Annotated in this window: 53 protein-coding genes (2 of these 53 only partly in view); 28 read left to right on the top strand and 25 right to left on the bottom strand. The window is 68.1% G+C overall.

What is annotated here, in order from left to right; all coding sequences use genetic code 11:
• The 3 genes in view from ispE to BpN12_RS31460 are tightly spaced (at most 38 nt apart) and all read right to left on the bottom strand, a layout consistent with a single transcriptional unit that may run on beyond the window.
• Nucleotides 1–580: the 5' portion of a 4-(cytidine 5'-diphospho)-2-C-methyl-D-erythritol kinase gene (gene ispE, locus BpN12_RS31470; protein WP_246796016.1), read on the bottom strand. The gene continues 299 nt to the left of window position 1, outside the view; only the first 580 of its 879 coding nucleotides appear in the window; its start codon is at nt 578–580; the stop codon falls past the left edge of the window.
• Between the two features lie 38 nt (nt 581–618).
• Nucleotides 619–1,248: a lipoprotein insertase outer membrane protein LolB gene (gene lolB, locus BpN12_RS31465; protein ID WP_246796015.1), complete on the bottom strand. Its 630-nt coding sequence runs from the start codon at nt 1,246–1,248 to the stop codon at nt 619–621.
• Nucleotides 1,245–3,092: a tetratricopeptide repeat protein gene (locus BpN12_RS31460; protein ID WP_246796014.1), complete on the bottom strand. Its 1,848-nt coding sequence runs from the start codon at nt 3,090–3,092 to the stop codon at nt 1,245–1,247. The genes lolB and BpN12_RS31460 overlap by 4 nt, the downstream gene beginning before the upstream one ends.
• An 87-nt stretch (nt 3,093–3,179) precedes the next feature.
• On the opposite strand from BpN12_RS31460, the gene mutM reads away from it, so the two are divergent.
• The gene (gene mutM / locus BpN12_RS31455) at nt 3,180–4,007 is read left to right on the top strand and encodes a bifunctional DNA-formamidopyrimidine glycosylase/DNA-(apurinic or apyrimidinic site) lyase (protein WP_070107969.1); all 828 of its coding nucleotides are present in this window, start codon (nt 3,180–3,182) and stop codon (nt 4,005–4,007) included.
• A gap of 4 nt (nt 4,008–4,011) precedes the next feature.
• A complete protein-coding gene (gene mutY, locus BpN12_RS31450; protein ID WP_246796013.1) occupies nt 4,012–5,121 on the top strand; it encodes an A/G-specific adenine glycosylase in 1,110 nt (369 codons plus the stop codon).
• Nucleotides 5,122–5,175: 54 nt separating this feature from the next.
• Here the strand turns inward: mutY and BpN12_RS31445 are convergent, their stop codons facing one another.
• The 11 genes from BpN12_RS31445 to kdsD form a co-directional block, all read right to left on the bottom strand.
• Nucleotides 5,176–5,811, bottom strand: a complete 636-nt coding sequence (locus BpN12_RS31445) for an LON peptidase substrate-binding domain-containing protein (protein WP_246796012.1) — start codon at nt 5,809–5,811, stop codon at nt 5,176–5,178.
• Between the two features lie 30 nt (nt 5,812–5,841).
• Complete coding sequence (gene rapZ / locus BpN12_RS31440; protein ID WP_246796011.1) at nt 5,842–6,735, bottom strand: RNase adapter RapZ; 894 nt, start codon at nt 6,733–6,735, stop codon at nt 5,842–5,844.
• A 74-nt stretch (nt 6,736–6,809) separates the two neighbouring features.
• Nucleotides 6,810–7,778 (bottom strand): HPr(Ser) kinase/phosphatase, encoded by a 969-nt coding sequence (hprK, locus tag BpN12_RS31435; RefSeq protein ID WP_015877041.1) that lies wholly within the window; start codon nt 7,776–7,778, stop codon nt 6,810–6,812.
• 130 nt (nt 7,779–7,908) lie between these two features.
• A complete protein-coding gene (ptsN, locus tag BpN12_RS31430; RefSeq protein ID WP_042626039.1) occupies nt 7,909–8,421 on the bottom strand; it encodes a PTS IIA-like nitrogen regulatory protein PtsN in 513 nt (170 codons plus the stop codon).
• A 215-nt stretch (nt 8,422–8,636) separates the two neighbouring features.
• A complete protein-coding gene (hpf, locus tag BpN12_RS31425; protein WP_246796010.1) occupies nt 8,637–8,996 on the bottom strand; it encodes a ribosome hibernation-promoting factor, HPF/YfiA family in 360 nt (119 codons plus the stop codon).
• Nucleotides 8,997–9,147: 151 nt separating this feature from the next.
• Nucleotides 9,148–10,659, bottom strand: coding sequence for an RNA polymerase factor sigma-54 (locus tag BpN12_RS31420; protein ID WP_246796009.1), 1,512 nt, complete (start codon nt 10,657–10,659; stop codon nt 9,148–9,150).
• 210 nt (nt 10,660–10,869) lie between these two features.
• The gene (lptB, locus tag BpN12_RS31415; protein WP_246796008.1) at nt 10,870–11,646 is read right to left on the bottom strand and encodes an LPS export ABC transporter ATP-binding protein; all 777 of its coding nucleotides are present in this window, start codon (nt 11,644–11,646) and stop codon (nt 10,870–10,872) included.
• Complete coding sequence (gene lptA, locus BpN12_RS31410; RefSeq protein ID WP_246796007.1) at nt 11,643–12,314, bottom strand: lipopolysaccharide transport periplasmic protein LptA; 672 nt, start codon at nt 12,312–12,314, stop codon at nt 11,643–11,645. Before lptA ends, lptB begins: the two co-directional genes overlap by 4 nt.
• A gap of 18 nt (nt 12,315–12,332) precedes the next feature.
• Nucleotides 12,333–12,947, bottom strand: a complete 615-nt coding sequence (gene lptC, locus BpN12_RS31405) for an LPS export ABC transporter periplasmic protein LptC (RefSeq protein ID WP_246796006.1) — start codon at nt 12,945–12,947, stop codon at nt 12,333–12,335.
• Nucleotides 12,948–12,950: 3 nt separating this feature from the next.
• Nucleotides 12,951–13,490: a KdsC family phosphatase gene (locus BpN12_RS31400; protein WP_246796005.1), complete on the bottom strand. Its 540-nt coding sequence runs from the start codon at nt 13,488–13,490 to the stop codon at nt 12,951–12,953.
• Nucleotides 13,490–14,473 carry an arabinose 5-phosphate isomerase KdsD gene (kdsD, locus tag BpN12_RS31395; RefSeq protein ID WP_246796004.1) on the bottom strand — a complete coding sequence of 328 codons (984 nt, stop codon included), beginning with the start codon at nt 14,471–14,473 and terminating at the stop codon, nt 13,490–13,492. The genes BpN12_RS31400 and kdsD overlap by 1 nt, the downstream gene beginning before the upstream one ends.
• A gap of 153 nt (nt 14,474–14,626) precedes the next feature.
• On the opposite strand from kdsD, the gene BpN12_RS31390 reads away from it, so the two are divergent.
• The 5 genes from BpN12_RS31390 (at nt 14,627) to purU (ending at nt 19,860) form a co-directional block, all read left to right on the top strand.
• A complete protein-coding gene (locus BpN12_RS31390) occupies nt 14,627–16,633 on the top strand; it encodes a monovalent cation:proton antiporter family protein (RefSeq protein WP_246796003.1) in 2,007 nt (668 codons plus the stop codon).
• A gap of 180 nt (nt 16,634–16,813) precedes the next feature.
• Nucleotides 16,814–17,380, top strand: a complete 567-nt coding sequence (locus tag BpN12_RS31385; RefSeq protein WP_246796002.1) for an adenine phosphoribosyltransferase — start codon at nt 16,814–16,816, stop codon at nt 17,378–17,380.
• Between the two features lie 77 nt (nt 17,381–17,457).
• On the top strand, nt 17,458–18,072 hold the full coding sequence (locus BpN12_RS31380) for a LysE family translocator (protein WP_042626030.1): 615 nt from the start codon (nt 17,458–17,460) through the stop codon (nt 18,070–18,072).
• 6 nt (nt 18,073–18,078) lie between these two features.
• Entirely contained in the window at nt 18,079–18,930 is an 852-nt protein-coding gene (locus BpN12_RS31375) for an NUDIX hydrolase (protein ID WP_246796001.1), read from the top strand.
• 48 nt (nt 18,931–18,978) lie between these two features.
• Nucleotides 18,979–19,860 (top strand): formyltetrahydrofolate deformylase, encoded by an 882-nt coding sequence (purU, locus tag BpN12_RS31370; RefSeq protein WP_246796000.1) that lies wholly within the window; start codon nt 18,979–18,981, stop codon nt 19,858–19,860.
• A 46-nt stretch (nt 19,861–19,906) separates the two neighbouring features.
• On the opposite strand, the gene BpN12_RS31365 is transcribed toward purU, so the two are convergent.
• On the bottom strand, nt 19,907–20,992 hold the full coding sequence (locus BpN12_RS31365; RefSeq protein WP_246795999.1) for an AI-2E family transporter: 1,086 nt from the start codon (nt 20,990–20,992) through the stop codon (nt 19,907–19,909).
• A gap of 231 nt (nt 20,993–21,223) precedes the next feature.
• A complete protein-coding gene (uvrA, locus tag BpN12_RS31360; protein ID WP_246795998.1) occupies nt 21,224–24,094 on the bottom strand; it encodes an excinuclease ABC subunit UvrA in 2,871 nt (956 codons plus the stop codon).
• A 228-nt stretch (nt 24,095–24,322) separates the two neighbouring features.
• On the opposite strand from uvrA, the gene BpN12_RS31355 reads away from it, so the two are divergent.
• The 7 genes from BpN12_RS31355 to BpN12_RS31325 all read left to right on the top strand — a co-directional run bounded on the left by BpN12_RS31355 (nt 24,323) and on the right by BpN12_RS31325 (nt 31,749).
• Entirely contained in the window at nt 24,323–25,510 is a 1,188-nt protein-coding gene (locus BpN12_RS31355; protein ID WP_246795997.1) for an MFS transporter, read from the top strand.
• Nucleotides 25,511–25,589: 79 nt separating this feature from the next.
• Nucleotides 25,590–26,162: a single-stranded DNA-binding protein gene (locus tag BpN12_RS31350; RefSeq protein WP_246795996.1), complete on the top strand. Its 573-nt coding sequence runs from the start codon at nt 25,590–25,592 to the stop codon at nt 26,160–26,162.
• A gap of 839 nt (nt 26,163–27,001) precedes the next feature.
• Nucleotides 27,002–27,766, top strand: coding sequence for an SDR family NAD(P)-dependent oxidoreductase (locus BpN12_RS31345; protein ID WP_246793050.1), 765 nt, complete (start codon nt 27,002–27,004; stop codon nt 27,764–27,766).
• Nucleotides 27,767–27,835: 69 nt separating this feature from the next.
• Entirely contained in the window at nt 27,836–28,543 is a 708-nt protein-coding gene (locus BpN12_RS31340) for a pirin family protein (RefSeq protein ID WP_246795995.1), read from the top strand.
• Between the two features lie 231 nt (nt 28,544–28,774).
• A complete protein-coding gene (locus BpN12_RS31335; protein ID WP_246795994.1) occupies nt 28,775–29,161 on the top strand; it encodes a response regulator transcription factor in 387 nt (128 codons plus the stop codon).
• Between the two features lie 55 nt (nt 29,162–29,216).
• Nucleotides 29,217–31,118, top strand: a complete 1,902-nt coding sequence (locus BpN12_RS31330) for a PAS domain-containing sensor histidine kinase (protein WP_425306383.1) — start codon at nt 29,217–29,219, stop codon at nt 31,116–31,118.
• Complete coding sequence (locus BpN12_RS31325; protein ID WP_246795992.1) at nt 31,108–31,749, top strand: response regulator transcription factor; 642 nt, start codon at nt 31,108–31,110, stop codon at nt 31,747–31,749. Before BpN12_RS31330 ends, BpN12_RS31325 begins: the two co-directional genes overlap by 11 nt.
• Before the next feature lie 27 nt (nt 31,750–31,776).
• Here BpN12_RS31325 and BpN12_RS31320 read toward each other — a convergent pair whose 3' ends face one another.
• Both BpN12_RS31320 and BpN12_RS31315 read right to left on the bottom strand, forming a co-directional pair.
• Nucleotides 31,777–33,204: an MFS transporter gene (locus tag BpN12_RS31320; RefSeq protein WP_246795991.1), complete on the bottom strand. Its 1,428-nt coding sequence runs from the start codon at nt 33,202–33,204 to the stop codon at nt 31,777–31,779.
• Nucleotides 33,182–34,975, bottom strand: a complete 1,794-nt coding sequence (locus BpN12_RS31315) for an ATP-binding protein (RefSeq protein ID WP_246795990.1) — start codon at nt 34,973–34,975, stop codon at nt 33,182–33,184. Before BpN12_RS31315 ends, BpN12_RS31320 begins: the two co-directional genes overlap by 23 nt.
• A 358-nt stretch (nt 34,976–35,333) precedes the next feature.
• Here BpN12_RS31315 and BpN12_RS31310 point away from each other — a divergent pair, with 358 nt between their 5' ends.
• Nucleotides 35,334–35,816 (top strand): nuclear transport factor 2 family protein, encoded by a 483-nt coding sequence (locus BpN12_RS31310; protein WP_246795989.1) that lies wholly within the window; start codon nt 35,334–35,336, stop codon nt 35,814–35,816.
• Between the two features lie 85 nt (nt 35,817–35,901).
• Entirely contained in the window at nt 35,902–36,501 is a 600-nt protein-coding gene (gene wrbA / locus BpN12_RS31305; protein ID WP_246795988.1) for an NAD(P)H:quinone oxidoreductase, read from the top strand.
• Between the two features lie 112 nt (nt 36,502–36,613).
• Here the strand turns inward: wrbA and BpN12_RS31300 are convergent, their stop codons facing one another.
• The gene (locus BpN12_RS31300; RefSeq protein ID WP_246798054.1) at nt 36,614–37,441 is read right to left on the bottom strand and encodes an alpha/beta fold hydrolase; all 828 of its coding nucleotides are present in this window, start codon (nt 37,439–37,441) and stop codon (nt 36,614–36,616) included.
• Between the two features lie 533 nt (nt 37,442–37,974).
• Between BpN12_RS31300 and BpN12_RS31295 the strand changes: the two genes are divergently transcribed.
• Nucleotides 37,975–38,451: a nuclear transport factor 2 family protein gene (locus BpN12_RS31295; RefSeq protein ID WP_246795987.1), complete on the top strand. Its 477-nt coding sequence runs from the start codon at nt 37,975–37,977 to the stop codon at nt 38,449–38,451.
• A gap of 17 nt (nt 38,452–38,468) precedes the next feature.
• On the top strand, nt 38,469–39,047 hold the full coding sequence (locus BpN12_RS31290) for a VOC family protein (RefSeq protein ID WP_246795986.1): 579 nt from the start codon (nt 38,469–38,471) through the stop codon (nt 39,045–39,047).
• A gap of 30 nt (nt 39,048–39,077) precedes the next feature.
• Here the strand turns inward: BpN12_RS31290 and BpN12_RS31285 are convergent, their stop codons facing one another.
• Nucleotides 39,078–39,917 (bottom strand): alpha/beta fold hydrolase, encoded by an 840-nt coding sequence (locus BpN12_RS31285; protein ID WP_246795985.1) that lies wholly within the window; start codon nt 39,915–39,917, stop codon nt 39,078–39,080.
• A gap of 31 nt (nt 39,918–39,948) precedes the next feature.
• Complete coding sequence (locus BpN12_RS31280) at nt 39,949–41,220, bottom strand: sensor histidine kinase (RefSeq protein WP_246795984.1); 1,272 nt, start codon at nt 41,218–41,220, stop codon at nt 39,949–39,951.
• 368 nt (nt 41,221–41,588) lie between these two features.
• On the opposite strand from BpN12_RS31280, the gene BpN12_RS31275 reads away from it, so the two are divergent.
• The 7 genes from BpN12_RS31275 (at nt 41,589) to BpN12_RS31245 (ending at nt 49,272) form a co-directional block, all read left to right on the top strand.
• Nucleotides 41,589–42,422 (top strand): hypothetical protein, encoded by an 834-nt coding sequence (locus BpN12_RS31275; RefSeq protein ID WP_246795983.1) that lies wholly within the window; start codon nt 41,589–41,591, stop codon nt 42,420–42,422.
• A 228-nt stretch (nt 42,423–42,650) separates the two neighbouring features.
• Nucleotides 42,651–43,565: a LysR family transcriptional regulator gene (locus tag BpN12_RS31270; protein WP_246795982.1), complete on the top strand. Its 915-nt coding sequence runs from the start codon at nt 42,651–42,653 to the stop codon at nt 43,563–43,565.
• 160 nt (nt 43,566–43,725) lie between these two features.
• Entirely contained in the window at nt 43,726–44,166 is a 441-nt protein-coding gene (locus BpN12_RS31265) for a MarR family winged helix-turn-helix transcriptional regulator (RefSeq protein ID WP_246795981.1), read from the top strand.
• A 37-nt stretch (nt 44,167–44,203) separates the two neighbouring features.
• Nucleotides 44,204–44,671, top strand: a complete 468-nt coding sequence (locus BpN12_RS31260) for a MarR family winged helix-turn-helix transcriptional regulator (RefSeq protein WP_246795980.1) — start codon at nt 44,204–44,206, stop codon at nt 44,669–44,671.
• 122 nt (nt 44,672–44,793) lie between these two features.
• A complete protein-coding gene (locus BpN12_RS31255) occupies nt 44,794–46,401 on the top strand; it encodes an efflux transporter outer membrane subunit (protein WP_246795979.1) in 1,608 nt (535 codons plus the stop codon).
• A gap of 79 nt (nt 46,402–46,480) precedes the next feature.
• On the top strand, nt 46,481–47,689 hold the full coding sequence (locus tag BpN12_RS31250) for an EmrA/EmrK family multidrug efflux transporter periplasmic adaptor subunit (protein WP_246795978.1): 1,209 nt from the start codon (nt 46,481–46,483) through the stop codon (nt 47,687–47,689).
• 32 nt (nt 47,690–47,721) lie between these two features.
• Nucleotides 47,722–49,272, top strand: coding sequence for a DHA2 family efflux MFS transporter permease subunit (locus BpN12_RS31245; RefSeq protein ID WP_246795977.1), 1,551 nt, complete (start codon nt 47,722–47,724; stop codon nt 49,270–49,272).
• Nucleotides 49,273–49,346: 74 nt separating this feature from the next.
• On the opposite strand, the gene BpN12_RS31240 is transcribed toward BpN12_RS31245, so the two are convergent.
• Complete coding sequence (locus BpN12_RS31240; protein WP_246795976.1) at nt 49,347–50,264, bottom strand: LysR family transcriptional regulator; 918 nt, start codon at nt 50,262–50,264, stop codon at nt 49,347–49,349.
• A 113-nt stretch (nt 50,265–50,377) separates the two neighbouring features.
• Here BpN12_RS31240 and BpN12_RS31235 point away from each other — a divergent pair, with 113 nt between their 5' ends.
• The gene (locus BpN12_RS31235) at nt 50,378–51,127 is read left to right on the top strand and encodes an SDR family oxidoreductase (protein WP_246795975.1); all 750 of its coding nucleotides are present in this window, start codon (nt 50,378–50,380) and stop codon (nt 51,125–51,127) included.
• A gap of 39 nt (nt 51,128–51,166) precedes the next feature.
• Here BpN12_RS31235 and BpN12_RS31230 read toward each other — a convergent pair whose 3' ends face one another.
• Both BpN12_RS31230 and BpN12_RS31225 read right to left on the bottom strand, forming a co-directional pair.
• On the bottom strand, nt 51,167–52,471 hold the full coding sequence (locus BpN12_RS31230) for an NAD(P)/FAD-dependent oxidoreductase (protein WP_246795974.1): 1,305 nt from the start codon (nt 52,469–52,471) through the stop codon (nt 51,167–51,169).
• A gap of 149 nt (nt 52,472–52,620) precedes the next feature.
• Nucleotides 52,621–53,643 (bottom strand): hypothetical protein, encoded by a 1,023-nt coding sequence (locus BpN12_RS31225; protein WP_425306337.1) that lies wholly within the window; start codon nt 53,641–53,643, stop codon nt 52,621–52,623.
• 611 nt (nt 53,644–54,254) lie between these two features.
• Here BpN12_RS31225 and BpN12_RS31220 point away from each other — a divergent pair.
• Both BpN12_RS31220 and BpN12_RS31215 read left to right on the top strand, forming a co-directional pair.
• The gene (locus tag BpN12_RS31220) at nt 54,255–54,689 is read left to right on the top strand and encodes a CHRD domain-containing protein (protein WP_246795973.1); all 435 of its coding nucleotides are present in this window, start codon (nt 54,255–54,257) and stop codon (nt 54,687–54,689) included.
• Between the two features lie 93 nt (nt 54,690–54,782).
• Nucleotides 54,783–55,748, top strand: a complete 966-nt coding sequence (locus BpN12_RS31215; RefSeq protein WP_246795972.1) for an alpha/beta hydrolase fold domain-containing protein — start codon at nt 54,783–54,785, stop codon at nt 55,746–55,748.
• Nucleotides 55,749–55,766: 18 nt separating this feature from the next.
• On the opposite strand, the gene BpN12_RS31210 is transcribed toward BpN12_RS31215, so the two are convergent.
• A protein-coding gene (locus BpN12_RS31210) for an EcsC family protein (RefSeq protein WP_246795971.1) crosses the window boundary here: on the bottom strand, nt 55,767–56,645 show its 3' portion. It continues 27 nt past the right edge of the window; only the last 879 of its 906 coding nucleotides appear in the window; the start codon falls outside the window, past its right edge; its stop codon occupies nt 55,767–55,769.

The raw sequence follows: 56,645 nt of genomic DNA, 5'->3' as shown, positions 1-56,645 counted from the left end.
AATCTCTTGTCAACGACTTATCCGAAAATATTTCGGCGGTCGGTACGTGAACTCGAGGCGTCACAACCAGGAACCAGCGAGTCGGCAATTCTACCTGCTCCAATGCTTCTCCGATACCCTCCGCGAACGCATTTTTTCCGAACACGAAGAACGGCACGTCGGCGCCCAGTTTCACCGCCAGCGCCTGCAGTTCGGCGCGCGGCAGATCCAGCTCCCAGAGGCGGTTCAGCGCGAGCAGCGTGGTGGCCGCGTCCGAGCTGCCGCCGCCGAGGCCGGCGCCCATCGGCAGCACCTTGTCGATCTCGATGTCGACGCCGAGCGCGGTGCCGGTATGCGCCTGCAGCAGCCGCGCGGCGCGCACCACGAGGTCGCCGTCCTCGGGCACGCCGGCCACCTCGGTGACGCGATGGACGATGCCGTCGTCGCGCCGCGTGTAGTGCAGCGTGTCGCCCCAGTCGAGCAGCTGGAACACGGTCTGCAGCGCGTGATAGCCGTCCGGGCGGCGGCCCGTGATGTGCAGGAACAGGTTGAGCTTCGCCGGGGCGAGGCAGTTGCGCAGCGCGCGGGAGGTATCGGTCATGCGTCGGGACTTTCTGGCGAAAAACGGGAGTGCGCGGCTCAGCGATCGAGCACCAGCTTGATGTCGAGCGCCGGGGTCTCGCGCGTGAGATCGAGCCGCTTGACGCCGGTGGCGGGCGCGTCCGCGTAGGCGAGATAGTCGATGGTCCAGCCGTCCTGGCGGATCTGCTTCGGATGCGCGGCGTCGCCCGTGACGTCGGCCGGCGTGCCCGGCGACGGCTGCGGCACCATCCAGAAGCGCAGGCCGTCGAGCGGCAGCGCGAAGCCGAGCGTGTCCTGCATCAGCTGCCCGACGTCGCCGGCGAAACGCGGCGCGCGGCCCGGCATCTCGAGCGAGGCGCGCTGCGGCGACGAGCGCACCACCGCGAGCGTCTGGCCGAGCGGGCTGCGCAGTTCGAGCGTGATGACGTTGCCGGTTTCCTGCCAGTCGAAGTTGCCGTAGACGTTCTGCTGCTTGCCGAGCCGGTCCTCGTAGCGAACCGCGAAGCGGCCCGTGTAGGCGTGCGCGGCCTGCGTCGTGATCGTGTCGGCGCTGGTGGCGGCGAGCGGCGCCGCGCTGCTGGCGGGATGCCGGGTTTGCGTCGCGCAGCCGGCCAGCAGTGCGCCCGCGGCGAGCAGGACGGAAGCTTGGCGCGCGAGCCGCGCGCCCGGTCGAATCGCGATGCTCACAGCCCGGTCACCCCGAAGCGCTTGAGCGTGCTGACGAGCGTGTCGTTGTCGGGTTCGAGCTTCTGCGCGGCGCGCCAGGCGTCGCGGGCCTTGTCCTGCTGGCCGCTCTTCCAGAGCACTTCGCCGAGGTGCGCGCCGATCTCGGCGTTCGGCTGCAGCGCATAGGCCTGCGTCAGGATCTTGGCGGCCGCTGCGTTGTCGCCGAGCCGGTACTTGACCCAGCCGAGGCTGTCCATGATGAACGCGTCCTTCGGCGCGAGCGCGCTGGCGCGCTCGATCAGCTTGTTCGCCTCGGGCAGCCGCTCGTTGCGATCCGCGAGCGAGTAGCCGAGCGCGTTGAACGCCTGCGGGCTGTCGGGCTGGGCGCTGATCAGCAGGCGCAGCTGCTGCTCCATCGTCGTGTACTGGCCGATCTTCTCGCAGGCCATCGCGTAGTCGTAGCGCAGGTCGGGATCGTCGGGGAACTGCTCGACGGCCTGCGCAAGCCGGTCGGCCGCCTCGCGGTAGCGCTTGGCGGCGAACAGCAGCGACGCGTCGGTGCGCGCGATCACGGCCGCGTCGTGCGGGTCGGCCACCTGGATGCCGGCGAGCACCTGGCGTGCCTCGTCGATCTTGCCCTGCTTGGCGAGCAGCTGCGCGCGCGTGACCTGGGCCGGGATGTAGTGCGGGCTCGACACGTCGATCTTGTCGAGCCATTGCGAGGCCTGCGCGTCGTTGTTCTGCTCGATCGCGATCTGCGCAAGGTAGACGTAGGCCTGGCCGACGTCGGCGCCCTGGCGCTTCTGCGCGAGCTCGATGTACTGCTTCAGATTGGTCTGTGCGTCGTCGTACTGCTTCTGCTGGAGCTTGACGAGCGCGAGCGCCATCAGCGGCGCCGGCTCCTTCGGATCGTTCTTGCGCATCGCCTCGAACTGCTTCTGCGCGTCCTCGAGGCGGTTGTCGGCCAGATAGAGCTGAGCGAGCGCGAGGCGCCCTTCGCGCGACTTCGGATTCTGCTGGACGAACTTCTCGAACGAGGCCACGCCGACCGCGCGCTCGTCGGGGCCCATCTGCGAGAGCATCAGGGCGGCAGGCAGGTAGTCGGGACGCAGCTGCAGCGCCTGCTTCAGCGAGGCGACGGCGCCGGCCCGGTCGTCGGTGGCGAGCTGCTGGCGCGCGATCGCGACCTGCGCCTCGGGGCGATCGAGGTCGTTCTTGAGCAGATCCTGCAGCACCGTCAGGCCCTCGACCCGGTTCGGGCCGCGCGAAATCAGCGCCTGCAGCGCGAGCAGCGCGTCGCCGCGATTGTCGCCGGTGGCGCGCGAAAGCTCGCGCGCGAGCAGCGGTTCGGCTTCGGCCGGCTTGCCCGCCAGCACCAGCAGTGCCGAGTCGACCTGCGACGCGCGGTTCGAATCGGGCGCGAACTGGCGCCACAGGTTCGCCGCGGCGAGCGCGTCGGCCGGGCTCTGGGCCGCCAGCGCGATTTCGGTGGCGCGCTGCGCCATGCGCGGGTCCTTCGTGTCGCGCGCGAGCGCGAGGTAGGTCTGGTACGCGGGCGCCGGCTGCGAGCGTTGCAGCGCGACCTCGGCCGCGAGCACCTGGTAGACGATCTGTGCCGACAGCTGCACGCCCGGCAGATCCTTTTTCTCGTCCGGGAAGGCCGGCGAGAACGCGCTCTGCGTCAGCGCGTCGTCGGACGCGCCGGCGGCGGGCGCGTCGGCGGGAGTCTGGGCATGCGCGGCAACCGCGCCGAACGTCCAAGCGGCGACAAGCGCGGCGCCGAGGGCGCGGCGAACCGGAGATGCGAACGCGCGGCGCGCGCGGGCGGCGGGGCGCTTCGGGGACAGCGTCGAGGGCAAGGTCATGGAAATCCGTTCGAGGTTTCGGTCGATTGTAACGCGCTCGCTACAATACGCGCACAATCGCACCAGCCACACACAGACCACAAAACCATGCCAGAGTTGCCGGAAGTCGAGGTTACCCGCCGCGGAATCGAACCCTTCGTCACCGGGCGGCGCGTCAGGCGCGTCGACGTGCGCACCGCGATGCTGCGCTGGCCCGTCCCCGACAATCTCGCCGCCGCGCTCGAGGCGCGCGAGGTGCTGCGCGTCGAGCGGCGCGGCAAGTACCTGCTGTTCGAGGTGGACGCCGGCTGGTTCATCGTCCATCTCGGCATGACCGGGACGCTGCGCGTGCTGCCGGGCGGCGAGCCGCCCGAGGCCAAAAAGCACGACCACATCGACTGGGTGTTCGACGAATGCGTGCTGCGCTTTCGCGATCCGCGCCGCTTCGGCGCCGTGCTCTGGCACGCGCGCGAAGACGGCGACATCCACCTGCACCCGCTGCTCACGAGCCTCGGCGTCGAGCCGTTCTCGCCGCTCTTCACGCCCGAGCTGCTCTACCGGCGCACGCGCGGGCGCACCGTTTCGGTGAAGCAGGCGCTGCTGGCCGGCGACATCGTGGTCGGCGTCGGCAACATTTACGCGTCCGAAAGCCTGTTCCGCGCCGGCATCCGGCCGACCACGGCGGCCGGCCGCGTTTCGCTGCCGCGCTACGAGCGGCTCGCCGAGGCGGTGCGCGCGACGCTCGCCGACGCGATCGAGCGCGGCGGCAGCACCTTGCGCGATTTCGTCGGCAGCAACGGCGAAAGCGGCTACTTCCAGCTCGACTGCTTCGTCTACGATCGTGCCGGCGAGCCGTGCCGCGTCTGCGGCACGCCGATCCGCCAGATCGTGCAGGGCCAGCGGTCGACCTATTTCTGTCCGAATTGTCAGCGTTGATATCTTGAAACCCCCCCGTACCCGAGCGGCGCCGGTCGCGCCGTCCACCCCGCTGCACGCGAGCTTCGCGCGCCGCCTGATCGCCTGGCAGCGCGAGCATGGCCGTCACGACCTGCCGTGGCAGAACACGCGTGATCCCTACCGGATCTGGCTGTCGGAAATCATGCTGCAGCAGACCCAGGTCTCGACCGTGGTGCCGTATTACCTGCGGTTCCTGGCGCGCTTTCCCGACGTCGCCGCGCTGGCCGCCGCGCCGGCCGACGACGTGATGGCGCTGTGGGCCGGGCTCGGCTACTACACGCGCGCGCGCAACCTGCACCGCTGCGCGCAGGTGGTGGTCGAGCAGCACGGCGGCCGCTTCCCGCAAACGCCCGACGCGCTGGCCGAGCTGCCCGGCATTGGCCGCTCGACCGCGGCCGCGATCGCCTCGTTCGCGTTCGGCGCGCGCGCGCCGATTCTCGACGGCAACGTCAAGCGCGTGCTCGCGCGCGTGTTCGGCGTGGAGGGGTTTCCGGGCGAGAAGCGCGTCGAGAACGACATGTGGGTGCTGGCCGAAACGCTGTTCCCGCGCGACGAGGACGACGCCGGCATCAGCGCCTACACGCAGGGCCTGATGGATCTCGGCGCGACCCTGTGCGGGCGCGGCAAGCCCGACTGCAGGCGCTGCCCGTTCGCGCCCGACTGCGTCGCGAACGCGACCGGCCGCCAGCGCGAGCTGCCGGCCGCGCGGCCGAAGAAGGCGGTGCCGACGCGGCGCACCTGGATGCTGGTGCTGCGCGACGGCGACGCCGTGCTGCTCGAACGGCGCCCGCCGGCCGGCATCTGGGGCGGCCTCTGGAGCCTGCCCGAGGCGGACGGCGACGCGGCGGCGCTGCAGCGCGTGCGCGCGTTCGGCGCCGATTCGGTGATCTCGCTCGCGCCGTTCACGCACACGTTCACGCATTTCCGGCTCGAGATCGAGCCGCGCATCGCCGAGGTCGGCCCGGCATCGGGCGGCCAGGCCGGCGCGGCCGATGCCGACATCGAATGGGTGCCGCTCGCGCGGCTCGACGCGTATGGCGTGCCGGCGCCCGTGCGCAAGCTGCTCGACAGCCTGAGCGGGCCGCTGATCTGAACGGGTTCGGGAGCGGCAGGAGGAGCGCGGCGGCCCGGGCGGGCCGCCGGGCGCTCAGAGCCAGTCGTGGCGCTTGAGCACCTGATGCACGGCGTCGATTCGCGCGCCGACGCCGGGCAGTTCCATCATCTTCTGCCGCGCGCGCAGATCGAGCGGCAGCACCTCGGCGAGCCGGTTCGACACCCAGGTCGGGTCCTCGAAATGGAACGGCTCGAGAAACGGCAGCTCGCCGGACTTGACGTTGCGCAGCGCGACGATGATGCGCTCGAGCACTTCCGAGCAGGCGCCGAATTGCGCGATCGAGAGCTCGCCGTCGAGCGGCTCGTCCTCGGGCAGCGGCTCGGCGATGCCGACCAGCAGGCCGTTCGCCTCGACGCGATGCGAGAGCAGCCGGAAGCGCCGCGTGCCGACGGTGCGCAGCAGCAGCATGCCGAACTCGCCGGTATCGCATTCGATGATCTCGGCCATGCAGCCGACCGGCTCCGGCACCGACACCGCGTCGTCCTGGGCGACCTCGGGGCCGCTCTTGAGCAGGCAGACGCCGAACGGCGCGCGATCGCGCAGGCACGAGCGCGCCATGTCGACGTAACGCTGTTCAAACACCTTCAGCGGCAGCAGGCCGCCGGGAAACAGCACCGTGTGCAGCGGGAACAGCGGCAAATCGACAAGCGTGGTCGAAAGCGATGACATCAGGCGCCCCCTTGACGAGGAGCGGCTCGGTCAGGTGACGAGCCGCGACGACGCATCGGCATCAACCGGTGCGTCACGATGCCGCACTATCACGTTCGCCTGCCGCGACAGACGCGCGGCGAGCGTCTCCGCAATGAACACCGAGCGATGCTGGCCGCCCGTGCAGCCGATCGCCACCGTCAGATAGCTGCGATTGTCGTCGCGGAAATGCGGCAGCCATTTGACGAGGAAGGCCTCGATGTCGTCGATCATCTGATGGACGATCGGCAGCGCGTCGAGGAACGCGATGACCGGCTGGTCGAGCCCGGTCAGCGGCCGCAGCTCGCGGTCGTAATAGGGATTCGGCAGCGCGCGCACGTCGAACATGAAGTCCGCGTCGAGCGGCACACCGCGCTTGAAGCCGAACGATTCGAACATCAGCACGAGGTCGTCGTTCTTCTGTTCGATGAAGCGCTTGACCCAGGTGCGCAGCACGTTGGCGCGCAGGTTGCTGGTGTCGATCTCGTGGCCGAAACCGGCCAGCGGCGCGACCAGTTCGCGCTCGCGCTCGATCGCTTCCTCCAGCGACGACAGCAGCCCGACGTCGGCCTCGTGCGACGGCGAACCCGACAGCGGGTGGCGGCGGCGTGTTTCGGAGAAGCGCTGGATCAGCGCCTGGGTGCTCGCGTTGAGGAACAGCACGCGCACGTCGTGCTGCTGCGAGAGCTCGCGGATCAGGCCCGGCATGTCGGCGAGCGAGCTGCTCGAGCGCGCGTCGATCGCCACCGCGAGGTGCTGCTGGCCATCGTCGGTGATGCTGCGCACGAGCTCCGGCAGCACGCGCGGCGGGAGGTTGTCGACGCAGTAATAGCCCGCGTCTTCCAGCGCGTTGAGCGCGACGGACTTGCCGGAGCCGGAGATGCCGGTGATGAGGACGATGCGCATGGGAGGCGGAAAATCCAGACGTTTCATCATAGCACCGGCTCACCGCGCCCGTATGGGGCGGGCGCCGGTGCGCGTCAAACGAGTTTGCCGGGGAACTGGCTGTCCGGATCCTGCATGGCCAGGCGCTGCCGGTCCATGAAATCGCGCAGCGTGTCGATGCCGCGCAGCTGCAGGATCGTGTTGCGGACCGCGGCTTCGACGAGCACGGCCAGGTTGCGGCCGGCCGCGACCTGGATCGTCACCTTGCTGATCGGCAGGCCGAGCACGTCGACGGTCTGGCTTTCGAGCGGCAGGCGCTGGAATTCGCCGTCGGGCCGGCGCACCAGCTGGACGATCAGCTTCAGCTTCATCTTCCGGCGCACCGCGGTTTCCCCGAAGATCGTCTTGATGTCGAGCAGGCCCAGGCCGCGCACCTCGAGCAGGTTCTGCAGCAGCGGCGGGCAGCGCCCTTCGACGAAATCGGGGCCGAGACGCACGAAATCGACCGCGTCGTCGGCCACCAGGCCGTGGCCGCGGCTGATCAGTTCGAGGCCGAGCTCGCTCTTACCGAGGCCCGAATCGCCGGTGAGCAGCACGCCCATGCCGAGGATGTCGAGGAACACGCCGTGCAGCGTGGCGCGTGGCGCGAGGATGCGCGACATGTAGAGGCGCAGGCTGTCGATCACGGCGGCCGCCGACATCGGCGTGGTGAACAGTGGCGTGGACGAGCGCGTGCAGCGCAGCACCAGCTCCGGCGGCGCGGCGGCACCGCCCGCCACCACCAGGAACGGCGGCTCGAGCGCGATCAGCTCGGCCATGTGGCGCGAGCGATCCTCGTCGGTCTGGCGCTGGTAGTACTCGATTTCGGCCTCGCCGAGCACCTGGATCCGGTTCGGATGGATCAGGTTCAAGTGGCCGACGAGGTCGGCGCTCGAGGTGGCGTTGCCGACCGTTTCGGAGGAAAAGCCGCGCTCCCAGCCTTCGTGCCCCGTCAGCCAGCTGAGCTTCAGCATGGCGGCGTTGTCGTCGAAGATGCTCTGGGCGTTGATGCTGGACGTGTCCATGGTGAGTCCGTCACTCCAAATGGCCGATGCGGCGGGCGGCAACGGCGGTTGCGGCGCCGGTCCGGCTGCGGGCGGGCTGGCCGGACGGCGCGTGCCGCCCGGTGCGGGGCAGGGGCCCGCCCGAATCAGTTCAAGGTTGCCATTGAGTGAGGAGCTGATGCAACTCGTTGCGGTCCGGCTCGGTGTGCAGGCGCTCGCGGGCGTCGCGGTCGGACAGCAGTTGCGCGATCTCGGAGAGGATCTCGAGGTGCTGCTGCGTCGCCTGCTCCGGAACCAGCAGGAAGATCAGCAGCGAGACGGGCTGGCCGTCCGGCGCCTCGAACGGGATCGGCTCGGCAAGCCGGACGAAACCGGCGAGCGGCTGCTTGAGGCCCTTGATCCGGCCATGCGGAATGGCGACGCCTTCGCCGAGACCTGTCGAGCCGAGACGCTCGCGCGCGAACAGGTTGTCGGTGACGATGCTGCGCGCGATGCCGTTCTGATTCTCGAAAATCAGACCGGCTTGTTCGAACACGCGTTTCTTGCTGGTGACGGAGAGGTCGATGACGACGTTCTCCAGTGGCAGGATTTTGGCTAGGCGATTCATGTTGGCAGGCAAGGGGGCGGCCTGGGGTCTCCTCGCGGCGGTGGACGGATGTTCCATGACGGCAAAGATGCGGGGGCGCCGGTCGATGGCGGCTTGCATGCACGACAAGCCGACCCGCCGATGCCCCCCGGTAATAACCCGCACATTATAGAGCACGGACGTTCGCGTGGCGCACCGCGCGCAAAGCGGTTTGAACGCGATGGTACACCGTGGCGGCAACAAAAAACCGCCCGTCGGAACGGGCGGTTTCGAGGGCGCTCTCGCGCCGGGCGTCATTGCGGGGGCAACTCGATCTGATCGATCGCGGGTTGATGCTTGATCGGATCGTGTGCGTGCGTCTGCAGCCGCTCCATGTGCTTGACGACCTGACGGTCGAGCTTGTCGATCAGCAGATCGATCGCCGCGTAGAGGCTGCCGTTGGCGCTTTCAACGAAGATGTCCTTTCCCTTCAGATGCAGATTGATTTCCGCGCGCTGCTGTCTGTCCTTTTCCTTATGGTTGTCGACCGAGAGGATCACAGTGCCATCGATGACCTGGTCGCTATGCCGTAGCACCCGATCCAGCTTGGTGATCACGTATTCGCGAATGGCAGGCGTCACTTCGAGATGGTGTCCACTGATCTTCAGGTTCATAGTGCTTCTCCATGCAGATGACCCCAACGCAGTGAGAGGCGGCGCCTGCCGGCAGGACGATCTCCGTGAACGGATGGAGACGGAGCGGGCCTGCGGCGGACTATGCCTTCGACAGCGCGGCGGCCGGAAAACGCCCGCCGCAAGCAGCGGGCTACAGAGACTTGCGCAGGTTGACTGCCGGGATCTTGAGGGCTTCGCGATACTTCGCGACCGTGCGGCGCGCGACCACGAATCCCTGTTCCGCCAGCAGTTCGGCGATTCGGCTGTCCGATAGAGGAGATTTCGGGTCTTCGGCTCCTATCAGTTGCTTGATGAGGGCGCGGATCGCCGTGGATGAGGCGGCGCCACCGGTATCCGTCGAAACGTGCGATCCGAAGAAGTACTTAAATTCAAGAGTGCCGAACGGGGTCAGCATGTACTTGCCGGTTGTCACACGCGAGACAGTTGACTCGTGTAGGCCCAGCGTATCAGCTATTTCCCGCAAAACCAAGGGGCGCATGGCGATTTCGCCATGTGCAAAAAAGTTCTTCTGGCGCTCGACGATCGCCTGCGCGACGCGCAGGATCGTCTCGAATCGCTGCTGGATGTTCTTGATCAGCCAGCGCGCTTCCTGGAGCTGCTGCTTCAGCGAGCCGGCGCCCGGATCGCCGCGGCTGTTGCGCAGGATGTTGGCGTACAGGTGGTTGATGCGCAACTTCGGCACGACCTCCGGGTTCAACTCCGCGAGCCAGTTCTGGCCGCTCTTCTTGACCATGATGTCGGGCACCACGTAGTCGGCCTCGGCCTTGCCGTAGGCCGAGCCCGGGAACGGCTCGAGCGAGCGGATCAGCGCATGCGCGTCGCGCAGCTCGTCGTCGTTCGCCTTCAGCTGCTTGCGCAGCCGCGTGAAATCGCGCGCGGCGAGCAGTTCGAGGTGCTGGGAGACGATGTCGAGCGCGAGCGCGCGCGTGGGGGACGGATCGAGCCGGATCAACTGCAGGCGCAGGCATTCGGACGCCGAACGGGCGCCGACGCCGGCCGGATCGAAGCTGTGCAGCAGCGCGAGCGCGGCGGCCAGCTCGTCGAGTTCGACTTCGAGTTCTTCCGGCAAATCGGCGTGGACTTCGTCGAGCGTCGCGCCGAGGTAGCCGTCGTCGTCGAGCGATTCGATCAGGAACGTGATCAGCGCGCGGTCGCGCGGGCTCGCCTGCGTGACGCGCAGCTGCGCCGACAGGTGCTCGCGCAGCGAGGTCGAAGTCTCGTGGACCTGCAGCGGCGGGAGATCGTCGTCGTCGGAGGCGCCCGAGGCGCGGCCGTAGTCGTCGAGGTTCCACTGGCCCGAATCGCTGTCCCCGCCGTTGTAGCTGTCGTAGTCGTCGCCGCCCGAGGCGTCGTCGCGTTCGCTGCGCTCGCCGGAGGACGAGTCGGAGCCGGACGAGGCGCCCTGCATCGGTTCGGGCGTCGAGGACGGCGGCGTCTGCGCGATCAGCGAGCCGTCGGCGGCCACGCGCAGCGGGCTCGCGATCCATTCGTCGTCGTTTTCGAGCAGCGGGTTCTGCGCGACGGCCATCGCGACTTCCTGCTGCAGTTCGAGCGTCGACAATTGCAGCAGCCGGATCGACTGCTGCAACTGGGGGGTCAGCGCGAGGTGCTGCGACAGGCGGAGTTGGAGGCTGGCTTTCATGGCAAAAAGGAATCGTTACCTGAAGTTTGCCACGTAGGCGGCGCGTTGCGGAATGCGTGATGCACGAAGATCGCGGCGCGGCCGCGCCCGCGCGCCGTCACGGGTACGGACGAAACCGGCCGCCGCCACCCGCGGCGACCGCCGCGCCATGGCTGGCGGGGGGCGCCGCGGGCCGGCGCCGCAGGGATGCCGCGCGGGCATCCCGCCTGCTTACATGCGGAAATGTTCGCCGAGATAGACGCGGCGTACGCTTTCGTTCTCGATGATGTCCTGCGGCGCGCCGGAGGCGAGCACCGAGCCGTCGCTGATGATGTACGCGTGGTCGCAGATGCCGAGCGTCTCGCGCACGTTGTGGTCGGTGATCAGCACACCGATGTTCCGTTGCTTCAGGAACTTGACGATCTTCTGGATTTCGAGCACGGCGATCGGATCGACGCCGGCGAACGGCTCGTCGAGCAGGATGAAGCTCGGATTGCTCGCGAGCGCGCGCGCGATCTCGACGCGGCGGCGCTCGCCGCCCGACAGCGACAGCGCCGGGTTGCCGCGCAGGTGGGCGATCTGCAGCTCGTCGAGCAGCGCCTCGGTGCGCGTGGCGATGCCGTCCTTCGAGAGCCGTTTGCCGTTGTCGTCGTGCTGCAGTTCGAGCACGGCGCGGATGTTCTCCTCGACGGTCAGCTTGCGGAACACCGACGCTTCCTGCGGCAGGTACGACAGGCCGAGCGAGGCGCGCTTGTGGATCGGCAGCAGGCTGATCGGGCTGCCGTTCAGCGAGATGTCGCCGGCGTCGAGCGGCACCAGGCCGACGATCATGTAGAACGAGGTGGTCTTGCCGGCGCCATTCGGGCCGAGCAGGCCGACCACTTCGCCGCTCTTGACGTCGAGCGACACGTCCTTGACGACGGTGCGCGAGCCGTAGCGCTTCTTCAGGTTGCGGACCACGAGCGAACTCGTGGTGCCGGCCGGCTGGCGATTCGGCAGGGCGTTCACGGGTTGCTTCCCCCCTGCATGGTGTTCGACGGCGCGAGCGTCGCGCTGGCGCCGTTCAGCGGCGCCGGGCCGCCCGTCTTCGGCGAGAGCATCGCGCGCACGCGGCCGGTCGGGTTGCCCGGCGCGGACACGTCGCTGCCGCCCTTCGCCGTGTAGAAGTCGCGCTGGCCGTCATAGGTGATCACGCTGCCATGCACCGTGTCGGCGACCGTCGACAGGCCCTGCAGGCGCCGCACGGTGGCGTCGCGCGTCAGCGTGGTCAGGTCCTGCTTGCCGTCGTAGTCGATGCGCTCGGCGTCGCCGTCGATGTATTCGTCGAGCCCCTCGCGCTTCTGGCGGAACGAGGCGTGCTTCTTGTTGCCGGGCGCCATGGTGGCGGTCGCGTACTGGTAGCCCTGCGGGTCCTGGCGCACTTCGACGCGGTCGCCCTTGATCAGGATCGTGCCTTTGGTGATCACGACGTTGCCGGTCGCGACCGTCACCTGCTTCAGGTCGTCATAGGTCAGGTTGTCCGCCTCGACCTGGATCGGCTTGTTCTGGTCTGCCTTTTCCGCGTGCGCAACCGGCGCGACGCCCGGCAGCGTCAGCGCGACGAGCGCCGCGGCGAGCGCGGCGCGGACAGCGCGGCGCGCGCTGCCGTAGGAAAAACAAGGGAACGATTCGTTCATGCAGTCACGCAAGCTGGGTTACTTGGATTGGCGGGAAGCGCCGCCGGACACGTCGGACGCGGCGATCGTGCCGCGGACGTTGCCGTAAAGGTCGATGACCCGTGTGACATTGTTGTACTTCATGCCGTTGGTCGCGTTGGCGAGCGACAAACCGCGCTGAAGTTTAACCGGCTTTTCAGTCTCGATCACATCGTCGTTCACGAGCACCCGGAAATGTTGGGAATCCGCTTCCATCGGCGGGTCGCCGGCGCCGGCCGCGCGCAGGATCTTCGCGTTGTCGTACAGGTCGACCACCGACACGTCGCCGTTCACGGTGCCGTGCAGCGCCGTGGCCGTGACCACCGGCCTGCCGGGCTGGAACGCGCGCAGCGCGGGCAGCTCGAGCACGCTGGTCTCGTCGTCCTCGTAGTGGACCAGCTTGCTGGCGGTGAGCCGGTACTGCGTGGCGCCGGACTCGTCGAGCTCGGTGACCGAGAAGTTGTCGGCGAAATAGTCGGGCGAATGGGTTTTCGGGCGGGCGACGGCCTCGCCGGGCGGCGGCAGCGTGGCCTGCAGCAGCCAGTAGGTCACGCCGGCGAGCGCGGCCATCGCGACCACCGGCAGCAGCGAGGTCAGGCGGAACCGGGGCGTCATGCGTCAGGCTCCGAGCGCGGCGGCGAGCAGCGCGTCGTAGCGGCCCTGCGCGCGCAGGATCGTGTCGACCACCTCGCGCGCGGCGCCGTGGCCGCCGCGCGCCTCGGCCACCCAGTGGGCGCGCGCGATCACGTCCGGATGGGCGTTGGCGGGCGCGGCCACGAAGCCGCAGCGCGTCATCACGCCCAGGTCGGGCCAGTCGTCGCCCATGTAGCCGCATTGCTCGGGCTGGACGCCGGTGGCCTGCAGCAGTTCGGCGAACGCGTCGAGCTTGTGCTCGACGCCCTGGTAGAGATGGCTGATGCGCAATTCCTTGGCGCGCACGGCGACGATCTCCGAGCGGCGCCCGGTGATGATCGCCGTATCGATGCCGGCTTCGCGCAAGAGCTTCAGGCCGTGGCCGTCCTGTGAATGGAACGACTTCATGGTGTCGCCGGTGGCCGTGAAGTGCAGGCCGCCGTCGGTCAGCACGCCGTCGACGTCGAAAATCATCAGCTTCACGCGGCTCGCGCGCTCGGCGGCCGTGGCGGGGGCAGCGGGCATCAGATCACCTTCTGGGAGAACAGGTCGTGCATGTTGAGCGCGCCGATCAGCACACCGTCGGGATCGGTCACGAGCATCTGGTTGATCCGGTGGCGCTCCATCAGTTCCACCGCCTCGACGGCGAGATGGTCGGGCGCGATGGTGCGCGGGTGGCGCGTCATCACGTCGCCGATCGGCAGGCGGCGGAAATCGCCGTCGCGTTCGAGCACGCGGCGCAGGTCGCCGTCGGTGAAGATGCCGGCCACGTGGTTGCGCTCGTCGACCACGGCGGTCATGCCCATGCGCTTCGCGGTGATCTGGAACAGCGCGTCGGACAGCGTGGCCGCGAGCGTGACGGTGGGGACTTCGTCGCCGGTGCGCATCACGTCGCGCACGTAGGTGAGCAGGCGCCGGCCGAGCGCGCCGCCCGGGTGGGAGCGCGCGAAATCGTCGGGGCCGAAGCCGCGCGCGTCGAGCACCACCACGGCCAGCGCGTCGCCGAGCGCGAGCGCGGCGGTGGTGCTGGCGGTCGGCGCGAGGTTCAGCGAACAGGCTTCCTTCTCGACGGCGGCGTTGAGGTGTACGTCAGACAATTGCGCGAGGCTCGACTGCGGCCGGCCCGTCATCGCGATCAGCTTGGCGCCGAGCCGCTTGATGAGCGGCAGGATCGCGACCAGTTCGGCCGATTCGCCCGAGTTCGAGATCGCGATAAAGACATCGTCGGCGGTTACCATGCCGAGGTCGCCGTGGCTGGCCTCGGCCGGATGCACGAAGAACGCGGGGGTGCCGGTGCTGGCGAGCGTCGCGGCGATCTTGCGCGCGATGTGGCCGGATTTGCCGATCCCGGAGACGACCACGCGCCCGCGGCAGTTCAGCAGCAGGCCGACCGCGCCGACGAAGTCGCCGTCGAGTTGTTCGCGCAGTGCGCGCACGGCGTCCGCCTCGATGTCGAGCACGTCGCGGGCGAGCGCGAGCGCCCGGTCATCATTGATTTTCGCTATCATGCGCGGAGTATAGCAAAGGCGTTTGTTCGCCGCGCCGGGCGCCGGGACCGCGCTCCCGACGGAGCCCTGTCCTCGCCCACCGAGCCGCCGCCGCGCGCGGCCCCACCCGCGTCCGCCAGTCGCGACGCCCTGACGAACGAGGACCCTTCGCACGTGATTTCCCCGCTCGAAATGACGCTCCTGCTGCTGCTGGCTTCAGTGGTGGGCGTCGTCGTGTTCCGCTCGCTGAACCTGCCGCCGATGCTCGGTTACCTGACCGTGGGCATCGTGGTGGGCCCGCACGCGCTCGGCTTCGCCGGCGATCTCGAACGCGCCGAGCATCTCGCCGAGTTCGGCGTGGTGTTCCTGATGTTCTCGATCGGCCTGGAGTTCTCGCTGGCGAAGCTGCGGGCGATGCGGCGGCTGGTGTTCGGGCTCGGGCTCGCGCAGGTGGTGGTCACGCTCGCGGTGGCGGTGCTGCTCGGCTTCGCGTTCGAGCACTGGGTCCACATCACGTGGCAGGGCAGCGTCGCGCTGGGCGGCGCGCTGGCGATGTCGTCCACGGCGATCGTCTCGAAGATGCTGGCCGAGCGGCTCGAGATCGAGACCGAGCACGGCCGCAACATCTTCGGCGTGCTGCTGTTCCAGGATCTGGCGGTGGTGCCGCTCCTGATCGTGATCTCGGCGTTCGGCGGCGAATCGTCGAAGGACCTGGCCGTCACGCTCGGCCTCGCGGCCGTGAAGATCGTGATCGCGCTGTCGCTGCTGCTGTTCGTCGGCCAGAAGTTCATGACGCGCTGGTTCAACGTGGTGGCGCGGCGCCGCTCGCAGGAGCTGTTCGTGCTGAACCTGCTGCTGGTCACGCTCGGCGCGGCGTTCATCACCGACAGGTTCGGGCTGTCGCTCGCGCTCGGCGCGTTCATCGCCGGCATGCTGATCTCCGAGACGCCGTACCGGCACCAGGTGGAGGAGGACATCAAGCCGTTCCGCGACGTGCTGCTGGGCCTGTTCTTCGTGACCACCGGGATGCTGCTGGACCCGCGCGTGATCTGGGAGCACCCGTTCCTCGTGGTCGGCTTCTTCGCCGGCCAGGTGCTGCTGAAGGCGGCCACCATCACCGGCCTCGCGCGCCTGTTCGGCGCTACCGCCGGCGTGTCGATGCGCACCGGCCTGGGGCTCGCGCAGGCCGGCGAATTCGGCTTCGTGATGCTGAACCTGATCCTCGACCGCCATCTGGTGGACCCGACGCTGCTGCAGGCGATCCTCGCCTCGATGCTGCTGTCGATGCTGGCCGCGCCGTTCCTGATCCAGAACGCCGACCGGATCGTGATGCGGCTGTCGTCGACGGAATGGATGCAGCAGTCGCTGCAGATGACGCGCATCGCGACCCAGAGCCTCAAGCAGCAGGGCCACGTGATCATCTGCGGCTACGGCCGGGCGGGGCAGAATCTCGCGCGCATGCTCGAGCAGGAAGGGCTCTCCTACGTCGCGCTCGACCTCGACCCGGACCGCGTCAGCGCGGCGGCCACGGCCGGCGAATCGGTGGTGTTCGGCGACGCGGCGCGCCGCGAATCGCTGCTCGCGGCCGGGATCCACCGCGCCACGGCGGTGGCGATCACCTACGCGAACACGCCGTCGGCACTGCGCGTGCTGCACAACGTCCACGAACTCGAACCGACGCTGCCGGTGATCGTGCGCACGGTGGACGACGCCGATCTCGACCGCCTGCTCGCGGCCGGCGCGACCGAGGTGATTCCCGAGATCGTCGAGGGCAGCCTGATGCTGGCCTCGCACACACTGGTGGTGATGGGCGTGCCGATGCGGCGCGTGGTGCGGCGCGTGGAGGAGATGCGAGACGCGCGCTACAGCCTGCTGCGCGGCTATTTCCACGGCGCCGACGACGCGGACGACGACGACCACGAGCAGGTGCGGCTACAATCGGTGCCGGTCGACGCGCGGTCGGACGCGGTCGGCCGCTCCCTCGCGGAGGTCGGGCTCTACGCGCTCGGGCTCGAGGTGACGGCGATCCGGCGGCACGGGATCCGCGGCGTCGAGCCGGACCCCGACACGAAGCTGCGCGCGGCCGACATCGTCGTGCTGCGCGGGCTGCCGGAGGCGCTCTCGCTGGCCGAGGAGCGGCTGTCGCGCCATCGCCGCGACGGCGGGCCGGCCCCGGCCTGAGTCGGCCCACGGCGGCGCGGTGGCGCGGTGGCCGGCCGGGCGCCGTATCATGTCGGGCGGTCCGGTGCCGCCCGCCGCCGGCGATGGTTCCGACCCCGCCATTTTCTTGAGTCGAATCGGTCCGAGTCGGTCTCGACGAACGGCGCGCGGCCGACGCGCGCCGTTTTTTTGGAGAAGTTCATGAGCTACCAGCCGTCGGGCGTGTCGCCCGATCCCGCCGAGTTCGTCCGCCGCCATGTGCGCACGGTGCCGGACTGGCCGCAGCCGGGCGTGCAGTTCCGCGACATCACGCCGATCCTGCAGAGCGCGAAGGCGCTGCGCGTGCTGGTCGACCTGCTGGTCGAGCGTTATGTCGACGCCAAGCTCGACTACGTGGCCGGGCTCGACGCGCGCGGCTTCATCATCGCGCCGATCGTCGCTTATGAACTGAACGTCGGCTTCATCCCGATCCGCAAGGTCGGCAAGCTGCCGTACAGGACGCAGTCGGAATCCTACGAGCTCGAATACGGCAGCGCGACGGTGGAGATCCACGAGGACGCCTGCAAGCCCGGCGATCGCGTGATCATCGTCGACGACCTGATCGCCACCGGCGGCACCATGATGGCCGGCAAGAACCTGCTCGAACGGCTCGGCGCGAGCGTCGTGGAAGGCGCCGCGATCATCGACCTGCCCGATCTCGGCGGCTCGGCGCTGCTGCGCGGCGCGGGCCTGCCGCTCTACGCCGTCACCGAATTCGCGGGTCACTGAGCCGCGCTGCCGGGCACGCCGGGCCGGCCCCGGCGTGCCGCGTTCCCTCTCACTCTCCGTCAGCGAACCGTCCTGTCATGCCGAGCTTCCTGCTGTTCCTCGCCGCCTCGATCGCGATCACGGTCGCGCCCGGTCCCGACAATCTCCAGGTGCTCGCGCGCGGCATCTCGCAAGGCCGCGCCGCGGGCCTCGTGGCCGCGCTCGGCTTCTCGGCCGGCGTGATGTTCCATACCACGCTGGCCGCGTTCGGCGTGGCCGCGCTGCTGCGCTCGTCGCCGCTGGCGTTCCACGTGCTGAAGCTGGCGGGCGCCGCCTACCTGATCTGGATCGGCATCAAGGCGCTGCGCAGCCAGGGGCTGGCCGCCGCGGCCACGCGCGGCCCGCAGCCGCTCGCGACGATCTTCCGGCAGAGCGTGATCGGCAACCTGCTGAACCCGAAGGTCACGCTGTTCTTCGTGGTGTTCCTGCCGCAATTCGTCGATACGCACGGCGCACAGCCGGTGTCGCTGCAGATGCTCGAGCTCGGCGTGCTGTTCATGCTGCAGTCGGCCGTGGTGTTCTCGGCGTTCGGCCTCGGCGCGGGCGTGCTCGGCGCCTGGCTCAAGCGCCGGCCGCGCGCGGGCGTCTGGCTCGACCGGCTGGCGGGAGCGACCTTCATCGGGCTCGGCCTGCGCATCGCGTTCAAGGACTGAAGCGCGATGAGCTTTCCGTCCATCGCGGCCGCGCGCCGCTTCGACGCCGCCGCGCACTTGCCGTTCGTGATCGCCGGCGAGCGCTTCGGCTGGATCCGGCGCCGCGATCTCGACGCGCTCGCGCGCTGGCCCGACGTGTTCGAGATCGGCGCCGCGCAAGTGGAGCTGGCCGCCGCGCTCGATACGCCCGACACGCGCAGCATGGCGCTCGCGAGCGTGACGGGCGCGCTCGCCGCCGACGGGCTGATCCCCGGCTGGCGCAACGAGATCTACGCGATCCGCAACGCGTTCGACGCGCCGCCCGCCGCCTACATCGAGCGGGCCGCCTCGCGCTTCTTCGGCACCCTGACCTACGCGGTTCACCTGAACGGCATCGTAGAATACGCGCCGGCCGAGCCGCTGCGGATGTGGCTTGGCCGACGCAGCGACACCAAGGCGACCGATCCCGGCATGCTCGACAACGTGGTGGCGGGCGGGATCGGCTGGGGCCTCGGCGTGGAGGCGACGCTCGCCAAGGAGTGCTGGGAGGAAGCCGGGATGCCGGCCGAACTGGCCGCGCGCGCGATCGCGGGGCGCACCGTCCACGTATTGTGCTCGCTGCCCGAAGGCACCCAGGCCGAGCAGATCTTCGTCTACGACCTGCCGCTGCCGCGCGATTTCGTGCCGCGCAACCAGGACGGCGAAGTGGCCGAACACCGGCTCGCGCGGGCCGACGAGGTGCTGCGCTGGCTCGAAGCCGGCGCGATGACGATGGACGCGAGCCTGGCGACGCTCGACAGCCTGCTGCGCCATCGCGTGCTCGCGCCCGACGCCGCGCCGGGCATCGACGCGCTGTTCGCCCCGCCGCCGGCGGCCTGACGGCGCCAGGAAGCCAGGAATTCAACCGATTGGAATGGAGGTGCGGTCATGTCGACCGACCATAGCTTTATCCTGAAATTGTCATGCCCCGACAAGCACGGCATCGTGCATGCCGTGTCGGGTTTCCTGTTCGAGCGCGATACCAACATCGTCGATTCCGCGCAGTTCGGCGACAGCCGCACCAATGAATTCTTCATGCGCGTCCATTTCGACCAGGCGAGCGCGGCCGATGCCGGCGCCGCGCTCGACACGCTGCGCGGCGAGTTCGCGCCGCTCGCGGAGCGCTTCGCGATGCGCTGGGAGCTGCACGACGCGTCGGTCAAGCCGCGCGTGGTGATCCTGGTCTCGAAGATCGGCCACTGCCTGAACGACCTGCTGTTCCGCTACCGCACCGGCCAGCTGCCGATCGAGATCGCGGCGATCGTCTCGAACCACAAGGATTTCTACCAGCTCGCCGCCAGCTACGACGTGCCGTTCCACCATTTCCCGCTGATCGCGGGCGCGTCGGCGGAGGCGAAGGCCGCGCAGGAGGCGCGCGTGCTGGAAGTGATCGACGAGCATTCGGCGGACCTGGTGGTGCTCGCGCGCTACATGCAGATCCTGTCGCAGAACCTGTGCCAGCGCCTGGCCGGCCGCGCAATCAACATCCACCATTCGTTCCTGCCGAGCTTCAAGGGCGCGAAGCCGTACTACCAGGCGTTCGACCGCGGCGTGAAGCTGATCGGCGCGACCGCGCACTACGTGACGACCGATCTCGACGAAGGTCCGATCATCGAGCAGGAAGTCGAGCGCGTCGACCACAGCATGACGCCGGAGCAGCTGACCGCGATCGGCCGCGACGTCGAATGCGTGACGCTCGCGCGCGCCGTGAAATGGCACGTCGAGCACCGCATCCTGCAGAACGGTTCGAAGACGGTGGTATTCCGTTGAGGACGGGAGCGGGCGAGGGCCGGCCGCACGAGCCATGCCCGCCCGCTCAGATTAGGCGCAGCATCGCGAGCTCGCGCTTCAGGTAGGCGTAGAAGATCGGCGCGGCGATCACGCCCGGTACGCCGAACGCGGCTTCCATGACGAGCATCGCGAGCAGCAGCTCCCAGGCGCGCGACTCGATCTGGCCGCCGATGATGCGCGCGTTCAGGAAGTACTCGAGCTTGTGGATCAGGATCAGGAACGTGAGCGAGGCGAGCGCGGTGCCCACGCCCACCGACAGCGAGATCGCCACGATCAGCGTGTTCGAGATCAGGTTGCCGATCACCGGCATCAGCCCGACGATGAACGTGACGAGCACCAGCGTCTTGCCGAGCGGCATCTTCACGTGGACGATCGGCAGCACGGCAAGCAGGTAGATCGCCGTGAACGTCGCGTTGATCGCCGAGATCTTGATCTGCGCGAACACGATCCGCCGGAACGCTTCGGCGAACAGCGAGACGCGCGCGAGCAGCGCCGTGGACAGCGGGCGGCGCGTCTTGCTGCGATCGACGCCGATCGCGATCATCGCGCCGATGATCATGCCGAACAGCACGTGGCCGAAGATCCGCGCGGCGCTCTTGCCGCCGGCCTGGAGCTGGTCCATGTGCTTCGACATCAGGCCGGTGGCCTTCACCTTCATCTGCGTGGCGTCCACCGGCAGCACGTTGGCGACCCAGCCCGGCACGCGTCCGCGCGCCTGGTCGACCAGCTGCATCATCTGGCCCATCAGCCCCTGCAGGTTCGGCACCGTGTGCTCGACGTGATCGATGACCGCGGCCGTGAGCCCGGCCAGGCCGCCCACGATCACCACCGACAGCAGCACCACCGACAGCCAGCGCGCGCGCCCGCTCGACATGTGGCGCTCGATCGCCGGCGAGATGGTGTGAACCAGCTGGTAGACGAGCAGCCCGGCCAGCAGGCCGGACAGCAGTTTCAGGTGGAGGATCAGGAACAGGCCGAGGATCGCGAGGAGATAGCTGCCGATCTCGATCGCCGACAGCCTCGGCAGGCTGAAATCGCTCGTCAGCCTGACACTGCGCAGATGAGGCTCGCGAGGCGGGGTGTCTCGCGTCGACTCGGTTTGCTTCTCCATGACTGTTCCTGGTTCCGTCGGACTGGTTCGCACGCACGTGGACAGGCGCGCGCCTTCCGCATCGCGCGAGTATAACAACGATTGAAGGCGGAAAAAGCCGGTGCGGATACCGAGTGACGGCCGCGGCGGCCCGCGCCGCGCGGCGCCGGAGCAGGCGCGGCAGCGGGTGGCGCGGCAGGTGGGGCGAGAAGCCGGACAGGCTGCCGGGCGGCAGGGCGCCCGGCGCGGCGCTTATTTCTTCGCGCGCTTGAGCAGCGGCGCGAGGTACTTGCCGGTGAAGCTCGCCTTGGTCTTCGCCACCGTTTCGGGCGTGCCCTGCGCGATGATCTGGCCGCCGCCCGCGCCGCCTTCCGGCCCGAGGTCGATCACCCAGTCGGCGGTCTTGATCACGTCGAGGTTGTGCTCGATGATCACCACCGTGTTGCCCTGGTCGCGCAGCCGGTGGATCACCTCCAGCAGCAGCGCGATGTCGTGGAAGTGCAGGCCGGTGGTCGGTTCGTCGAGGATGTAGAGCGTGCGGCCGGTGTCGCGCTTGGACAGTTCGAGCGAGAGCTTGACGCGCTGCGCCTCGCCGCCCGAGAGCGTGGTGGCCGACTGGCCGAGGCGGATGTAGCCGAGGCCGACGTCGAGCAGCGTCTTGAGCTTGCGCGAGATCACCGGCACCGCGGCGAAGAACTCGTGCGCATGCTCGACCGTCATGTCGAGCACCTCGCTGATGCTCTTGCCCTTGTACTGGACCTCGAGCGTCTCGCGGTTGTAGCGCTTGCCGTGGCAGACGTCGCACGGCACGTAGACGTCGGGCAGGAAGTGCATCTCCACCTTCAGCACGCCGTCGCCCTGGCACGATTCGCAGCGCCCGCCCTTGACGTTGAACGAGAAGCGGCCCGGATCGTAGCCGCGCTCCTTCGCGCTCGGCACGCCCGCGAACAGCTCGCGGATCGGCGTGAACACGCCCGTGTAGGTGGCCGGGTTCGAGCGCGGCGTGCGGCCGATCGGCGACTGGTCGACGTTGATCACCTTGTCGAAGTGCTCGAGCCCCTCGATCGACTCGTAGGGCGCCGGCTCGGCCGCGGCGCCGTACAGGTGGCGCGCCACCGCGTGATAGAGCGTGTCGTTGATCAGCGTCGACTTGCCCGAGCCCGACACGCCGGTGATGCAGGTCAGCAGGCCGACCGGCAGTTCGAGCGAGACGTGCTTGAGGTTGTTGCCGTGCGCGTCGTCGATGCGCAGCATGCGCTCCGGGTCCGGCGCGATGCGTTCGTCCGGGTAGTCGATGGTCTTCTTGCCGACCAGGTACTGGCCCGTCAGCGACGCCGCGTTGGCCTGCACCTGCTTCGGCGTGCCCTCGGCGATCACCACGCCGCCGTGCTCGCCGGCGCCCGGGCCCATGTCCACCACGTAGTCGGCGGTGCGGATCATGTCCTCGTCGTGCTCGACCACGATCACCGAGTTGCCGAGGTCGCGCAGGTGCTTGAGCGTGCCGATCAGCCGGTCGTTGTCGCGCTGGTGCAGGCCGATCGACGGCTCGTCGAGCACGTACATCACGCCGGTCAGGCCCGAGCCGATCTGCGAGGCGAGCCGGATGCGCTGCGCCTCGCCGCCCGAGAGCGTTTCCGCGCTGCGTTCGAGCGAGAGGTAGTCGAGCCCGACGTTGTTGAGGAAGGTCAGCCGCGCGACGATCTCCTGGATCACCTTGTCGGCGATCTCGCGCTTGGCGCCGTCGAGCGTCAGCGCGCCGAAATGGGCGAGCGTGTCGCGCAGCGGCCAGCCGCTGACTTCGTAGATCGCGCGCGCCTGCTCGCCGCTGCCCACGCGCACGAAGCGCGCCTCGCGGCGCAGCCGGGTGCCGTGGCAGGACGGGCAGGGCTGGTTGTTCTGATACTTCGCGAGCTCCTCGCGCACCGCGGCCGAGTCGGTCTCGCGGTAGCGCCGCTCCAGGTTCGGGATGATCCCCTCGAACACGTGCTCGCGGATCGAGGTGCGGCCGCGCTCGTTGATGTACGAGAACGGGATGGTCTGCTTGCCCGAGCCGTACAGCAGGATCTTGCGGACTTTTTCCGGCAGGTCCTCGAACGCCAGGTCGAGGTCGAACTCGTAGAACGCCGCGAGGCTCTGCAGCATCTGGAAGTAGAACTGGTTGCGCTTGTCCCAGCCCTTCACGGCGCCGGCCGCGAGCGACAGCGACGGATGCGCCACCACCCGCTTCGGATCGAAGAACGTGATCTGGCCGAGGCCGTCGCATTCGGGGCAGGCGCCCATCGGGTTGTTGAACGAGAACAGGCGCGGCTCGAGTTCCTGCAGCGAATACGAGCAGATCGGGCAGGCGAACTTCGAGCTGAACAGGTGCTCGCGGTCGGTGTCCATCTCGAGCGCGATCGCGCGGCCGTCGGCCAGGCGCAGCGCCGTCTCGAACGATTCGGCGAGCCGCTGCTTCATGTCCGGGCGCACCTTGAGGCGGTCCACCACCACGTCGATCGTGTGCTTGTCGTTCTTCTTCAGCTTCGGCAGCGTCTCGACTTCGTAGATCTTCGCCACGCCCTCGTTGGCCGTGCCGCCGCCCGAGCGGACCCGGAACCGCACGAAGCCCTGCGCCTGCATTTCCTCGAACAGTTCCGCGTGCTCGCCCTTGCGGTTCGCGACCACGGGCGCGAGGATCATCAGCTTGGTTTCCTCCGGCAGCGCCAGCGCCGCGTCCACCATCTGCGAGACGCTTTGCGCCTCGAGCGGGATCTCGTGATCGGGGCAATAGGGCGTGCCGACACGTGCGTACAAAAGTCGCAGGTAGTCGTGGATTTCCGTGACGGTGCCGACGGTCGAACGCGGGTTGTGCGAGGTCGCTTTCTGTTCGATCGAAATCGCCGGGGAGAGCCCCTCGATCAGGTCGACATCGGGCTTCTCCATCAGCTGAAGGAACTGCCGCGCATAGGCGGACAGGCTTTCGACGTAGCGCCGCTGCCCTTCCGCATAAAGGGTATCGAACGCCAACGACGATTTGCCCGATCCCGACAGCCCCGTGATTACGATCAGCTTGTGGCGCGGGAGGTCGAGATTGACGTTCTTCAGGTTGTGGGTGCGAGCCCCACGGATACGGATCTGTTCCATGAACCTGGCGAAAGAGGAGGAAACCAAACCTGCTACTATAACGGCTTTTCGAGACCGTCGTTTCGGGCTGCCAGGACCCGATTCCGCCCGCGGCGGACGTGGTTCGGGGCGCTCGCCGCGTACCTCGCCGGTGCGCGCGAAACGAGCCAGCGACGGGACTCGAGCCGGCCAGGATTCCCGCCGCCCGGTACCGGGTGGTTGCCCGCTCAAATCGACAATCTTCCCCCGATGTCCAATCCGTCTGCTTCACCCGTCCGCATGAGTGCGCCTGAATTACGCGCGACCGCCTCGCTCGCGGCGATCTTCGCGCTGCGCATGCTGGGCCTGTTCATGATCATGCCGGTGTTTTCCGTCTACGCGAAAACGATCCCCGGCGGCGACAACGTGCTGCTCGTCGGCATCGCGCTCGGCGCCTACGGCGTCACCCAATCGCTGTTCTACATCTTCTACGGCTGGGCCTCCGACCGCTTCGGCCGCAAGCCCGTGATCGCGTTCGGGCTGCTGGTGTTCGCGCTCGGCGCGTTCATCGCCGCGTTCGCGCACGACATTACCTGGATCATCGTCGGGCGCGTCGTGCAGGGAATGGGGGCGGTATCGTCGGCGGTGCTCGCGTTCATCGCCGACCTGACCTCCGAGCAGAACCGCACCAAGGCGATGGCGATGGTGGGCGGCTCGATCGGCGTGTCGTTCGCGGTGGCGATCGTGGGCGCGCCGATCGTGTTCCACTGGGTAGGGATGAGCGGCTTGTTCTGGATCGTCGGCGTGCTGTCGATCCTCGCGATCGGCGTGGTGATCTGGATCGTGCCCGACGCGCCGAAATCGGCCCATGTGAAGGCACCGTTCGCCGAGGTGTTGCGCAACGTCGAACTGCTGCGCCTGAATTTCGGCGTGCTGGTGCTGCATGCCACGCAGACCGCGCTGTTCCTCGTGGTGCCGCGCCTGCTGGTGGACGGCGGGCTGCCGGTGGCGTCGCACTGGAAGGTGTACCTGCCGGTGATGGGGCTCGCGTTCGTCGCGATGGTGCCGGCCATCATCGTCGCCGAGAAGCGCGGGAAGATGAAGCCGGTGCTGCTCGGCGGCATCGCCGCTATCCTGATCGGCCAATTGCTGCTCGGCTCGACGCCGCATACGATTGTGATCGTCGCGGCCGTGCTGTTCGTCTACTTCCTCGGTTTCAACATTCTCGAGGCCTCGCAGCCGTCGCTGGTGTCGAAGCTCGCGCCGGGTTCGCGCAAGGGCGCGGCCACCGGCGTCTACAACACGACGCAGTCGATCGGCCTCGCGCTGGGTGGCGTGGTGGGCGGCTGGCTGCTGAAGACGGGCGGCGCGAACGAGGTTTTCTATACCTGTTCGGCGCTCGTGGCGGTCTGGCTTATAATCGCCGCCAGCATGAAACGGCCGCCGCGCAAGGCCTGACGGGCGTCGCGCCGCAGCCGTTTCGCGGGCCGGCGCGAGGCATGCGCCACGGCCGGCAACGAATCTTTTGGAGAAATACATGGCATCCGTCAACAAGGTCATTCTCGTCGGCAATCTGGGCGCCGACCCCGAAGTGCGCTACCTGCCGAGCGGCGACGCGGTGGCGAACATCCGCCTCGCGACGACCGATCGCTACAAGGACAAGGCGAGCGGCGATTTCAAGGAAATGACCGAGTGGCACCGCGTGGCGTTCTTCGGCCGGCTGGCCGAGATCGTCAACGAGTACCTGAAGAAGGGCTCGTCGGTGTACATCGAAGGGCGCCTGCGCACGCGCAAGTGGCAGGGCCAGGACGGCCAGGACCGTTACTCGACCGAAATCGTCGCGGACCAGATGCAGATGCTGGGCGGCCGGGGCGGCGCGGGCGGCGGCGGTGGTGGTGATGAGGGTTACGGCGGCGGCGGCGGTGGCGGCGGCGGCGGCTATGGTGGTGGTGGCCGCGGCGGCGACATGGAGCGTGGCGGTGGTGGCGGCGGCCGTGCTTCCGGCGGTGGCGGTGCCTCGCGCGGCGGTAGCGGCGGCGGTGGTTCGAGCCGCCCGAGCCAGCCGGCCGGTGGCGGGTTCGACGAGATGGATGACGATATTCCGTTCTGAGACGGAATATTTAGTACCAATGTAAAGAAAGCCTCGGGTTTTGCTGCCAATCAACAGGTTGGTGGGATACTCCGGGGCTTTTTTCTTTGACGCATACGATCTGCTGGGCGGAATGTTCTGAACCGGTAGAAATGGGCGCCATCTCACTGGTGGAACTCCAATTGATCCGCCAGGTTTACCGATCGTTCACATAACCGAATGCTGCCTGGCCAAACTGCGTGCAGGCAGCTCGGGGCGCTCGAGCGCTCGTCGGCGTATCGACGCGCTCAAGATCACACTTCACTTCCTCGCTTCGCGCCGGATTGATCTGGTCGAACGCGCGGCTGAGCATTCCCTCCCGAACCTCAACGAACCGGTGACGCTTGCCGATCACTGCCGTGCGTGGCGAAAACCTGGGTGCTGGACGGCGGCGGTTAGCGCTCCGTATGCAGCGGTGCGCTTTGGGACCGCGCTGGATTACATCGTTTGGGTCTCGGCGCCGGTAAGCGCTCGAATCACGGATCCACGTCAACGCGAGTTGGCACGACGTGCAGTCGAACCCGCGAGCCGAAGCGGCGCCACGCCAAACGACACCGTGGCTGCCGATACGCCCGTCGCCCGCGCGGCGGTAGCTAACGATCCTTCCTCCGCTATCCCCTGGTGAACATCGCGAGGCCATCGAAATCAGGCCATGTCGACGTGCGCAATGATCATTTCAATTTCGCAACGTTAGTTTTCTATCTGTTCTATTTCGGAAAGATGGGGCCGTCGATATTCTTCACACATCGCAGCACACAACCCGTCGCGAACGCCACCAGCCGGGGGCGTCAACCGAATCAACCGAACACCGGAGAATCATCATGGCACGCAAGCTCGACAACAAGATCGCCCTCGTCACCGGCGCCACCACCGGCATCGGCCTGGCCACCGCGCAACGCTTCGCCGCCGAAGGCGCGCACGTCTACCTGACCGGCCGCCGCCAGGCCGAACTCGACGCGGCCGTCGCCTCGATCCGCGAAGCGGGCGGCGCCGCCACCGGCCTGCGCGTCGATTCCACGAAGTTCGACCAGCTCGATGCGCTGTATGCGCAGATCCGCGAAGCGCACGGCCGCCTCGACGTGCTGTTCGCCAACGCCGGTGGCGGCTCGATGCTGCCGCTCGGCGAGATCACCGAAGCCCACTTCGACGACACCTTCGACCGCAACGTGAAGGCCGTGCTGTTCACGGTGCAGAAGGCGCTGCCGCTGCTGGCCGACGGCGCGTCGGTGATCCTGACCGGCTCGACGGCCGGCAGCGCGGGCACCGCGGCGTTCAGCGTCTACTCGGCCTCGAAGGCGGCGGTGCGCGCGTTCGCCCGCAGCTGGATTCTCGACCTGAAGCCGCGCCGCATCCGCGTGAACACCATCAGCCCGGGCGCGACGCGCACGCCCGGCCTGCTCGACCTGGCCGGCCAGGACGAAGCGCAACGGCAGGGGCTGGCCGACTATCTGGCCGCGCAGATCCCGCTGGAACGCCTCGGCGAGCCGGAGGAAATCGCGAGCGCGGCGCTGTTCCTGGCCTCGGACGACGCGAGCTTCGTGAACGGCGCGGAACTGTTCGTCGATGGCGGCCAGCAGCAGATCTGAATGCGGGACCGGGCGGCACGGCGCGCGAGTCCGGCGCACCCCGCCCGGCCCTTTCGAGAGCCACGCATCATGATCGAACCTCGCTGCTTCACGTCGCTGGGCTGCCTCTCGCGCGACTGGCTGAACACGCGGCTGCATTTCCGCCACGGCGATCTCGGCGGCGCCGGGCATCATCCGCTCGGCCCGCTGATCGTCTGGAACGACGACGAGATCGCGCCGCACTCGGGCTTCGGCCTGCATCCGCATCGCGACGTCGAGATCGTGACCTGGGTGCGCTCGGGCGCGATCACGCACGAGGACGACGCGGGCAATCGCGCGCGCATCGTCGCCGGCTGCACGCAGGCGATGAGCGCGGGCAGCGTCGTCCATCACGCCGAGCGCAACGCGGAAGGCGTGCCGGCACGGCTATTCCAGATCTGGCTGCATCCGCGCGCGCTCGGCGGCTCGCCACGCTGGGCGACCCGGAACTGCCCTCGGGAAGGTCGCGAAGGGCGCTTCGTCACGTTGGCAAGCGGCGATCCGCAGGACGTCAGCGAGGGCGCGCTGCCAATCGACGCGGATGCGCGGGTGCGCATCGCAACGCTGCGCGAAGGGGTGGTTTTGCAGTATGCATTGAGGAAGCCTGGCCCGGCTTACCTGGTGACCGACCACGGCCGGCTCAACGTCGGGCAGGTCGGGCTCGGGCCTCGCGATGGTGCCGCCATCCGTAACGAAGGGCAGCTGACATTGACCGCGCTGGACGACACGGATGTCGTGATCGTCGAAGCATTTCGATGAACTGCGGTGTCGGTGCCCGAGGCCCGCAAGCCGCTCGATATCGGGGCGGAAAAGCTCGGACGGTATCGATGGGCGGCCGGGATCGGCAGCCCGACAGGGCATCCAACACTCATACTTTTAGATGGTTTTCGACCTTGAACGCCTACAGTACTATACGTCCCGACTGGCTGACGCGGGACCCGTGGAGTCCCGCCGTCGTCAATGCGAACAAGGCCAAGGACCTCCCCCAGCGTGAGCGCTCACCATGTCGTTTCGATCGTCGAGGACGACGCGTCCGTCCGGGAGGCCACGCGCAGTCTCGTGCGCTCGCTCGGCTGGGACGTTCGTACGTATGCATCGGCAGAGGCGTTCCTAAGTGCCGAGGGGCTCGCGGACGTCGCCTGCATCATCTCGGACGTTCAGATGCCGGGCCTGTCGGGGATCGAGATGTATCGGCGTCTGCTCGAACGGATAGCGCCGCCGCCGATCATTTTCATTACCGCGTTCGAATCCGATCTTTTGCTGCGGCAGGCCGGCGACGTGGGTGCCCTCTGCGTGTTCAGCAAACCCGTGGATGCCGCGCAGATCGGCCAGCGCCTGGACGCGCTTCGCGCCGCCGGGCCCCAAGGGGAGCACTGAGCCAGTGCGGCCGCGGCTGGCATCCAGAATTCCGCCACCGTTCCCCGAGATTCGCATGACAGGATTGCGCAATCCCGGCGACGTCCCGAACTCGCCGATTCGGTGGCCCGGGGCCGAGGCGGGCAGCGGCCTGCCCGGCAATGCCAGCATGGTCTGCCTGCTCGCGGCGGCTGTCGGGCTGGGCGTGTTCCTGGTCGATGCGTTCGCACCCCTGAACATTGCCGTCGCGGTCCTGTATGCGGTGGTCGTGCTGATGGTGTCGTCGGTGGCATCGACCAGCGTCACCGTGGCCGTGGCCTGGCTGTGCATCGCCGTCGACGTGCTCGGCTTTCTGATCTCGCCGAACGATCCGGTGGCGCCGAGTTCAATCGCACGTTGCGGTGTGAGCCTGAGCGCGTTGATCGCGGTGTCGATCCTCGCGGTCCGCAATCAGGGCATTCATGCGATGTTGCGTCACCATGTCGACCTGCTGAATCTCACGCACGATGCGGTCGTCGTCTACGGCCTCGACGATCGCATCACGTTCTGGAGCCACGGCGCGGAGCGTCTCTACGGATGGCGCGCCGACGAAGCGGTCGGCCAGACGCTGCAGGCGCTCACGCAGACGCGCGGTGCCGTCTCTCATGCGGAGATCCGCCGGCAGGCGATCGAGGCCGGCCACTGGCAGGGCGAGCTCGAACGCGTGCGCAACGACGGCGCCGTGTTGCGCGTGTCGAGCCGCGTGATGCTGTCGCGCGATCGCTGGGGGCGGCCCGTCGGGATTCTCTCGACCGACGACGACGTCACCGAAACCCGTCGCATGGAAGGCGAATTGCGCCGGCAGAAAGAAGAGCTGCTGGCGACGCTCGATGCGATTCCGGCGATGGTGTGGAGTTCTCGCGACGACGGTCGGCCCACCTATGTCAATCAACGCTGGAGCGAATACGGTATCGACACCGGGCGCGGCGACAACATGTGGCGAGATATCCTGCATCCCGACGATCTCGTCGAGATCCAGGCCGCGTGGGGCGAGGCGGTCGAACGCGGCAGCTATTTCGAGCGCACCGCGCGATTCCGGCACGGCGACGGCAGCTATCGCTGGACCGTGATCGCGTCGGCGCCGATGCGCGGTGCCGACGGGCGCATCAAGGCGTGGTACGGCGTCAATACCGATATCGAGGCGTTGCGCCAGGCCGAACAAGCGCTCGATCGCTCGCGAAGCGAGCTGGCGCACGCGACGCGGCTGTCGATGCTCGGCGAAATGGCGGCGTCGATCGCGCACGAGGTGACGCAGCCGCTCGCGGCGATCGTCACGACCGGCGAGGCGGGGCTGCGCTGGCTGAATCGCGAGCCGCCCGAGCTTGATGAGGTGCGGGCGTCGATCGAGCAAAGCACGCGTGACGCGAAGCGCGCCACGGAAGTGATCCGGCGCATTCGCGCGCTGGCAAAAAAACGCGATGCGGATGCCGCGCTCGTCGACGTGAACGGGATCATCGAAGAGTCGCTCGAACTCGTGCGGCGGGAAATGCGCAGCCAGGGCGTCGAGTTGAAGGTGTCGCTCGCGGTAGCGCCGCTCGTCGTGTTCGGCGATCGCGTGCAGCTCCAGCAGGTGGTGATCAATCTGCTGATGAATGCCATGCAGGCAATGTCGAGCGTGCCGGGCAACATGCCGTTGAGCGTGGCCACCGCGTGCATCGATGGCGCCGCACGGGTGCGGATCGACGATTCCGGTCACGGCATCAGCGCTGCCGATGCGAAGCTGTTGTTCACGCCGTTCTTCACGACGCGCAAGGATGGCATGGGCACGGGTCTGTCGATCTGTCGCTCGATCGTCGAGGCGCACGGCGGGCATGTCTGGGCGGAAAGCGCGGCAGGCCGCGGCGCGCGCATGCAGTTCACGTTGCCGCTCGCGCAGAATACGTTGCAGAACACCCAACCTGCCGTGCTTGCAGGAAACGAGGAAGCCGATGAACGATGAGAACACTGCCGAGAGCGCACTCGTCTACGTGGTCGACGACCACGACTCGATGCGCGAAGCGCTGACCACGCTGTTGCGCTCGGTCGACCTGAACGTGCTGGCGTTCGCGTCGGCGCAGGAATTCCTGGCGCTCGACAAGCCCGATGTGCCCAGTTGTCTGATCCTCGACGTGCGCCTCAAAGGCCAGAGCGGGCTGGCGGTTCAGGAACAGATCGTTGCGGCTGCGTCGAATCTGCCGATCATCTTCATCACCGCGTACGGGGATATCGAGATGTCCGTGAAGGCGATGAAGAACGGAGCATTCGACTTCCTGGCCAAGCCATTTCGCGATCAAAACCTGCTCGATGCCGTCGCGAGCGCGTTGCTTCACGACAAGCAGCGCCGCGATGCGAGCGGCCATGTCGCCGGGCTGCGCAGCCTCTACGCGGCGTTGTCCCGGCGCGAGCGTGAAGTGATGTCGCTCGTGACGGGCGGCCTCATGAACAAGCAGATTGCCGCCAATCTGGATCTCAGCGAAATCACCGTGAAGATCCATCGCAAGAACGCGATGATCAAGATGGGCGCTCGCTCGCTGGCCGATCTGGTGCTGAAGGCGCAGGCGCTGGGCATCAACGCCGACGTGACGCGCTAGGGCGGTGTTGACGTTGGTTCAGCCCGCCTAGCCATCCACCAGCCGTTTCGGCAGCAGCATCGTGAGCACCACCCCGAGCAACAGGCATCCGATCATCGTCATGACTGGCGCCAGCAGGCTGCCGGAACTCTGCTTCAGATGGCCGACCGTGTAGGGGCCGAAGAAGCCGCCGAGATTGCCGATCGCGCTGATCCAGGCAATGCCGTTCGCCGCGGAGGCTGGGCCCAGCACCGTGATGGGCATGCTCCAGAACACCGGTGGCACCGACAGCAGGCACGCGTTCGCAATGCACAGCCCCATGACGGACAGCCAGAGGTGCTGGTGCAAGGCCGCCGCCAGCGCCAGGCCGAGTGCGGCGACGAACAGCAGCGCTGCCACGTGCAAGCGCCGGGATCGCGTCTTGTCGGCGTTGCGGCCCACCGCGATCATCACGGCGATCGCCACCAGATTGGGTAACACGGTGATCAGGCCAATCCGGAGATCGCCACTGACGCCGAGCGAATGCACGATGGTGGGGGCCCACAGCGTATATCCGTAGATGCCAAACACATCGAGGAAGTAAAGCGCACCAAAGGCCAGAACAAGCGGACTCGAATAGATCTGATCCGGGTGAATGGATTCGCTCGAGGATCGGCTGCGTGCCAGCGCGCTCACGAGGCGGGCGCGGTCCTCGGTGGAATAGCGTGTGCTGGTCGTGACGTCGTCGTCCAGGCGCCACCAGCAGAACGACGCGGCGAGAAACGCGGGCAGCGATTCGACGATCAGCATCCATTTCCAGCCAGGGACATGCATCGCCCCGTCGAAGTACTGCAGGATGAAGCCGGCCGCCGGGGCGCCGATCACGCCTGATAGCGGCAACGCGGCGTAGAACGTCGACAGCATGCGTGCGCGGTAATGGTACGGGAATGACCGCGCGATGTAGTAGACGATGCCCGGCACCAGCCCCGCTTCGGCGATGCCGAGCAGATAGCGCATCACGTAGAACTGCTTCGACGTGGAAACCAGTACCGTCAGCGCCGTCACGGCGCCCCATACAAGAATGATGCGGGTGAGCCAGATTCGTGCGCCAACGCGCTGCAGGATCATGTTGCTGGGCAGTTCGAACACGACATAGCCGAGCGAGAACACGCCCGCGCCGAAACCGAACACCGCATCGGAAAAACCGAGCTGGCCGTGCAATTGCAGCGATGCAAAACTCACGTTCGTACGATCGATATACGCGGCCAGGTACGCCAGCATCAGTACCGGCAGGACCTGCCAGGCGAGGCGACGACAGAGCCGCCGCTCGGTGGCGATATCGGCAGGCGGCGGCGCGGTGGCCGCGGAGGGATGCTTGACGCTCACATGCAAGCCCACTGCACCATCGCGACGCAACGCGTGCGAAGCCGGAATATCGGAGAGCTCGGACGAAGTGGCATTGCCCGCGCTCGCTTCAGGACGGTTCCCGGCGTGCATGACGCTTGCCTTGCCACGGATGGAGGATGTGATTCACGCGGCGACATTCGGTGACTTTCTCGCCGTCGTCGCCAACCGCGCGACGACATGCGCGCAGCCGTTCGTGCGAAGTGAATCCGACCCGATACGGAATCGGTGCCGACTGTGCCATCGGCGGGAGCGACGGTTGCCCGGCCCGATGGCCGGCATCCAGGCTCGACACGGCGCGCCATACATGGCCCGAGGGGGTGGGGAGGCGGGGCGGCATCGCTCGGTCGAACCCATATGAGGCGGAAACGACGGTTGGCGGGAATCCGGTCCCGCGATGGGCTGCCGGCGATGCCATGACCCTTCCGGCCGGGTGGCGTGCCGCCACGGCATCGCCTCCGGATAGATGCTCAACGACGAGCGGGGCGGCCTCCGCGACGTCGAGCGGTGCCGTGTCGGCCGTGTCGGGCGTCTCCGTCTGGCGCATGCGGCGAGCGAATGCCCGCAACATGTTTCCGATGCGGTAACCGCGCATCGCGGACGTCGGCGTTGCCTCGACGTCGATCAACGACTTCAGGACGAGCGCCGCGAGAACATCGAGCATGGTTTCGCTGTCGATCCCGCATCGAGGCGCGATGGCGCAGGCGGCCTCGATCGTAAAGGCGTCCGGCAGCGCGGCAAGCCGGGCGAGCACGCCTAGTTCTTGCGGCGCGAGTCGCGCACAGCTCGACGCGTAGGCCGCTGTCAGCGAGCGATGGCGGGAAGGCACGTCGCGCATGACATTGGCGAGCGCAAGCCATTGCTCGTCGGATTGTTCGAGCACGCAGGACACGCCTAGCGCGGCGGCCCGAGCCGCGGTCAGCTCGAGCAGGAGCGGGTTGCCGCCGGCGCGTCGGCACAGCGCCGCGATCAGCGCCAGTGTGGCCGGCGCTGCCTCGCCGGTTGGCGTTGGCGTATGCCCGGCCGATTCGCCCATGCGTGCAATGAAAAGGCGCACGGCCGGCGACGCACTCAGGTCGGCAGGATTCGACGTGCGGGCAGGCGTATCGAGCGGCGGCACCCGCCAGGTGCGCTCGGGCGCGATATGCAGCGGCTCGCGACTGGTCACGACAATCTGTACGCCCGCGCAGAACGTCGCCAGCGCCTGACAGAACGATGCCGCTTCGTCGATGAACGCATCGCAGCCGTCGAGCACGATGAGGGTGGGGCGCTGCGCGATCGCCGCCACGATCGCAGGCGGGTCGTGAGGGAGCGGCAGCGCGAGTGCCGTTCCGAGCGCGCCCGTTATCGTCGTGCCGGGCACGGCGTCGGCCAGCTCGATGAAGAAGGCTGGCGTATCGCCGATGCGCGAACGCTCGCGCATGAGCTCACGGGCGAGCGTGCTCTTGCCGACACCGGGCGCCCCGACCAGCGTCACCAGCGGCTCGCTGTCGACGAGCGCGTGCAAATCCATGAGTTCGCTTTCACGCCCGATCGGCGTATCGCGTGTCACGGGCGGAACCGGGCGCTGATGGTGCCTGGGCTGCGCGAGACGATAGCCGCGCCCGGATTCCGTGCGGATCCATCCTTGCTTGCCGCCGAACAGCTTGCGCAGTTGGGAGATATGCACATGGATGTTGTTGTCGACGACGAACGTGTGCGGCCAGACGGCGCGCATGATGTCATCCTTCGTGACGAGACAACCCCGAGCGCTTATCAGCAATTCGAGGATATCGAATGCGCGAGGACTCAGCGGTTGTCGTTGGCCACTGATGAAGACTTCACGGCTTTCAAGAGAAACGGTTACCCGATCGAACGTGTACATGTTCGGCTCATTCACGAAAGGTCGTTGGGAAAATCGGCGGAATCACTGCACGCCGGCCGCCGCTCGACTCGCACGCGACGGCAACGGCCGATTGACTGGGCAGATGCTATTGGCCCGATACGCACCGGTCCATCATCTATAGGTGTTAGCAAAAACAGCGTGTGCCGCGGCTTCGGCGTTCGCTGCTTTCTTCAGTGCCACGACGCGGTGAAAGCATGGCCGATGGCGGTGGTTCGTTATGGTTGAAACCGCGTGTTGTCGGTGCCGACTAAAAGCACGATTCGCCGTCATACAAAAGGATGAGAGGGGAACCGCCGCCAGGCGGTGAATCGCATCCACCGCTTCAAAACGATTAAGCGTGCCTCAAGGACGCCCATCGATCGGCTCGATAAGCTGCCTGCTGTCTCGCCCGCCGGGTGCAGGCACGCATCCCGTCTTTTCAAGGAACGACATGAACACTGCTGCGGAACTGCTCAATCAGTACCTTGCCTCGATTCGCGATCCGAAAGCCGCCGCGGCGCTGTTTGCCGACGACGGCGTGTTGGAGCTGCCCTATCTCGCCAGCCTGGGGCCGACCACGGGCGCACGCGGCCCGGTCGCGGTCGAAGCCTTCATCGGCGGCCTGCTCGCCAAGGTGCCGGACTTCACGTTTCGCGATATATCGATCCTGATCGACACGCCGGACCAGGCGTTTGGCGAATACGCCGTTGAGGCACTGGTGCCGTCCACGGGCAAGGTCTACAAGCAGATGTATGCAGGCCGGCTCGTGGCCGAGGGCGGAAAGATCAAGCTGCTGCGCGAATCGCTGGATACCGTCGCGGCGCAGAAGGCGTTCAGCTGAGCGCTTCGGACCGCAAGCGCGGTTCGTTGCTTCGTTAATACGCTGCGGGCGGGAGCTCGCGGCATCACTATTTGAGAGAGTCAGGATGGCACGCGTTCTGGTTTTGTATTACTCGACTTACGGCCATGTCGAAACGATGGCGAATGCCATTGCCGAGGGGGCGCGCGGCGCCGGTGCGCAGGTGGACATCAAGCGCGTGCCGGAAACCGTACCGACCGACATCGCTGAAAAGGCGCATTTCAAGCTCGATCAGGCCGCGCCGGTCGCGACCGTGGCCGAGCTCGAAAACTACGACGCGATCGTGGTGGGCACGGGCACGCGCTATGGCCGCATGTCGTCGCAGATGGCAGCGTTTCTGGATCAGACTGGCGGCCTGTGGATGCGCGGCGCGCTCAACGGCAAGGTCGGCGCGGCATTCGTCTCGACGGCGACGCAGCACGGCGGCCAGGAAACGACGCTGTTCTCGATCATCACGAACCTGATGCACCTCGGCATGGTGATCGTGGGCCTGCCCTACAGCCACCAGGGGCAGACGACCCTCACGGAAGTCGTGGGCGGCGCGCCGTACGGTGCCACCACGATTGCGGGTGGCGACGGCTCGCGTCAGCCGAGCGAGATCGAACTGGAGGGCGCGCGCCACCAGGGCGAGCTGGTCGCGAAGACGGCGGCGAAGCTGTTCGGCTGAAATCGATGATGCGGCTGAGCGGCCGCGTCGGCGCCCGGCTTCGGAAGTGACAACGCCCGCCGCATGGGTGAAATGCGGCGGGCGTTTGCTTGGGCGATTCGACCGGCCGTGCTTACTTCTGCACGAAGGCCAGCAGATCGGCGTTCAGCGTGTCGGCGTTCACCGTCAACATGCCGTGCGAGAAGCCCGGGTAAGTCTTCAGCGTGCCGTTCTCGAGCAGCTTGATCGATTTCAGCGCGGCGTCGGCAATCGGCACGATCTGGTCGTCTTCGCCGTGCAGCACGAGCGTCGGCACGGTGATGGCCTTGAGATCGTCCGTCTGATCGGTTTCGGAAAACGCCTTGATGCCTTCGTAGTGGGCCTTCGCGCCACCCATCATGCCCTGGCGCCACCAGTTCTGGATCACGCCCGGATAGACCTTCGCGCCCGCGCGGTTGAAGCCGTAGAACGGGCCGCTCGGCACGTCGAGGAAGAACTGCGCGCGGTTCTCGGCGAGCGCCTTGCGGAAGCCGTCGAACACCTCGAGCGGCAAGCCTTCGGGATTGCTGTCGGTCTTGACCATCAGCGGTGGCACCGCGCTGACGAGCACCGCCTTCGCGACCCGCCCCGACGGCTGGCCGAATTTCGCCACGTAGCGTGCGACTTCGCCGCCGCCGGTGGAGTGGCCGATATGGACGGCGTTGCGCAGGTTCAGCGCCTCCACGACCGCGAACGCATCGGCGGCGTAGTGATCCATGTCGTGACCGTCCGACACCTGCGACGAGCGGCCGTGGCCGCGACGGTCATGCGCGACGACGCGATAGCCCTTCGAGACGAAGAACAGCATCTGCGTATCCCAGTCGTCGGACGAAAGCGGCCAGCCGTGATGGAACACGATCGGTTGCGCATCCTTCGGGCCCCAGTCCTTGTAGTAGATCAGCGTGCCGTCTTTCGTGCGCACGAAATTATCGTCGTGGCCGTGGCCATGCGTGCCGTGCCCGTTCGGCGCGCTCTTGCCGTGGGTGGCAGCCGCGGCAGCAGCGCTGGCCGGCACGCCGACGGCGGCCGCCACTGCGCCGGCGACGCCGACGGATGCGGACAACAGCTTGCGCCTGGAAACCCTGGATCCCTCGATTGCAGCGTCGATATGCACGTTCTTCTCCGTTTGCGATGGTGTGGAAAGGGCTGACAGACCCTCTGAACAGCCTTGTCGGAAACGGTACAGAAGCGACTGGGCGCAGTCCTGAATACGCAATTAAAAATGCTGGCGCGGCGTTTCAGCGGTGTCGGAGAATGCATTTCTGCAACGATGGTTTTCGATCTGTTCTATTTCGCAGTGACGCGTGCGTCGATATTCTCCTCACGTCGGCAACGCGACATCGAACGCCGAACAGCCTGATCTCACCGACGCTTAAGAACGATTAAGCCGGCGGCAAGGACTCGACAGGACGGCTTCGCTAAGCTCGATTCCAATCGACAACATTCTTTATCGACATGAAAACCTTTATTCGACGCGCTGTCTGGATCGCGGTTTTGGCGGCACCCGGCATGGTGCTGGCCGTCACGCCCGATGCGGCGCATTCACGGGAAACGAGGCAGATGAACACCGCGAATCAGGACGTCGAGGTGGCCCGGCACCTGATCGATCTGCACTTCGAAATCTGGAACGACCCGAATCCGGCCAATTGGGCCGCGAAATTTCCGAAAGTGTATTCGCATCGATTTTTCGTCGCCGACGAATCGGGCGTGGCGAGCGGATACGAAGCGGTCGGCAAGCTGATCAAGACGGTGCAGGGTGGCCACCCCGGCTTTGTCTTCACGCCGGATCCGATCACGTGGAATCACGGCGTGGGCCGCGTGACGTGGGGGTATGGTCCGCGCGACCCCCCCGAGCTGGTGCGCGGCGAAGACATTTTCACCATCGAAGGCGGCAGGCTCGCAAGCGCGCGCGTCTTCATCAATCGCAAATGAAGGAAGGAAAACGCATCATGAAGCAGTTCGTATTTGCCGTGTCCGTCGTGCTCGCGCTCGTGAGCGGTGTCGAGGCCCAGGCTGCCGGCGTGAAAGCGTTCGGCGTCGATCACGTCGGCATCAGTGTGCCGGACCTGGCGCAAGCCGAGTCGTTCTTTTCCGATACGTTCGGCTGCGTGCCGGTCACGCATATCGGCCCGTTCGATCTGACGAAAATGTCGGGCGGCTTCGCACCGCGCGCCGACAGCGTCGATATCGTGATGATCCGCTGCGGCACGGGCTCGAATATCGAGCTGTTCCAGTATCGCAACTCGAAGGGCAGCAACGAGATGCCGAAGGCGGAAGACATCGGCGCGTCGCATATCGCGTTCTACACGGACGATATCAACGGCGCCGTGGCCTACCTGAAGTCACGAGGCATCACGGTGCTGGGCGAGCCGATCACGATGCCGTCCGGCGACACCGAAGGCGAGACCTGGGTGCATTTCCGCTCGCCGTGGGGATCGGAGCTGGAACTGGTCAGCTATCCGAACGGAAAGGGCTACGAGAAGCACGCGAAGGTCAGGCTCTGGAATCCGACCCAGCCGACGAAGTGACCGGGCGCAATGCCTGCGCGCGCGATGCGCTCAGGCCCAGCCTGAGGTGACGTCGTCGATCCATGTCGCAAGGGCGACGTTCACGTCGTCCTTGCGGTCCTGCATGATCCAGTGGCCCGTATCGGACCACAGCTCCACTCTGGATCGCGGATGAGCGAACCAGCCGCGCATGCGGGCGACCTGCTCGGGATCGCGGCCGAGGTGATAGACCGGAACGGCGAGGCTTCGGCAGAACGCTTCGCTGGCTTCGCCCATGCCGATCTGATCGGCACCGAAGTAGAGCGGCCCGAACGACTCGCGGGCGACATGCGCAGGCGTGCCCTGCGCGCGTCGCGCGTGCCAGCGCTTGAGTGCCGGGTCGGTGTTCGCGTCATGGAGCAGCTGGAACAAGGCGGGCACCTTCTCGCCGGGATCGCCGTTTTCCAGATCGTGAGTCAGCGTCGCCAGGAAATCCGCCGCGGCGCGGGACACGCCGAGCGAACCGTCGATCGACACCACGGCGCCGACCAGATCGGGGCGCTTCGCGGCAAGCCGTGCCGCGATTTGCGCGCCCATCGAATGCCCGATCAGCACGAACTTCCGGCCTGCCGATTTCGTCCCGATGACCGATTCGATATCCGCGATATAGTGGGCCTGGGTATACGTTCCGTGCGGTGTGACTTCCGATCGGCCATGCCCGCGCAGGTCGACGGCGAGCACGCGATACCGGCTCTCGAAACGCGGCAACTGCCACATCCAGTCGCTGGAATCGCAGGTCCAGCCGTGGATGAACATGACGTTCACGCCGGCGCCGGCATCGGTCGCGAAGAGCGTTGCGTGCGTGGCATCGGCCGCCGGCGTGGCGAATCGGGAAAGGGCATCCTGCGTCATCGAGTGGGTTTTCGGGGCAAGGTGAGGCGATTCATCGGGCGGGCGCATGGGGCGGCGTCGTCGGGACGGTAAACCGGAAGCATGTGCCGGCTGGCGTCGAGCTCTCGACCCAGATGCGTCCGCCATGCGCGTCGATGATGGAGCGGGCGACGGCCAGGCCCATGCCCATGCCGTCGGCTTTCGTCGTGAAGAACGGTTGAAACACCGAATCGAGCGTTTCGCCGTTCATGCCGGTGCCGGTATCGCGAACCTCGAACAGCGCGTGGCCGCTGTCGACGTGTTCGACCGACAACGACAACACGCGATGCCTGGACTGGCTCGAATCGATGCAATGAATGCCGTTCAACAACAAATTGGCGAGCACCTGCTGGATCTGCACGGGGTCGGCGAAGATCGTGATGTCGTCGGCAACCCGGCGCGTGACGGCGATCTCCTTGGCGTTCGCTTCCGGCGATACCAGGAACAGCGCGGCATCGACCGCCTGGCTGGCCGGTGCCCGCACCGATTGAACCGGCACCTTGCCGAGAAAGCCACGCATCTTTTGACAGATGTCGGTGGCGTCGCGTGCCCACCGCGCCGCGTTCTGAATGGACGAGACGGCTTCGTCGATGTCGGGATGACGGCGATTCAGCCAACGGGCCGCCGCGTCGGCCGAGGTGCTGGCAGCGGCCAGCGGTTGACTGATTTCATGGAGGATCGACGCGGAGAGTTCGCCGAACAGCGACACGCGTGCGGAACGCGCCATTTCGGCACGCAGCGCTTGCAGCCGGTCGTTGTTTTCCTTCTGCTCCGTCACGTCGAATGCATAGAAGCACAGCCGGCGATAGCCTTCAACATCACGCGGCAGCGAGCAGCGCCACACGATCGGCACTTCCTTGCCCGAGAACGTGACGAGCGTGCGCTCGCCCTGACATGCCGAGAGGCCATCGAGCATCGCGCGATAGACGACGATGTTGCTGCCGCGGTTGGCGGGCAGGAGTTGCCGGGCCGCCTCGAAAAACACCTGCTTCGAGCTGGCTTCGAACAGATCGAGTACCGCGTCGTTCGCTTCGACAAACGAATGCAGGCTGCGCAAGGTGTCGACGGCGTAGGGGTGAGCGTCGAAATAGTCGTCGAGATCGGTCACGCCTTGCTCGCGCAGCGCCTGGATCGCGAGATAAACGCGCGACCAGTCTTCCACCATGATCGGGATCGGGGCCGACAGGAACAGGTCGTTGCGGGAGAAATCGGGCTGGAGCGCTGGGAGCGGCGTGTCGGCGCCCTCGCGATGCGAGGCGGCGGCAGAGGAAGAGATATCCGGCATGCTACGTCACGGGCATTGGTTATCTGGCCAAGGCGAAATGGCAGATCGCGCAGTGGAGAGTGCGGGCCGCATTCCGTCAACGCGTTCGCGACTATACCTGAGAAAGTATTGTGTAACCGGTTGTCGACGGCGGCGACGCCGGGCCGTGAGGGAAGGTGGTGTTGCTGGATTCCATGCGAGGCGTCACATGAGTGCGGGGCGGTGTTGCAGCGCTCATGCCTTTGGAGGGTTGCCGCGCTATCGCGGCCGCTTGAGTCCGGGGCCGCGCATCGCGCGAGCGTTCGCGAGGGCATCTGATTCCGGATTCCGAATAATCAGGTAAACGACGTGACGCACGCCAACCCGATCTCGACGACGCCGGATCCATGATGAACCAGACTCTCGACACCGCCAGCGACGGCGACCCATTCCCCGATCACGGCCGTTCGCAAGTCGACCACGACAGGAACCTCGCGGCGGGCATCGTCGTCAGCGCGTGCTATCGCGTCCATCCAGAATATCGTCAGATCTTTGTCGATGCGGTGATCCCCGGCATGAAGGCAGCCCGCAAGATGCCCGGCCGCATTGACTGCGCATTCGCCCCGGATCCGGCTCCGCCTTCAGTCGCCGCCTTGCTTCGCCCGTGGTTGCGTCATTGCCGCTGGCACCGATTTTATGCCCAGCAGTCGCGCTCGCTGAGCAAGACCGAGATGCATGCAAAATGCCGTGAGCCTCCCGGGCGGGATCGACTTCAAGATGCAGCACGTCAGCCAGGGGAACTCGGCAGCCGGGGCGACAGCTTCTGCCAGACCGCGGCGGTGTTGGGCAACGTGGTACCCGTGGACACGATCAATCTGTCCTGCGACACGCTCGAGCCCGGATTCGCCGTCTGGCAGGACGCCCGGACCGCGGTCGACTTCGGCGGTGGTGACGTGCCCGCCTGTTATCGGAAGATGAACACAGCGCAGGCGTTGAATTCGGTCGGCGCGCCCATTCAGGTGAACTGCGGCGCGGCCGTGATGGTGACGCCGCAGGCCAATCGGCAGCCGCTGTCCGACGCGCTCGTGGCCTTGTGGGGCACGGCCGTGCCGCTGCAGCCCGGGAGCTGTTTCACCGGCAGCGTGGTCCGGATCCAGCCGGGCTACATGCAGGCGTTGCAGTTGAATGCCAACAGTTTCACGATCGAACGCCTGACCGCGGCCAGCAACGATATCTCCCATTGATGAGCGGGTTGCGCCGGGGTGGCCGGGAAACCGATGCCGGCGCGGGGTGCGGCGAGCAGGGGCCGGACACGATAAAATGACGCGCCGTCCGCTCCGGACGGTTCGTTGTCGCCGCAAGCGATGACGCGTGCGGCGACCCGCCGGGCGCGGCCGGCGACAGCGTCATCGCCGCGCGGCCATCCCCGCGCTGTCCGTGTCGAGTCGCGCACGCTACCCGGAATCGTCGTCATGGAATACATCGATAGCCTGCGTATCTTCTGTTCGGTGGTCGAGGCGCGCGGCTTCACGCGCGCCGCGGACATGCTGGGCCTGTCCACGCCGGTCGTGTCGCGCGCGATCGCCTCGCTCGAGAAGCGGCTCGGCGTGCGGCTGTTCCATCGCACCACGCGCCAGATCTCGCTGACCGAGGCGGCCGAGCAGTTCTACGAAGGCTGCGTGCGCGTGATCGCCGATCTCGACGCGCTCGAGGAAGGCGCCTCCACGCAGGCGCGCGAGCCCACCGGCGTGCTGCGCGTGATCTCGCACGCGACCGCCACCATGCACCGCCTGATGGCGCTGATCGCGAGCTACAAGGAAAAATATCCGAAGGTGAACATCGACGTGACGCTGGCCGAGCGTCCCGTCGATCTGGTGGCCGAGGGCTACGACGTGGGCCTGCTGCTGCCGTTCATGCTGACCTCGGACACGGTCGTCACGCGGCTGGTGGAACTGATCCCGTTCGAGCTCGTCGCCTCGCCCGACTACCTCGCGCGCCACCCGGCGCCGATCCATCCGGCGGAGATCGCCGATCACCTGGTGGTGGCGTTCTCGACCTCGATCCGCAAGCCGGAGATGCGTTTTCGCGTGGACGACGAACTGCTCGTGGTGCCGTTCCGCTACGAGATCGAATCGAACAACGCGCCGTTCAACCTCGACATGGTGCTGCGCGGCTTCGGGATCGGCATGCTGCCGAGCTCGGGCGTGCGCGAGCATCTCGAGGCGGGCCGGCTGGTGTCGGTGCTGCCCGGCTTCCCGCTCGTCGACATGGGCGCCGAGATCCGCCTCGCCTACAGCTCGCGCACGCTGATGCCGGCCAAGGTGCGCAGCTTCATCGATCACACGATCACGTTCTTCGAGAACGCGCCGCCGCCGGGCGCGCGCTGAACCGCCGCCGGCCGATCTTCGGCGAATCATCTGATGAATGTTCGCCATATGGCGCATCCATGCCGTCAGATGATTGACCCGTCGATTCTTGTCGCGGCAGTGATAATTTAATGCGGCTGCCGGCATTGCCGACCCGGCCCCTCATCTCTAGTCTGTGCGCATGCACAGCGAGCCCCTCGATACCGACGTCTGTTTCGCGATTCGCCAGGCCGCGCGGCAGGTGTCGCGCTTCTACGAACGCTACCTGTCGCAGGCGGGCCTGACGCCGTCGCAGTTCTGCATCCTGCGCTCGCTGGAGCCGGAAGTCGGGGCGACCATGGCCGAGCTCGCGCGTGCCACGTCGACGGACCGCACGACGCTCGTGCGCGCACTCAAGCCGCTGTTGCGCACCGCGCTCGTCGAGCAGGCGCACGACGGGGGCCGCCGCCAGCGCATCGCGCTGACGCTGGCCGGGCGGCGCCGGCTCGCCGAGGCGATGCGGTGCTGGCGCACCGCGCAAGCCGCGTTCGAGCGGCGTTTCGGGGCGCGTCGCGCCGATGCGCTGTGTCGCGAACTGACGAGCGTGTCGCACGATCTGCTGTCGGACGGCGCCGCGGCATGAGCCGGGCGGCCGGCACGACGGAACGGGAGAGAGGGGCATGAAATCGCTGAATTTGCCGCCGCTGGCGCTGTCGGTGCCGACCGATGAATCCGGTGCGAGCCTCGGGCATCTGCTGACGCTGACTCACGCGCGGCTGATGCATCGCATCACGCAGCTCACGCTGGACGAGTTCGGCGTGACGGGCATGCAGGGCAAGGTGCTGTTCCTGCTCGCCAGCGGCAGCTGCACGACGGCGGCCGATCTGGCGCGCTACTGGAACATCGATGCGGGCGCGATCACGCGTGTGCTCGACCGGATCGAGAAGCATGGCCTGCTGCAGCGGGTTCGCGCCAGCGACGACCGGCGCGTGGTACGGCTCGTGACGACCGAGGCCGGCGCCGCAATCGCCGAGGCGATGCCGAGGCTGCTCAACTCGGTGATCGACGAAGCGCTCGAAGGCCTCGTCGAGGAAGAACGGCAGGCACTGAAGCGGATGTTGTTGCGGATTCTGGACAACGGCGTCTGAGCGCCGGCGGTACCGGATTCGGGCGAGCAGGTTGCCATTTAATAGTTGTCTAGTCCATTAATGCAGGGAGTCGTTTCCGTATGAATACCGTCACAGGCACGATGGCGCGCCGCGGAGCCGCGATGACGCCGCTGCTCACCCCGATGCCGCTGCGTGCGCTCCGCGCCACGGCGGTGGCCGCCGCTGCCGCTGCCGCGCTCGCGCTGGCCGGTTGCGCGAACTACGCCGGCATCCACAGCGACAAGCGCATCACGCCGGCCGAGCAGCTGGAAAGCCGCGCGAGCCTGCCGGCCGAGGGCGGCCGGTGGCCGACGCTCGACTGGGCCACGCAGTTCGGCGATCCGCAGCTGCCGACGCTGATCGGCGAGGCGCTCGACGGCAATCCGACCATCGCGCAGGCGCAGGCGCGGCTCGCGAAGGCGTCCTCGTACATCGAGTCGTCGCGCGCGACGCTGCTGCCGAAGGTCGAGGGCAGCTACGCGTGGACCCGCGAGCTGTATTCGGGCAACGGCCTCTATCCGCCGCCCTATGGCGGCAACTGGTACAGCGAGAACAACGTGCTGGCGAGCGCGTCGTGGGAGCTCGACCTGTGGGGCAAGAACCGCGAGAAGCTGCGTTCGGCGGTATCGCAGCAGAAGGCCGCGCGGGCCGAGTTCGAGCAGGCGCGCGTGACGCTCGCGACCTCGGTGGCGCGTACCTACAACCAGCTCGCGCAGCTCTACGCGCTGCGTGACATCGCGCAGCGCGAGATCCGCAATCGCGAGACGGTCGGCAAGATCACCGAGGGCCGCGTCGGCGCCGGGCTCGACACCAACGTCGAGCGGCAGACCGCGCGCGGCAACGTCGCCACCAGCGAATCGACGCTGTCCGACCTCGACGGCCAGATCACCACGGTGCGCTACCAGCTCGCGGCGCTGCTCGGCAAGGGCCCCGATCGCGGCCTGAAGATCGCCGTGCCGGTGCTGAACCCGGGCGGCGCGATCTCGCTGCCCGACAACCTCCCGGCGAATCTGGTGTCGCGCCGGCCCGACCTGGTCGCCGCGCGCTGGCAGGTCGAGGGCACGATGCACGACGTGAAGGAGGCCAAGGCCGAGTTCTTCCCCGACGTGAACCTCGCGGCCGGCTTCGGCTTCGATGCGTTCGGCTGGGGCCAGTTCCTGAAGTTCGCGAGCCGCCAGGCGCAGTTCGGGCCGGCCGTGAACCTGCCGATCTTCGACGCCGGCGCGTTGCGCGCGCAACTGAAGGGGCGCTACGCCGACTTCGACCTGAGCGTGGCGAACTACAACCAGACGCTGATCGGCGCGCTCAACGACGTCGCCACGCAGGTCGCCTCGATCCGCGCGATCGACCGGCAGATGGGCGACGCGCAGCGCGCGCTCGACGCCTCGACGCGCGCCTACGAGCTTGCCGTGATCCGCTACAAGGCCGGCCTGTCGCCGCAGCTGCAGGTGTTGAGCGCCGACATCCTGCGGCTCGACTCGGAGCAGGCCGTGACCAACCTCGTGATGCGTCGCCGCGACCTGCAGATCGGCCTGATCAAGGCGCTCGGCGGCGGCTTCGACGCGGCGGGCTCGCCGCTCGCGGCGCCCGACGCGCCGGCCGGCTCGCACGCGGCCACCGATGCGGCCACCGATGCCGCCGCGTCGGCTGTTCCGGACGCCGCGCCGAATGCGGCCCCGCGCCAGGCACCGCCGCCGGCGGCGGGCGCATCGGGCGCGACGCCTGGCTGAGCCGCCCGCCACCTTTTCGAATCGACAGACCCTGTCCGCCGCGCCTCGAACGCGGCGGACGACGACGGAGAACCTCGCGATGAGCGACCCCCAGCAACAAGCCGCGGCCCCCGCGGCGCGCAACAACGGCAAACGCAAGCGGATGATGACGGTGCTCGTCGTGATCATCGTGCTCGCCGCGATCGCCTACGGCATCTACTACTTCCTCGTCGCGCGCTTCCACGAGGACACCGACGACGCCTATGTCAACGGCAACGTGGTGCAGATCACGCCGCAAGTCACGGGCACGGTGATCGCGGTCAACGCCGACGACACGCAGTCGATCCGCGAAGGCGAGCCGCTCGTGCAGCTCGATCCCGCCGACGCGCGGATCGCGCTGCAATCGGCCGAGGCGAACCTCGCGCAGACGGTGCGCCGCGTGCGCGGCCTGTACGCCGACGACGATCAGTATCGTGCCCAGGTGGCGCAGCGCGAATCGGACCTGTCGAAGGCGCAGGACGACCTGCGCCGGCGCGTGGCCGTGGCGCAGACGGGCGCGGTCTCGCAGGAGGAGATCTCGCATGCGCGCGACGCCGTGAAGGCCGCGCAGGCCTCGCTCGACGCCGCGAAGCAGCAGCTGGCCGCGAACGTCGCGCTGACCGCGAACACCACCGTCAGCGACCATCCCGACGTGCTGGCCGCGGCCGCGAAGGTGCGCGACGCCTATCTGGCCAACGCGCGCAACACGCTGCCCGCGCCCGTGACGGGCTACGTGGCGAAGCGCTCGGTGCAGGTCGGCCAGCGCGTGTCGCCGGGCACGCCGCTGATGTCGGTGGTGCCGCTCGGCCAGATCTGGGTGGACGCGAACTTCAAGGAAGTGCAGCTCGACCACATGCGGATCGGCCAGCCGGTCGAACTGTCGGCCGACATCTACGGCTCGTCGGTGACCTATCACGGCAAGGTGATCGGCTTCTCGGCCGGCACCGGCTCGGCGTTCTCGCTGCTGCCGGCGCAGAACGCCACCGGCAACTGGATCAAGGTGGTGCAGCGCCTGCCGGTGCGCATCGCGCTCGATCCGCGCGAGCTCGAACGCCATCCGCTGCGCATCGGCCTGTCGATGCAGGTGGACGTCAGCATCAAGGACGAGAGCGGCAGCCAGCTCGGCAGCGTCAACAACACCGTCTACCAGACCGACGTGTTCGCGAAGTACGGCGACGAGGCCAATGCCGAGATCGCCCGGATCATCGCCGACAACGCCGGCGGCCCGGCCCATGCTGCCCAGCCGGCGCCGCGCGCGCCGCGAGCCTGATGCGGCGCGCCTGACGCAACCGGAATCCCTCCATGGCTTCTCCAACGCCCATGCGCCCGCTGTCGGGCGCCCAGCTCGCGCTCGGCACCCTCGCGGTGTCGCTCGCGATGTTCATGAACGTGCTCGACTCGTCGATCGCGAACGTCGCGATCCCCACCATCTCGGGCGAACTCGGCGTGTCGGTCGACGAAGGCACCTGGGTGATCACCATCTTCGCCGCCGCCAACGCGGTGTCGATCCCGCTCACCGGCTGGCTCACGCAGCGCTTCGGGCAGGTGCGCCTGTTCGTCGGCTCGATCCTGCTGTTCGTGATCGCCTCGTGGCTGTGCGGGATGGCGCCGAACCTGCCGACGCTGCTCGGCGCGCGGATCCTGCAGGGCGTGGTGGCCGGGCCGCTCGCGCCGCTCTCGCAGGCGCTGCTGCTCGGTGCGTGGCCGAAGCAGAAATCGTCGACGGCGCTCGCGCTGTGGTCGATGACGGCGCTGGTCGGGCCGATCGCCGGGCCGTCGCTGGGCGGCTGGATCACCTACGACTACAACTGGTCGTGGATCTTCTACATCAACGTGCCGGTCGGCATCTTCGCCGCGTTCGTCACCTGGACCATCTTCCGCTCGCGCGAGTCGGCCACGCGGCGCCTGCCGATCGACACGGTCGGGCTGCTGCTGCTGATCGTCTGGGTCGCGTCGCTGCAGATCATGCTCGACAAGGGCAAGGATCTCGACTGGTTCAACTCGCCGTTCATCATCGGGCTCGCGATCGTCGCCGTGATCGGCTTCGCGTTCTTCGTGGTGTGGGAGCTGACCGAGAAGAACCCGGTGGTGGACATCCGGCTCTTCAAGGAGCGCAACTTCGCGGGCGGCACGATCGCGCTGTCGGTGGCCTACGGGATGTTCTTCGGCACGCTGGTGCTGCTGCCGCAGTGGATGCAGGAGTATCTCGGCTATCGCGCGATCGATTCGGGGCTGACCACCGCGCCGCTCGGCGTGTTCGCGGTACTGCTCACGCCGGTGATGGGGCGGCTGCTGCCGCGCACCGATTCGCGCTACGTCGCGACGGTCGCGTTCGTCGGCTTCGCGATCGTGTTCTTCATGCGCACGCGCTTCTACACCGACGTGTCGAACTGGGACCTCGTGCTGCCGACGCTGCTGCAGGGCATCCCGATGGCGATGTTCTTCGTGCCGCTGACCTCGATCATCCTGTCGGGCCTGCCGCCCGAGAAGATCCCGGCCGCCGCGGGGCTGTCGAACTTCGGGCGGACCTTCTGCGGCGCGGTCGGCACCTCGGTGATCGGCAACGCCTGGAACAACCGCACCGTGCTGCATCACGAGCGGCTGACCGAGCAGGCCAACGCGACCAACCCGGACTTCAGCCAGTCGATCGACGCGACGCAGTCGATGCTGCACGTCGGCCGCGACGCGGCGCACGCGCTGTTCAACCTGTCGGTGGACGGGCAGGCCGCCGTGATGGGCCTGAACGACGTGTTCTACATCTCGGCCGTGATCTTCATCGCGATCATCCCGCTGATCTGGATCACCAAGCCGCGCCGCTCGGCCGTGCCGGTCGACGCGGGCGGCGCGCACTGACGGGCCCGCGCGCGGCCGCCACCATCGCGGGCGCCGCGCCGGCCCGGCGGCGGCGCACCCGGCGGCGCGCGGCGCTACGCGAACGCGTCGATGCCGCGCACCAGCCGCTTCGCGAGCCGCGGCTGCTCCAGCTTCTCCACCCACCACTGCAGCGCGCGGCCGGCGCGGTCGCCGCGCCACGCCGCGTAAAGCAGGTTCGGCTCGCGCGGGTCGGCGGTGCGCCGCTCGAGCAGCGCGCCGCTCGCGAGCAGCGCCGCGGCGCGTTCGCGCGGCAGCCAGCCGACGCCCAGGCCCTCGCGCTGCGCGACGATCTTCGCGTGCATCGACGGCACCGCCAGCGAGGCCTGGCCGCCCACCAGGCCATAGGCCCGCCCGGCCGTCGCGCGCGACGAATCGGCGACCACCACCGCGCGGTGCCGGGCGATCTGCTCGCGCGTGAGCGGTTCGGGTGCCTTCGCGAGCGGATGGCCGGGCGCCACGGCGAACACCCAGTCCATCGCGCCGAGCGCGAGCCAGTGCAGGTCCGCAATCGCGGGCGGCTCGTTGGTGGCACCCACGATCAGGTCCGCGCGACCGTCGCGCAGCGCTTCCCAAGTGCCGCCGAGCACCTCGTGCGTGACGCGCAGCGCGACGCCCGAGCCGAGCGCGTCGAAGTCGCGGATCAGCGGCAGCAGCAGCTCGAACTCGATCACCTCGTCGGTGACGATGCAGAGCCGGTCCTCCCAGCCGTTCGCGATCTGCCGCACGCGCCGCGTGAGGCGCGCGACGTCGTCCATCAGCCGCGCCGCGTCGTCGGCCAGCAGCTTGCCGGCCGGCGTCAGCTGCAGGCGGTAGCGGCGGCGGTCGAACAGCAGCGCGTCGAAGCGCGTTTCCAGCTGCCGCGCCGCGTGCGAGACCGTCGAGGGCGCCTTGCCCAGGCGCGCGGCCGCGCGGGTCAGGCTGCCGCTGTCGCGGATCGTTTCGAGCAGCGCCAGTTCGTCTTCCGACAACATGTTCGACTCCTTCGAACGTGTGCATCGCCGGCATCGTATGGCATTCGGCCCGGCAAGGTCCATCATGGGTTCACCGGAGTCGAACGACTTCTCAACCCGAAAGGAAACGCAAAATGGACCGCTTCATCGGCAGGACCGTCCTCGTCACAGGCGGCAACAGCGGGATCGGCTTCGCGGCAGCGCAGGCGTTCGCGGCGCAGGGCGCGCGCGTAGTGATCACAGGGCGCGACGCGCAGGCGCTCGAACGGGCGCGCGACACGCTCGGCGGCACGGCGCTGGCGATCCGCAACTCCACCGGCACGGCCGCGGCGGCGCGCGAGCTGGCGACCGAACTCGCGGCGGCCGGGGTCCGGCTCGACGCGGTGTTCATCAACGCGGGCGTGGCGAAGTTCGCGCCGTTCGAACAGGTGGACGAGGCGCTGTGGGACACGACCTTCGACAGCAACGTGAAGGGCGCGTATTTCCAGATCCAGGCGCTCGTGCCGCTGCTGAACCGCGGCGCCTCGATCGTGCTGAACGGCTCGATCAACGCGCACATCGGCATGCCGGCCTCGTCGGTCTACGCGGCCAGCAAGGCGGCGCTGATCTCGCTGGCGAAGACGCTGTCGGCGGAACTGCTGCCGCGCGGCGTGCGCGTGAACGTGATCAGCCCGGGGCCGGTGGCGACGCCGCTGTACGGCAAGCTCGGCATCGCGGCCGACGCGCTGGCCGACACCGCCGAGCAGATCCGCAGCCAGGTGCCGCTCGGCCGGTTCGGCGAGCCGGCCGAGATCGCCGCGACGGTGCTGCATCTGGCCTCGCCCGAGTCGGCCTTCATCGTCGGCGCGGAAATCATCGCCGACGGCGGCATGGTCACGCTGTAGCCGGCGCGGTGAGGCGGGAACGCAGGCAGGCGGCGGCGTTCAGAAGCGTTCGAGGAGCTGGTGGTAGCGCATCCCGAGTTCGAGCGCCGGCTGCCGCCAGGCCGGCCCGCCCGGGAAGCGCCGGTGCCGCAGCCGCATGAACGGTGCGAGCATCGCGCGCTCGCCCGCGATCGCGCGCGCCACCGCGCGCCCGGCGATGCCGGCCAGCGCCACGCCGTGGCCGCTGTAGCCCTGCAGGTAGAAGTAGTTCGGATCGAGTGCGCCGAAGTCGGGCGCGCGGTTGCGCGTGACGTCGACGAAACCGCCCCAGGCGTAGTCGATGCGCGCGTCGGCCAGCTGCGGGAACACGTCGAGCATGCGCCGGCGGATCGCGGCCGACAGTTCGGCCGGTGCCGCGCCCGCCGAGCTGGCGCGGCCGCCGAACAGCATCCGGTGATCGGCCGAGAGCCGGAAATAGTCGAGGAACACGTTGTTGTCGCAAGCCGCCTCGCGCCGCGCGATCAGCGCGTCGGCGCGTGCCCGGCCGAGCGGCTCGGTCGCGATGAGGTAGGACGGCACCGGCGCGATGCGCGCCTCGATCGGCGCGGGCAGGAAGCCGCCCGGGCCGGCGTTCACGCACGACACCACGAAGCTGCAGCGCACCTCGCCCGAGCGCGTGCGTACCCGCGGACGCTCGCCGCGCACGACCTCGGTCACCGCGGAATGCGAGAACAGCATCGCGCCCTCGCGGCGCGCGGCGGCGGCGAGCCCGAGGCAGTAGCGCAGCGGATGCAGATGGCCCGACAGCGGATCGTGGACGCCCGCCAGGTAGAGGCGCGAGGCCACGCGCGCGCGGATCGCGTCGGTGTCGAGCCAGCTCAGCGACGGGTGGCCCCAGTGCCGCGTCGCGCTGTCCATCCAGGCGCGCAGTTCGGGAACCCGGCGTGGCTTGGTGGCGAGCGTCAGGTAGCCGCGCGTGAAATCGCAATCGATGCCGTGGCGCGCGATGCGCTCGGCGATCAGTTCGACGCCGTCGAGCGACAGCTTCCAGGCGGCGCGCGCGCCGTGCTCGCCGAGCTGGCGCGCGATCTCGGCGTCCTTCGCGAAGCCGCCGATCACCTGCCCGCCGTTGCGGCCCGAGGCGCCCCAGCCGGGCCGCCAGGCATCGAGCACGACCACCGAGAGCCCCGCCGCGCGGCAGTCGAGCGCGACCGAGAGCCCCGAGAAGCCGGCGCCGATCACGCAGACGTCGGCGTCGAGCGGGCCGTCGAGCACGGGATCGTCGGCGGCCGGGCGCGTGGCGGTGGCTTCGTAGTACGAGTGGCGCGCGAGCGCGTCCGCATGCTGGAGGAAGATCGGTGTCATGGGCGGGGATGCTCTCACGGGAGCGCCGCGCCCCGCAATCGAGCCGGCCTCCGTGTGCGGCGCGGGGAGCGCCGGGGGGCGTGAGGATTGCGACGGTTACGAGCACGGGCGGGGCCGCCAGCGCCGTGGTGGCGCCCCCGCCCGCCGCGTCAGAAGCGGTAGCCGAGGCCGGCCTGGATCACGTCGGTGTCGCGATCGTAGCGGGTGACCACGCGGTTCCAGGTCAGGCGCGTGAGCCAGCGCCGGCCGAGGCGGTAGCTGGCCGAAATCGAGACGATGCCGGACAGCCGGCCGTCGCCGGTATCGCTGCCGTGGATATTGCGCTGGTCGACGGCGACGTACATGCCGGCGCCGGCGGCCAGCGTGATCTTGTCGTCGAGGAACGCGCGCGTGAGCCACAGCTCGGAAGCCACGCCGTTGCGGCGGGTCTGGCGCTTCGAGCCTTCGTACAGGTAGGTGGCGGTCCAGTCCACGTACTTCGCGATGCCGCGCCGGTATTCGACGCTGGCGCCGAGCGAGCTCGGCGAGGTGCGGCTGTTCAGGATCGTCTCGCCGACCATTCCGGTCACCTCGTTGTGCGTCACGCGATCGAGGCGGCCGGCCGCGTAGTCGCGCGGGCCGGGCGTGTCCGGCGCGTCGAGCTGGTAGCCGATGCCGAACATCACCGAGGTGGTGTCCGGGCCGCTGAAGGTGTGGACGCGGTTCGCCTGCAACTGCAGGATCCAGCGATGCGAGGTGTAGTAGGCCGCGCGCACGCTCATCAGCACGCCCCAGCCGTGCGTGTTCGAGTAGCCGCGCCCCTGGGCGGCCGCCTCGGTGTCGAAGTAGCGGTAGGGGCCGACGCCGGCCGACAGCACGAAGCGGCGCCGGTCGAGCGGCAGGCGGCCCCAGAGCTGCACCGACTGGCCGTCGCGGTGGTGGCTCGGCAGATGGCCTTCGTTGTACCAGGTGAAGCCGGCGGCGGCGTATTTGCCGAGTCCTTCCTGATAGTCGAAGGCCCAGCCCATCGAGTGCGTGCCGGCGCCGTAGAGCGGGCCGGCGAACAGCGAGAACTCCTGGGCGTCGGCGGCCGGCGCCGCGGCCAGGGCAGCCGCGCCGAGCAGGGCGGACAGGACCGCCGCGCGCGGCAGGCGCGGCACCGGAAAACGTGGGCGTGTCGTGCGAACCGGCACTGGTTGGTTCCTCGGGCTGTCGGTCGGGCGGCCATTGTGGCGCAAATGTAAAAAATCTGGCGTGGACCGATCCCGTTCCGTCACTACGCTGCGTTACGACGGTAAGAAATGCCGTGCCGCGCGAGCCGGGACAGGCGGGCGCGCCAGCGAGGCGGGACCTGCGTTTGGGCCGGAGGCCGGCGCAAACCGGGCGGATGGCGCGTAATCGCGCGTAACGCTGAGCTTGCGGTGTCGCGCGACGGCGTGTCCCGGATCCTCGGAGGGCGCGCCGGTGGGCCGGGAGGCGGCGCGAAACGCCGCGCGGGACCGGTGCCGGTCGCGGCGGCGTTGCCGGCGATTGGGGGCGGTGCCGATATCGAGGCATCGCAGCGAGATTTTGTTGTGAAGTGCCGCCGCGCGCGCCGATGCCCGGCCCGGGCGTGTGGCGTGCGACCGGATGCCGTGTCCGCTGACGCCGTCGCACTGGAAGCGGCCGACGCCATTACCGCCGCCGCATTTTCGCCGCGCGCCGCGTCGCGATGCGCGCGGGCCGTCCCGATCGTCTACCATCGCATCAGCCGGGGAGCGCGGCGCGCCCGCCGGCGGGCGATCCAACCGCACAAGGAGGTGTCATGGGAATCCTGCGTATCGTGAAGACGGGTCTGCTGGCCGGCGCGCTGGTCTGCGCGGCGGCGCATGCCGAGACGGCGAAGCTGGTCGCGAACCTGCAGCCGTCGAGCGAGGTGCCGCCGACGGCGACGCGCGGCTCCGGCGTGCTGAACGCGACGTTCGACACGGCCACCCACACGCTGGTCTGGACCGTCACCTACGGCGGCCTGACCGGCCCCGCAACCGCCGCGCACTTCCACGGCCCCGCGCCCGTCGGGCAGAACGCGGCGATCCAGGTGCCGATCGCGAAGGATGCGCTGGCGAGCCCGATCAAGGGTTCGGCGACGCTCGACGATCATCAGGTGACCGAGCTGATGGCGGGCAAGTGGTATTTCAACATCCATACCAGGGAACATCCGTCCGGCGAGATTCGCGGCCAGGTCGAACCGGCCAACTGAGGCACGCGGCACGCGCCATCCATGCCGGGCAGCGGGCCGCGCGGCCGGCGCCCGGTTTCCGAACCGTTCGTTTCGAGGTCCGCAGGAGGATCGATGAGCTGGCAATCCACCTTCGCCTGCTGGCTGCTGCGCCGGCAGATCCGTCCGAAGACGCTGTCGCCCGTGATCGACGTGGCGGGCACGCGCGTACTGGCGGCGCGCCGGCGCGTGCTGCCCACGCGCCCGCCCGCCGGCTGGCGGCTGCGCGAGCAGGGCGGCGCGGGTGACATCGACGGACACGGCGGCGCGGGTACCGACGGCGCGCCGCGCGGTGAATGGCTCGAGCCGGCCGACGGCCGCGCGGTGCCGACGCTGCTGTATTTCCACGGCGGCGGCTATTACTTCTGCTCGCCGGCCACGCATCGTCCGCTGGTGTTCGCGCTGAGCCGCAAGCTCGGCGCGCGCTCGTTCTCGGTCGATTACCGGCTCGCGCCCGAGCATCCGTTCCCGGCCGCGCACGACGACGCGCTGGCCGCCTATGCCGCGCTGCTGGAAGCCGGCGTCGATCCGGGTTCGATCCTGATCGGCGGCGATTCGGCGGGCGGCGGCCTCGCGCTGGCGCTGCTGGTCGCACTGCGCGATCGCGGCGCGCCGCTGCCGGCCGGGGCGCTGCTGTTCTCGCCGTGGACCGATCTGGCCGCGACGGGCGACACGCTGCGCAGCAACGACGGCCTCGACCCGATGTTCTCCGGCGCGGCGCTGGGCCGGGCCGCGCGCCTGTACATCGGCGGCGCCAGTCCCACCGAGCCGTACCTGTCGCCGCTCTATGCCGATCCGGCCGGGCTGCCGCCGCTGCTGATCCAGGTCGGCAGCACCGAGGTGCTGCTCGACGATTCGCGCCGCTTCGCCGAGCGCGCGCGGGCGGCCGGCGTCGATACCGAACTGCAGGTCTGGCCCGGCATGCCGCACGTCTGGCAGATGGCCGTGCCGTTCATGCCCGAGGCGAGCCGCGCGCTAGACCAGGCGGCCGCGTTCGGGCGCCGGCTGGTCGAGCGGCCGGCGCAGCCGGTGGCGGCTTAGTGGTGGCTTAGTGGTGGCTTAGGTCGAGAGCGTCCGGTAGGCGGCCTCGACGGCCGCCTGGCCATAGCGGCGTTCGAGCCGCCGGATCGCGAAGTGGGCGTGCGCGGCCTGCTGGAAGTGATCGATGAACAGCGTGTTGACGGTGGCGCCCAGCACCGCGCCGAGCGCCGGGATCGACTTCGCGGCGATCTGCTCGGTGACCTGCGCCGAGAAGCGCGACGCGATCGCCTGCACGAAGCGCAGCAGCGCGGCCGAGCCGTGCGTGGCGAAACCCTTCGACGCCATCTCCGACGAAGCCTTCGAGACCGCCTGCGCGAGCGCGCCGCGCAGCACGAAATAGCCGAAATCGGCGTCGCGCTCGGCCTCCGCCTGATCTGCGCCACCCTTGTCACCGTTGCCGGCGGCCGTGCCCGCGTTCGCGAAGCCGCCGCCCATGCCGAGCACGGCGAGGCACTGCAGCTGCGTGTCCACCGTGGTCAGGTCCTCGCCCTCGCTGCGCGCGATGTCGCAGATCGAGCGGAACATCAGCGTGGTCGTGACCGGCAGCTCGACCGGCAGCGCGAACAGGCCGAACGCGCCGCCGGCCGCGCCGGTGGTGGCCACCGCGAGCTTGTGCAGGAAGTTGCTCGGCTTGTCGGGCACGTGCTCGGCGCCCGGCTTGCCGAGCGTGCGCAGCGCCAGCTGCAGGCACTTGCGCAGCGCGATCTCGGTGGCGTCGTTGATCTTGTCGGTCGCGAAGCCGGGCAGCTTCGCGATCATCTTCTCGACCGGCGCGCCCACCACGCTGGTGAGCTTCATCGTCAGCGACGGGCTCTCGAGCGCGGTCCGGGCGCGCCGCAGCGTGTCGAGATCGGCGGGCGCCAGGGAAGCGGCGGGCGACAGCCCGGACGAGCGGGC

It is taken from the genome of Burkholderia perseverans (assembly GCF_022870505.1).
GTDB lineage: Bacteria > Pseudomonadota > Gammaproteobacteria > Burkholderiales > Burkholderiaceae > Burkholderia > Burkholderia plantarii.
The sequence above is the reverse complement of the archived record's forward strand: the minus strand, read 5'-3'. Positions and strand labels throughout refer to the sequence as shown.

Coding starts and splice junctions, on each gene's coding strand:
- BpN12_RS31460 (WP_246796014.1), bottom strand. CDS start 3,092: ATGACCTTGCCCTCGACGCTGTCCCCGAAGCGCCCCGCCGCCCGCGCG.
- mutM (WP_070107969.1), top strand. CDS start 3,180: ATGCCAGAGTTGCCGGAAGTCGAGGTTACCCGCCGCGGAATCGAACCC.
- BpN12_RS31445 (WP_246796012.1), bottom strand. CDS start 5,811: ATGTCATCGCTTTCGACCACGCTTGTCGATTTGCCGCTGTTCCCGCTG.
- rapZ (WP_246796011.1), bottom strand. CDS start 6,735: ATGCGCATCGTCCTCATCACCGGCATCTCCGGCTCCGGCAAGTCCGTC.
- hprK (WP_015877041.1), bottom strand. CDS start 7,778: ATGGACACGTCCAGCATCAACGCCCAGAGCATCTTCGACGACAACGCC.
- ptsN (WP_042626039.1), bottom strand. CDS start 8,421: ATGGAACATCCGTCCACCGCCGCGAGGAGACCCCAGGCCGCCCCCTTG.
- hpf (WP_246796010.1), bottom strand. CDS start 8,996: ATGAACCTGAAGATCAGTGGACACCATCTCGAAGTGACGCCTGCCATT.
- BpN12_RS31420 (WP_246796009.1), bottom strand. CDS start 10,659: ATGAAAGCCAGCCTCCAACTCCGCCTGTCGCAGCACCTCGCGCTGACC.
- lptA (WP_246796007.1), bottom strand. CDS start 12,314: ATGAACGAATCGTTCCCTTGTTTTTCCTACGGCAGCGCGCGCCGCGCT.
- lptC (WP_246796006.1), bottom strand. CDS start 12,947: ATGACGCCCCGGTTCCGCCTGACCTCGCTGCTGCCGGTGGTCGCGATG.
- BpN12_RS31400 (WP_246796005.1), bottom strand. CDS start 13,490: ATGCCCGCTGCCCCCGCCACGGCCGCCGAGCGCGCGAGCCGCGTGAAG.
- kdsD (WP_246796004.1), bottom strand. CDS start 14,473: ATGATAGCGAAAATCAATGATGACCGGGCGCTCGCGCTCGCCCGCGAC.
- BpN12_RS31385 (WP_246796002.1), top strand. CDS start 16,814: ATGAGCTACCAGCCGTCGGGCGTGTCGCCCGATCCCGCCGAGTTCGTC.
- BpN12_RS31380 (WP_042626030.1), top strand. CDS start 17,458: ATGCCGAGCTTCCTGCTGTTCCTCGCCGCCTCGATCGCGATCACGGTC.
- BpN12_RS31375 (WP_246796001.1), top strand. CDS start 18,079: ATGAGCTTTCCGTCCATCGCGGCCGCGCGCCGCTTCGACGCCGCCGCG.
- purU (WP_246796000.1), top strand. CDS start 18,979: ATGTCGACCGACCATAGCTTTATCCTGAAATTGTCATGCCCCGACAAG.
- BpN12_RS31365 (WP_246795999.1), bottom strand. CDS start 20,992: ATGGAGAAGCAAACCGAGTCGACGCGAGACACCCCGCCTCGCGAGCCT.
- uvrA (WP_246795998.1), bottom strand. CDS start 24,094: ATGGAACAGATCCGTATCCGTGGGGCTCGCACCCACAACCTGAAGAAC.
- BpN12_RS31355 (WP_246795997.1), top strand. CDS start 24,323: ATGTCCAATCCGTCTGCTTCACCCGTCCGCATGAGTGCGCCTGAATTA.
- BpN12_RS31350 (WP_246795996.1), top strand. CDS start 25,590: ATGGCATCCGTCAACAAGGTCATTCTCGTCGGCAATCTGGGCGCCGAC.
- BpN12_RS31345 (WP_246793050.1), top strand. CDS start 27,002: ATGGCACGCAAGCTCGACAACAAGATCGCCCTCGTCACCGGCGCCACC.
- BpN12_RS31340 (WP_246795995.1), top strand. CDS start 27,836: ATGATCGAACCTCGCTGCTTCACGTCGCTGGGCTGCCTCTCGCGCGAC.
- BpN12_RS31330 (WP_425306383.1), top strand. CDS start 29,217: ATGACAGGATTGCGCAATCCCGGCGACGTCCCGAACTCGCCGATTCGG.
- BpN12_RS31325 (WP_246795992.1), top strand. CDS start 31,108: ATGAACGATGAGAACACTGCCGAGAGCGCACTCGTCTACGTGGTCGAC.
- BpN12_RS31320 (WP_246795991.1), bottom strand. CDS start 33,204: ATGCACGCCGGGAACCGTCCTGAAGCGAGCGCGGGCAATGCCACTTCG.
- BpN12_RS31315 (WP_246795990.1), bottom strand. CDS start 34,975: ATGTACACGTTCGATCGGGTAACCGTTTCTCTTGAAAGCCGTGAAGTC.
- wrbA (WP_246795988.1), top strand. CDS start 35,902: ATGGCACGCGTTCTGGTTTTGTATTACTCGACTTACGGCCATGTCGAA.
- BpN12_RS31295 (WP_246795987.1), top strand. CDS start 37,975: ATGAAAACCTTTATTCGACGCGCTGTCTGGATCGCGGTTTTGGCGGCA.
- BpN12_RS31290 (WP_246795986.1), top strand. CDS start 38,469: ATGAAGCAGTTCGTATTTGCCGTGTCCGTCGTGCTCGCGCTCGTGAGC.
- BpN12_RS31285 (WP_246795985.1), bottom strand. CDS start 39,917: ATGACGCAGGATGCCCTTTCCCGATTCGCCACGCCGGCGGCCGATGCC.
- BpN12_RS31280 (WP_246795984.1), bottom strand. CDS start 41,220: ATGCCGGATATCTCTTCCTCTGCCGCCGCCTCGCATCGCGAGGGCGCC.
- BpN12_RS31275 (WP_246795983.1), top strand. CDS start 41,589: ATGAACCAGACTCTCGACACCGCCAGCGACGGCGACCCATTCCCCGAT.
- BpN12_RS31270 (WP_246795982.1), top strand. CDS start 42,651: ATGGAATACATCGATAGCCTGCGTATCTTCTGTTCGGTGGTCGAGGCG.
- BpN12_RS31265 (WP_246795981.1), top strand. CDS start 43,726: ATGCACAGCGAGCCCCTCGATACCGACGTCTGTTTCGCGATTCGCCAG.
- BpN12_RS31260 (WP_246795980.1), top strand. CDS start 44,204: ATGAAATCGCTGAATTTGCCGCCGCTGGCGCTGTCGGTGCCGACCGAT.
- BpN12_RS31255 (WP_246795979.1), top strand. CDS start 44,794: ATGACGCCGCTGCTCACCCCGATGCCGCTGCGTGCGCTCCGCGCCACG.
- BpN12_RS31250 (WP_246795978.1), top strand. CDS start 46,481: ATGAGCGACCCCCAGCAACAAGCCGCGGCCCCCGCGGCGCGCAACAAC.
- BpN12_RS31245 (WP_246795977.1), top strand. CDS start 47,722: ATGGCTTCTCCAACGCCCATGCGCCCGCTGTCGGGCGCCCAGCTCGCG.
- BpN12_RS31240 (WP_246795976.1), bottom strand. CDS start 50,264: ATGTTGTCGGAAGACGAACTGGCGCTGCTCGAAACGATCCGCGACAGC.
- BpN12_RS31235 (WP_246795975.1), top strand. CDS start 50,378: ATGGACCGCTTCATCGGCAGGACCGTCCTCGTCACAGGCGGCAACAGC.
- BpN12_RS31230 (WP_246795974.1), bottom strand. CDS start 52,471: ATGACACCGATCTTCCTCCAGCATGCGGACGCGCTCGCGCGCCACTCG.
- BpN12_RS31220 (WP_246795973.1), top strand. CDS start 54,255: ATGGGAATCCTGCGTATCGTGAAGACGGGTCTGCTGGCCGGCGCGCTG.
- BpN12_RS31215 (WP_246795972.1), top strand. CDS start 54,783: ATGAGCTGGCAATCCACCTTCGCCTGCTGGCTGCTGCGCCGGCAGATC.